39 protein-coding genes are annotated in these 55,348 nt (G+C 64.6%); 11 read left to right on the top strand and 28 right to left on the bottom strand.

All coding sequences use genetic code 11. The features are described 5' to 3' along the window. From IG178_RS22740 to IG178_RS22715, 6 genes are all read right to left on the bottom strand, one after another. Positions 1 to 1,527, bottom strand: a 1,527-nt coding sequence (locus tag IG178_RS22740) for an Rne/Rng family ribonuclease (protein WP_193214889.1), incomplete at its 3' end; no start/stop codon positions are given. A gap of 32 nt (positions 1,528 to 1,559) precedes the next feature. Then, positions 1,560 to 3,734 carry a peptidoglycan D,D-transpeptidase FtsI family protein gene (locus IG178_RS22735; RefSeq protein ID WP_193214888.1) on the bottom strand — a complete coding sequence of 725 codons (2,175 nt, stop codon included), beginning with the start codon at positions 3,732 to 3,734 and terminating at the stop codon, positions 1,560 to 1,562. 5 nt (positions 3,735 to 3,739) lie between these two features. After that, positions 3,740 to 4,333, bottom strand: coding sequence for a hypothetical protein (locus tag IG178_RS22730; RefSeq protein WP_193214887.1), 594 nt, complete (start codon positions 4,331 to 4,333; stop codon positions 3,740 to 3,742). After that, the gene (gene mreC, locus IG178_RS22725; protein WP_193214886.1) at positions 4,330 to 5,142 is read right to left on the bottom strand and encodes a rod shape-determining protein MreC; all 813 of its coding nucleotides are present in this window, start codon (positions 5,140 to 5,142) and stop codon (positions 4,330 to 4,332) included. Before mreC ends, IG178_RS22730 begins: the two co-directional genes overlap by 4 nt. 25 nt (positions 5,143 to 5,167) lie before the next feature. After that, positions 5,168 to 6,202, bottom strand: coding sequence for a rod shape-determining protein (locus IG178_RS22720; RefSeq protein ID WP_193214885.1), 1,035 nt, complete (start codon positions 6,200 to 6,202; stop codon positions 5,168 to 5,170). 206 nt (positions 6,203 to 6,408) lie between these two features. Next, entirely contained in the window at positions 6,409 to 7,203 is a 795-nt protein-coding gene (locus IG178_RS22715) for a ParA family protein (RefSeq protein WP_193214884.1), read from the bottom strand. Positions 7,204 to 7,351: 148 nt separating this feature from the next. Here IG178_RS22715 and IG178_RS22710 point away from each other — a divergent pair, with 148 nt between their 5' ends. Beyond that, on the top strand, positions 7,352 to 9,100 hold the full coding sequence (locus tag IG178_RS22710; protein WP_193214883.1) for an endo-1,4-beta-xylanase: 1,749 nt from the start codon (positions 7,352 to 7,354) through the stop codon (positions 9,098 to 9,100). A 2-nt stretch (positions 9,101 to 9,102) separates the two neighbouring features. Here IG178_RS22710 and IG178_RS22705 read toward each other — a convergent pair whose 3' ends face one another. The 10 genes from IG178_RS22705 to IG178_RS22660 form a co-directional block, all read right to left on the bottom strand. Further along, positions 9,103 to 9,582: a hypothetical protein gene (locus tag IG178_RS22705; protein WP_226895696.1), complete on the bottom strand. Its 480-nt coding sequence runs from the start codon at positions 9,580 to 9,582 to the stop codon at positions 9,103 to 9,105. Positions 9,583 to 9,661: 79 nt separating this feature from the next. After that, positions 9,662 to 11,140: an NADH-quinone oxidoreductase subunit N gene (locus IG178_RS22700; protein WP_193214881.1), complete on the bottom strand. Its 1,479-nt coding sequence runs from the start codon at positions 11,138 to 11,140 to the stop codon at positions 9,662 to 9,664. Positions 11,141 to 11,183: 43 nt separating this feature from the next. Further along, on the bottom strand, positions 11,184 to 12,698 hold the full coding sequence (locus IG178_RS22695; protein ID WP_193214880.1) for a complex I subunit 4 family protein: 1,515 nt from the start codon (positions 12,696 to 12,698) through the stop codon (positions 11,184 to 11,186). Between the two features lie 36 nt (positions 12,699 to 12,734). Further along, entirely contained in the window at positions 12,735 to 14,531 is a 1,797-nt protein-coding gene (gene nuoL, locus IG178_RS22690; protein WP_193214879.1) for an NADH-quinone oxidoreductase subunit L, read from the bottom strand. 42 nt (positions 14,532 to 14,573) lie between these two features. Then, complete coding sequence (gene nuoK, locus IG178_RS22685) at positions 14,574 to 14,891, bottom strand: NADH-quinone oxidoreductase subunit NuoK (RefSeq protein ID WP_193214878.1); 318 nt, start codon at positions 14,889 to 14,891, stop codon at positions 14,574 to 14,576. Positions 14,892 to 14,895: 4 nt separating this feature from the next. After that, positions 14,896 to 15,453, bottom strand: coding sequence for an NADH-quinone oxidoreductase subunit J family protein (locus tag IG178_RS22680; protein ID WP_193214877.1), 558 nt, complete (start codon positions 15,451 to 15,453; stop codon positions 14,896 to 14,898). Between the two features lie 31 nt (positions 15,454 to 15,484). Then, positions 15,485 to 15,658 carry a hypothetical protein gene (locus IG178_RS22675; protein WP_193214876.1) on the bottom strand — a complete coding sequence of 58 codons (174 nt, stop codon included), beginning with the start codon at positions 15,656 to 15,658 and terminating at the stop codon, positions 15,485 to 15,487. A gap of 7 nt (positions 15,659 to 15,665) precedes the next feature. Further along, on the bottom strand, positions 15,666 to 16,232 hold the full coding sequence (locus tag IG178_RS22670) for a 4Fe-4S binding protein (RefSeq protein ID WP_193214875.1): 567 nt from the start codon (positions 16,230 to 16,232) through the stop codon (positions 15,666 to 15,668). Positions 16,233 to 16,251: 19 nt separating this feature from the next. After that, positions 16,252 to 17,511, bottom strand: coding sequence for a complex I subunit 1/NuoH family protein (locus IG178_RS22665; RefSeq protein WP_193214874.1), 1,260 nt, complete (start codon positions 17,509 to 17,511; stop codon positions 16,252 to 16,254). A 19-nt stretch (positions 17,512 to 17,530) separates the two neighbouring features. Next, the gene (locus IG178_RS22660; RefSeq protein ID WP_193214873.1) at positions 17,531 to 19,288 is read right to left on the bottom strand and encodes an NADH-quinone oxidoreductase subunit G; all 1,758 of its coding nucleotides are present in this window, start codon (positions 19,286 to 19,288) and stop codon (positions 17,531 to 17,533) included. A gap of 223 nt (positions 19,289 to 19,511) precedes the next feature. On the opposite strand from IG178_RS22660, the gene IG178_RS22655 reads away from it, so the two are divergent. Genes IG178_RS22655 through IG178_RS22635 form a run of 5 tightly spaced genes read left to right on the top strand, consistent with a single transcriptional unit; the run spans position 19,512 to position 30,352 of the window. Beyond that, complete coding sequence (locus IG178_RS22655; protein ID WP_193214872.1) at positions 19,512 to 20,603, top strand: glycosyltransferase family 2 protein; 1,092 nt, start codon at positions 19,512 to 19,514, stop codon at positions 20,601 to 20,603. Between the two features lie 24 nt (positions 20,604 to 20,627). After that, positions 20,628 to 23,207, top strand: coding sequence for a glycosyltransferase (locus IG178_RS22650; RefSeq protein ID WP_193214871.1), 2,580 nt, complete (start codon positions 20,628 to 20,630; stop codon positions 23,205 to 23,207). Next, positions 23,204 to 24,013 (top strand): ABC transporter permease, encoded by an 810-nt coding sequence (locus tag IG178_RS22645; RefSeq protein WP_193214870.1) that lies wholly within the window; start codon positions 23,204 to 23,206, stop codon positions 24,011 to 24,013. Before IG178_RS22650 ends, IG178_RS22645 begins: the two co-directional genes overlap by 4 nt. Next, complete coding sequence (locus tag IG178_RS22640) at positions 24,010 to 25,215, top strand: ATP-binding cassette domain-containing protein (RefSeq protein ID WP_193214869.1); 1,206 nt, start codon at positions 24,010 to 24,012, stop codon at positions 25,213 to 25,215. Before IG178_RS22645 ends, IG178_RS22640 begins: the two co-directional genes overlap by 4 nt. Before the next feature lie 58 nt (positions 25,216 to 25,273). Then, positions 25,274 to 30,352 carry a PVC-type heme-binding CxxCH protein gene (locus tag IG178_RS22635; protein WP_193214868.1) on the top strand — a complete coding sequence of 1,693 codons (5,079 nt, stop codon included), beginning with the start codon at positions 25,274 to 25,276 and terminating at the stop codon, positions 30,350 to 30,352. A 3-nt stretch (positions 30,353 to 30,355) separates the two neighbouring features. Here IG178_RS22635 and IG178_RS22630 read toward each other — a convergent pair whose 3' ends face one another. Together IG178_RS22630 and IG178_RS22625 are read right to left on the bottom strand one after the other, a co-directional pair. Beyond that, positions 30,356 to 31,015, bottom strand: coding sequence for a LuxR C-terminal-related transcriptional regulator (locus tag IG178_RS22630; protein WP_193214867.1), 660 nt, complete (start codon positions 31,013 to 31,015; stop codon positions 30,356 to 30,358). Beyond that, a complete protein-coding gene (locus tag IG178_RS22625; protein WP_193214866.1) occupies positions 31,008 to 33,038 on the bottom strand; it encodes an ATP-binding protein in 2,031 nt (676 codons plus the stop codon). The genes IG178_RS22630 and IG178_RS22625 overlap by 8 nt, the downstream gene beginning before the upstream one ends. 143 nt (positions 33,039 to 33,181) lie before the next feature. On the opposite strand from IG178_RS22625, the gene IG178_RS22620 reads away from it, so the two are divergent. Further along, a complete protein-coding gene (locus tag IG178_RS22620) occupies positions 33,182 to 34,195 on the top strand; it encodes a DNA polymerase III delta subunit-related protein (RefSeq protein ID WP_193214865.1) in 1,014 nt (337 codons plus the stop codon). Between the two features lie 5 nt (positions 34,196 to 34,200). On the opposite strand, the gene IG178_RS22615 is transcribed toward IG178_RS22620, so the two are convergent. The 3 genes from IG178_RS22615 to mfd all read right to left on the bottom strand — a co-directional run bounded on the left by IG178_RS22615 (position 34,201) and on the right by mfd (position 42,291). Continuing rightward, positions 34,201 to 36,267 carry a DUF5722 domain-containing protein gene (locus IG178_RS22615; RefSeq protein WP_193214864.1) on the bottom strand — a complete coding sequence of 689 codons (2,067 nt, stop codon included), beginning with the start codon at positions 36,265 to 36,267 and terminating at the stop codon, positions 34,201 to 34,203. A 6-nt stretch (positions 36,268 to 36,273) separates the two neighbouring features. Further along, positions 36,274 to 39,030 carry an alpha-L-rhamnosidase gene (locus IG178_RS22610; protein WP_193214863.1) on the bottom strand — a complete coding sequence of 919 codons (2,757 nt, stop codon included), beginning with the start codon at positions 39,028 to 39,030 and terminating at the stop codon, positions 36,274 to 36,276. 87 nt (positions 39,031 to 39,117) lie between these two features. Next, a complete protein-coding gene (gene mfd, locus IG178_RS22605; protein WP_343226033.1) occupies positions 39,118 to 42,291 on the bottom strand; it encodes a transcription-repair coupling factor in 3,174 nt (1,057 codons plus the stop codon). Between the two features lie 80 nt (positions 42,292 to 42,371). Here mfd and IG178_RS22600 point away from each other — a divergent pair, with 80 nt between their 5' ends. Then, positions 42,372 to 42,752 (top strand): hypothetical protein, encoded by a 381-nt coding sequence (locus IG178_RS22600; RefSeq protein ID WP_193214862.1) that lies wholly within the window; start codon positions 42,372 to 42,374, stop codon positions 42,750 to 42,752. A gap of 19 nt (positions 42,753 to 42,771) precedes the next feature. Here the strand turns inward: IG178_RS22600 and IG178_RS22595 are convergent, their stop codons facing one another. The 3 genes from IG178_RS22595 to rpsP form a co-directional block, all read right to left on the bottom strand. Beyond that, positions 42,772 to 44,913 carry an AMP-binding protein gene (locus IG178_RS22595; RefSeq protein ID WP_193214861.1) on the bottom strand — a complete coding sequence of 714 codons (2,142 nt, stop codon included), beginning with the start codon at positions 44,911 to 44,913 and terminating at the stop codon, positions 42,772 to 42,774. 100 nt (positions 44,914 to 45,013) lie between these two features. Then, positions 45,014 to 46,087: a peptide chain release factor 1 gene (prfA, locus tag IG178_RS22590; protein WP_193214860.1), complete on the bottom strand. Its 1,074-nt coding sequence runs from the start codon at positions 46,085 to 46,087 to the stop codon at positions 45,014 to 45,016. 77 nt (positions 46,088 to 46,164) lie between these two features. After that, the gene (rpsP, locus tag IG178_RS22585) at positions 46,165 to 46,422 is read right to left on the bottom strand and encodes a 30S ribosomal protein S16 (RefSeq protein WP_193214859.1); all 258 of its coding nucleotides are present in this window, start codon (positions 46,420 to 46,422) and stop codon (positions 46,165 to 46,167) included. 209 nt (positions 46,423 to 46,631) lie between these two features. Between rpsP and IG178_RS22580 the strand changes: the two genes are divergently transcribed. Continuing rightward, positions 46,632 to 46,841: a dodecin gene (locus IG178_RS22580; protein ID WP_193214858.1), complete on the top strand. Its 210-nt coding sequence runs from the start codon at positions 46,632 to 46,634 to the stop codon at positions 46,839 to 46,841. Here the strand turns inward: IG178_RS22580 and IG178_RS22575 are convergent. The 3 genes from IG178_RS22575 to IG178_RS22565 all read right to left on the bottom strand — a co-directional run bounded on the left by IG178_RS22575 (position 46,825) and on the right by IG178_RS22565 (position 51,555). Beyond that, entirely contained in the window at positions 46,825 to 48,027 is a 1,203-nt protein-coding gene (locus IG178_RS22575; protein WP_193214857.1) for a sialidase family protein, read from the bottom strand. The genes IG178_RS22580 and IG178_RS22575 overlap by 17 nt on opposite strands. A 106-nt stretch (positions 48,028 to 48,133) precedes the next feature. After that, on the bottom strand, positions 48,134 to 50,434 hold the full coding sequence (locus tag IG178_RS22570; protein ID WP_226895695.1) for a glycoside hydrolase family 2 protein: 2,301 nt from the start codon (positions 50,432 to 50,434) through the stop codon (positions 48,134 to 48,136). A 14-nt stretch (positions 50,435 to 50,448) separates the two neighbouring features. Further along, positions 50,449 to 51,555, bottom strand: coding sequence for a cellulase family glycosylhydrolase (locus IG178_RS22565; RefSeq protein WP_193214855.1), 1,107 nt, complete (start codon positions 51,553 to 51,555; stop codon positions 50,449 to 50,451). A gap of 572 nt (positions 51,556 to 52,127) precedes the next feature. Here IG178_RS22565 and IG178_RS22560 point away from each other — a divergent pair. After that, positions 52,128 to 52,757: an RNA polymerase sigma factor gene (locus IG178_RS22560; protein WP_193214854.1), complete on the top strand. Its 630-nt coding sequence runs from the start codon at positions 52,128 to 52,130 to the stop codon at positions 52,755 to 52,757. After that, entirely contained in the window at positions 52,744 to 54,048 is a 1,305-nt protein-coding gene (locus IG178_RS22555; RefSeq protein ID WP_193214853.1) for a hypothetical protein, read from the top strand. Before IG178_RS22560 ends, IG178_RS22555 begins: the two co-directional genes overlap by 14 nt. Before the next feature lie 12 nt (positions 54,049 to 54,060). Here IG178_RS22555 and IG178_RS22550 read toward each other — a convergent pair whose 3' ends face one another. Then, positions 54,061 to 55,212, bottom strand: coding sequence for a class I SAM-dependent methyltransferase (locus IG178_RS22550; protein ID WP_193214852.1), 1,152 nt, complete (start codon positions 55,210 to 55,212; stop codon positions 54,061 to 54,063). Positions 55,213 to 55,348 lie beyond the last annotated feature (136 nt).

Raw genomic sequence — 55,348 nt, 5'->3', positions numbered from 1 at the left:
CAGCGACGGGTCGGAGCGGAAGATCAGGCGGCCGGAGTGCTGGCGCTCGAGCTCGACAAGGTGCTTGCCATCCTCGGTCTTGAAGCGGTTGAGGACATCCGGGTTGACCACGATGATGAGATCCCCGGCTTGGTCGCGGACTTTGTTGATCACGGTGACGATGTGGCGCTGGATCTCGACGCTCATGGTCATGGGGGTCTTCACCCGCGCGCGGCCCTGGCAGTAGGGGCAGGGTTCGAACATCGTGTCGCGCAGCGATTCATTGAGCCGCTGGCGGGTCATCTCCATCAGTCCGATCGATGAGATCTGCAGCACCTGGGTCTTGGCCTTGTCCTTCTTGAGGCGCTCTTTCATCGCCTTGTAAACCGCCTGCTGGTCCTTGCGGTGGCGCATGTCGATGAAGTCGACCACCACCAGGCCGCCGATGTTGCGCAGCCGGAGCTGGCGGGCAACCTCCTGGGCGGCTTCGACGTTGGTTTCGAAGATCATCTTGTCGACGTCCTTGGAACCGCGGTTGCGGCCGGTGTTGACGTCGATGGCGATGAGCGCCTCGGTCTCGTCGATGACGATGTAGCCGCCGCAGGGGAGCCAGACCTGGCGCGAGAAGGCCTCGTCGATCTGCTTCTGGATGTTGATGGCCTCGAAGATCGGCTGGGTGGTCGGCAGGTGATGGATTCGGCGCTTGGCGCGGCGGGAAATCTTGCCGGCGATCTCGCGGATGAACTCGGTGGTCTCGGCGTCGTCGCAGAGCACCTGGTCGACTTCATCGGTGAGGAAGTCGCGGGCGGTGCGCTCGATCAATCCCGGCTCCTGGAACACGCACAGCGGGGCGGGGCGCGAGTCGCGCTTTTCCTCCACGGAGTTCCACTGCTCCAGCAGCATCGCGAGGTCGCGGACGAAGTGGCGGGCGCGGGTGCCGATGGCGACGGTGCGCATGATGATGCCCATTCCTTCGGGCACGCTGAGCCGCTGCATGATCTTGCGCAGGCGCTGGCGTTCCTTGGGGTCCTCGATCTTGCGGGAGATGCCGAACTGTTCGGTGAAGGGCATCAGCACGAGATAGCGGCCGGCCAACGAGATGTTGGTGGTGACCCGCGGGCCCTTGGTGCCGATCGGTCCCTTCGAGACCTGGATCATGATCTCGGAGCCGACCGGATAGATGCTCGGGATGTCCTTCGAGGTGATCTTCTTCTGCTGCTTCTTCTTGCCCTTGCCGCGGTCGATTTCCTCGAGCCCGCCGTCGAGCGCAGCCGGGATGGCGTCCCAGAAGTGGAGGAAGGCGTTTTTGTCGAGGCCGATGTCGACGAACATGGCCTTGAGGCCCGGCTCGATGTTCTTCACGCGGCCCTTGAAGATGCCGCCGACGATGTTCTGCTCGCCCTCGCGTTCGACGGTGTATTCTTCGAGGACCCCGTTTTCGAGGAGGGCGACGCGGCGTTCGAGTCGCTCGACGTTAACGATGACAGTATTGCCTTCCTTGGCGTTGGGCTTGCCGATGCCGAGGAATCTCTTGAGTTTCTGAATCATGGATTGAATAGGAGGAGGTAAATTCGAAGGGGTCAGCGGTCGCGGGAGCGGTTGTTCCGTGGTGTCACGGTGCCTTCCGCGTCCGCTTCCGGTTTGATGGTGGGTTGGGGTAAGACGGGTGGTTCGGAGAGTTTCGGGTTGGGATTCACGATGCCCGCGGCGGTGGCGGCTTCAGCGGCTTCGTCGCCGGTTTCGCCATCGGCTTCCGTGGCATCGATGGCGGCCAGCACGTCTTCGGGCAGGGGGATCTCTTCGATCGCTTCCAGCGCGCCGGGCACGGGGTCGAGCGGATGCAGGGGCAGCTTCATGCCTTCGTCGCGCGACAGCAGTCCCCGCAGGATCAGATGGACCAGCGGCCCGGCAACTGCACCGCCGGACTTGCCTTCGCGGACCATGACGACCACGGCGTAGCGCGGTTCATCGTAGGGGGCGAAGGCCATGGTCCAGGCATTGTGGCGCTGGTAGCTACCGGCCTGTTCCGCCTGGGCAGTACCGGTCTTGGCGGCCACCACGTAACCAGGGACCTTGACCCGGCTTGCGGTGCCGCCAGGGACGTTGACGGCCATCCGCATGCCCTCGCGGATCAATTCGAGGTCGGCGGGCTTGAGGCCTTCCTTGAGAAGATCGACCTTGAGGCTCGGCGTGTCCTCGATGAGCGGGGTTCCGTTGCGATCGACCGCGCGCTTCACCAGCCGGGGCCGGTAATAGCGGCCGCCGTTGGCGACGCAGGAGACCATCGCGCAAAGCTGAAGCGGGGATGCCAGCGAGTTTCCCTGGCCGATGGCGGCGAAGGCCATGTTGACCGGCGTGGGGCGTTCGTTCGGATTCTTGCGCTGCCACTCGCGGCTGCCGATCACGGTGCCGCCATCTTCACCGGGGACGGGGATTCCGGTCTTTTCCCCGAATCCCAGCATCCGGAAGCCGTCCGCCATGTCCTTGGGGCCGATGGCGTTGGCCAGTTGCATGAAATAGGGGTTGCAGGAGACTTGGATTGCCTTGGGGAGCGGCAGTCCGCCGTGGGCACCGCCCTTCTTGGCGATCCAGCAGCGGACCTTGGTGTTGCCGTAGGGCACGTAGCCATTGCAGTTGTAGCTGCGGTGGGCGAAGCCGCGGATCGCGCCGACGATTGCCGTTGGTACCTTGAAGGTGGAACCGGGAGAAAAAGTGCTGATGGATCGGTCGATCAGCGGGTGATGGGGGTTGTGATCGTACTCATCCTTCTTCGCCTGGGTGATGCTGGGGATGAAGTCATTCGGATCGTAGTCCGGGACCGAGGCCATGGCGAGGATCTCGCCGGTGCGCACGTCCATCACCACCCCGGCCGCCGTGCCGGCGCGACGCAGTGCATTGGAAACCAGATACTGGATTTCGGCGTCGATGGTCAGCGTGACCTCGGCGCCAACCCCGGGATCGACGGCATCGACGAGCACTTCGCCGAGGATTTTGCCCTTCTCGCTCTTGACGATCTGCTTCCAGCCTTCGGGGCCGCGCAGCATGTCGTCGAGGGTGGCCTCGACGCCGGCAACGCCACGGTCGTCGCCGACATACTGGTATCCGTATTTGCGGGCGGCGTCTTCCGGGATATCGCCCTTCGACCACTGGCGGAGGAATCCAAGGGTGTGGCAGGACAGAGCCTTGTAAGGATACTCGCGCTGCGGGCGGACGTTCAGGTAGACGCCGGGAATTTCAAGAGAGTGCTCGGCGAACTTGGCGAACTGGTCGTAGTCGAGGTCCGTGGTGTAGGTGAAGGGGACGAGGCCGCCGTGGGTCTTGTAGTGGACCCGCATCGCCTCGGCGTTGAAATCTCGGAGCAAGCCGAGCTTGCCGAGGGGACTGATCACCCGCTCCTTGACGATGGCGACGATGTCCGTCTCCGTACCCACCCGCGGCATGCCCTTGTCGCTGGTCTCGACGTCGACGGTCGGGTCCTGGTCGCGCTGGAGGCGGTAGGCGCTGTGGATTTCCTCGAGATTGAAGGAAACCTCGTAGTTCCGGCGGTTGCGCGCCAGCTCGATGCCGTTGCGGTCCTTGATGGTGCCGCGGATTCCGGGTTCGCGCACGGTGATCTGGCGGTTGCCAGGAACCTGTCCCTTGTAGAACTCGCGCTTGTTGATCTGGAAATCGTAGAGCCGGGTCAACAGCGCTCCGAAGCCAAACAGCACGAGGGCGGTCAGCAAATAGACTCTGAGGCGGTAGCGGGGTTCCATGACAATCAAGCGATGGCGCGGCGGCGGCGTTTCTTTTTCAATCCCTCGAAGCGGATCTCATGGCCGAACCTCCCGGCGATGGTGAAAAGGATCCAGAAAACCAGCGGTGAAAACAGCATCGTCAAGGTCGAGGTGAAAATGATCTGGTAAAGGGTGGCCCGGGGGAAAATGAAGCCGCCGCGGACGAAGTTGATCATCAGGTACTCGGCGATCAGGTAGACGAAGATCGAGATCCCGGTGAGGATGGTGGAAAACTGCCATTTCCCTTCGCGGAACAGCGGCTGGATGCCTTGCATCAGGAAGCCGATGACGCCGTAGAGGATGATCGAGTAGCCGAAGCGCAGGGATTCCGCCGGATACTTGTAGACCTCCGGGTCGCCGCCGGGCGGGCCGAGGGTGGTCTGGGCGTCCCAGAGGAAACCGCAGATGAAGGCGAGCACCAGCATGACCGGGGTGCGCACGGTGACCGACGCGCACAAGAACACCAGGGTCACCAGCAGGAGCCGTGAGTTGAACAGTCCGGTCAGCGCGGGAATGAACTGCTGCGCCACCAGGGCGAACAGGACAAGGATGAGCAGGCTGAAGGTGTAGCGGATCACTGAGTCTGCTGCAGCGGTAGAAGGAAAACCGTGCTCAGATCCGTGAAGTCAACGGAGGGTCGGACCAAAGCTTCGGAGTCGAGCGGACCGGGAACGACCGCTTCAACCGTTCCCACCAGGAGGTTCGCGGGGAAAAGTCCCCCGCGCCCGGTGGTGAATACCCGCGAGCCCGGGCTGAGCCGGGCTTTCGGGGAAAGGAACCTGAGGCGCAGCTTGGGCTCGCCTTCATACTGGCCGCGCTGGCCGCTGAGGATGCCCACCTCGGGCGTCCCCTCGACCTGCACGGAAACCTGGCAGGCTTCGTCGGTCAGCAGGATGACCGAGGAGAAGCCGGTCTTGCCAACGCGATCCACCTTGCCGACAAGCCCGCCGTCGGCCACCACCGGTTGGTGGAGCACGACGCCGCTGTCCTCGCCGCGGTCGATCTCGACGGTCTGCCACCAGGTGGTTGGCTGGCGGCGGATCACCCGCGCCGCGGTGGCGGCGAATTCGGTGCGCTGCTGGAAGTCCATGGCCCGGCGCAGGCGGGCGTTTTCCGCCTCCAGTTCCCGGGCATGGGATTCCACTTGGCGCAACCGGTCATACTCCTGGCGGATCTCGTCGAGTTCCGCCTCCAGCTCCTTCGAGTGGCGCACCTCGTCGCGGAAAGCGCGGGCCTTCACCTCGAGCTTTGAACCGGCCGTGAGAAACGGTGTCAGGCAGGAGTAGTAGGTGTTCTGGATCTCGCGGACCGTACGTTCGCTGCGGGTCAGCGCCCAGACGGCGCCGGCCAGAAAAAGCAGGGATGCGAGGAGATTGAGCGGCCTCATGGCGAGGAGCGCCCGGCCATGCCGGTCAGTAGTGCGAAGAAGTGGTGACCCGCTTCAATACCTCGATCTCCTGGAGCATCTTGCCCGTGCCTTCCGCCACGGCGCTGAGGGGATCCTCGGCGACATGGACCGGCAGGCCCGTTTCCTCCCGGAGAAGTCGGTCCAACCCGCGCAACAGCGCGCCGCCACCGGCGAGCACGATCCCGCGGTCCACCAGGTCGGCGGCCAGTTCGGGAGGGCAACGCTCCAGCGTGGTGCGCACCGCGTCGACGATCGTCGTCAGCGGGTCGGCCATGGCCTCGCGGATCTCCTGCGAGGTGATGGTGATGGTTTTCGGCAGGCCGGCGACGAGGTCGCGGCCCTTGACGTCCATGGTGATCTCCTTGGCCAGCGGGGCCGCGGATCCAAGGCGGATCTTGATGTCTTCCGCGGTGCGTTCGCCGATCATCAGGTTGTAGGCCCGTTTCATGTAGGAAACGATGGCCTCGTCGAGTTCGTCGCCGGCGGTGCGGACGGAGCGGGCGAAAACGATGCCGCCCAGGGAAATGAGTGCCACTTCGGTGGTGCCGCCACCGATGTCGACGATCATGTTGCCGGAGGCGTCCATGACCGGCAGGCCCACGCCGATCGCGGCGGCCATCGGCTCCTCGACGATGTGGACCTCGCGGGCCCCGGCCTGTTCGGCGGACTCGCTGACCGCACGGCGCTCGACCTCGGTGATCCCCGAGGGGACGGCGATGACGACCCGCGGGTTGTTGCGGCGGCGGTTGTTGTTGGCCTTGCGGATGAAGTGCCGGAGCATTGCTTCCGTCACCTCGAAATCGGCGATCACGCCGTCCTTCAGCGGGCGGATGGCGACGATGTTGCCCGGCGTGCGCCCGAGCATGCGCTTGGCGTCGTCGCCGACGGCCAGGACCTCGTTGGTGCCGGCCTTGACCGCGACCACCGAGGGTTCGCGCAGGACGATGCCCTGATCCTTGACGTTGACGAGGGTGTTGGCGGTGCCGAGGTCGATGCCGATATCATTGGAAAACCAGCTTCCGAAGAATCGAGAGAACATTCTGGTGGTGAGAAATTGGGAAAAGGAATGGCGACGGTCGTCAAAAACCCCGGCGTGGCACCGTCAGCCGTGAACCGGGGGACAAAAAATCAAGGAATCCGAGCAATTTCGGAAGCCGGCGGACTATGGCGACCACGGCCCCGTGGGGTCAAGACGATATCCCTTGTTCTACGAAGAGAATGAAGGAGTTCCACGGCTCTTCCCGGTCAGCCGGTGGCGAGTGCCGGGCCGACCGCGGCGTGGCGCGTCAGGAACTCGTCGGCGAGCGCAAAGTAGGAGTCCGCACCGAGTCCGGCCGGGTCGTGCTCGAAGATTGTCTTGGCGTGGCTCGGCGCCTCGCCGAGGCGGATGGTGCGCGGGATCACCGTGCGGTAGAGTTGCTCCGGGAAGTAGTTGCCGACCTCGTCGACGACCTGCTTGGCGAGGTTGGTGCGGCCGTCGAACATGGTCATCACGATGCCCTCCAGCGTCAGGTCGGGGTTCGCCCCGGAGTCGCGGATCTGGTCGATGACGTGGACGATTTTCGCCAGTCCCTCCAGACCGAACCATTCGCACTGGAGCGGGATCAGGATCTCGTCGGCGGCGGCCAGGGCGGAGGTCATCAGGACGCCGAGCGACGGCGGCGTGTCGAGCAGGCAGTAATCGAACAAGTCGTTGGGCTTCAGCCCCTGGAGGTGGGTTCTCAAGCGCACCAGGTGGTCGTCGCCACGGGCCAGCTCGATCTCCACGCCGGCAAGGTCCATGTGGGAAGGAATGACCGAGAGATTGTCCCGGCCGGACGAAATGATCTTGTCGCGGACGTTCGCCTCGCCGAGCAGGGCGGGGTAGACGGTGCCGTCGCCTTCGGTGTCGATGCCGAGTCCGCTGGTGGTGTTCGCCTGGGGGTCGAGGTCGATCAGCAGCACCCGCTGCCCGCGCAGGGCGAGGGCGGCGGAAAGATTCAGCGCGGTGGTGGTTTTCCCCACGCCGCCTTTTTGATTGGCAACAGCGACAACTTTCATCAGGCGAGCGGATGGCAGCGGGGGGGAGTCTTCCGCCCTCGCGGCGGGCTGGCAAACAAAACCGCGACCGGTGACCGAAATGGGCGCCGAAAGCGCCTTTGGGCGTGCCCCTGCAAGCCGGTTTGGCATAGTGTGGAGACGATCCATGATGAGAATCCTCCCGCTCCTCTGTTTCATCGGCTTGGTGGCACGTGTGGCCGCGGAGTTGAGCCCTCCCGACGGCGGCGAAGACCTCCTCGACCGCGGACTGCTCAAGGTCCAAGCAGATCCGGCCCATGCGACGGCGAGAGAGATCGAGGGCGGCGGTTGGCAGCTCAACATCAATCGGCCAGACGAGGAGCGGCCACACTTGGCGCAGATCTCCACCGGCATCGACCTGAATGCGCTGGCGGAGGGAGAGGTTGTCCTGGCAATCATCCGGGCCCGGTCCGCGGCCGGGGATGCGGCGGTGATCGAGGCCAAACTCCAGCGCTCGGATCCTCCCTACGATGTCCTGGCGCCACCGGTGCCGCTGGAGCTCAGCGGCGACTGGCAGGAACTGCCGGTGGTGTACCGGGTGACGGCAGCGGCGGAGAAGCACCGGGCGACGCTGACCTTGCTCTGCGCCCGCCAACTGCAGACCGTCGAGGTTTCGTCGATCCGGGCGCTGAAATATCCGGCCGGAACCGATACCTCTGCTTTTCCACGAATCCGCCGCACCTATGAGGGACGGGAGCCGGGGGCCGCTTGGCGGGAAGCGGCATTGTTGCGGATCGAACAGCTCCGGAAATCCGATTTTTCGGTGCGGGTGCATGATGCGGACGGCCAGGCGCTGGTCGGCAAGGAGGTGGTTCTGACCCTGCGCCGCCATGAGTTCGGCTTCGGTTCAGCGGTCACCGCCGAGCTCCTCACCGAGGAAAGCGAAGATGGCCGACGCTACCGTGCGATCGTCGACCGCCTGTTCAGCCGGGTGGTTTTCGAGAACGATTTGAAGGACTTCGGCTGGGAGGAGGGCGCGGAAGGTCGCGATGAACGGTTGGCGCGGCTCGATCACGCCTTCGCCTGGTTGGGAGAGCGGCACATCGCGGTTCGAGGTCATTACCTGATGCAGAACGCCGTGCCTCCGAATCTGGACGACCTCACCGATCCGGAGGCGATTCGCCGGCACTTCCTGGAAACGGCGAAGGCGCGGCTCGATTTCGCGAAGGACCGGGTCTGCGAATGGGATGTCGTGAATCATCCGGTGGGCTGGAACGGAGCCAAGCTCTTCACGGCACGACCCGGTCTGGCGGAACTCGATCGGGAAGTCTACGGGCTGGCCCAGCGGGCCACGGCGCTGCCGTTTTTCGTCAATGAGGACCAGCTTTTCCGGCCGGGCAGGCAGTCGGATGAGACTTTCACCTACCTCGAGAAGCTGAAGCAGGCAGGGTTCCGCGTCGACGGTCTTGGCAACCAGGCCCATATTGACGACAGCTACCTGCCGAGCCCCATGCAGGTCCTCGAGGTCACCGACCGTTTCGGGGCATTGGCGCCACGCCAAGCCATCACGGAGTTCGACATCGTCACCGCGGATGATGAGGAGTTGGCCGCCGACTACACGCGCGACCTGATGATCGCGGCATTCAGTCACCCGGCCTACACCAGCTTCATCCTGTGGGGGTTCTGGGAGGGCAGGCACTGGAAGCCGGACGCAGCCTCCTGGACCCGGGATTGGACCGCCCGGGCGCGAGCGGAGGTTCTCGAGGAATGGCTCGGCCGGCGCTGGACCACCAGTGTGACCCTGACCACCGGCAAGGGCGGGATCGTCCAATGGCGCGGCTTCCCCGGCTGGTATGAAGTGCGGGTTCCGGGCGATGGAAAGACGGGAGTTTTCCAAGTCACCAAGGCGGTGCCGAGCGGCACGGTCGAGGTGCCCTGATCTCAATGACTCTCCGGCGACGGAAAGGCATGGGGCTCAGGCGCTTCGCGGCGGACGAAGAGGAGGGAGATGAAATTGAGAACCGGGGCTGCGACCAGGCAGTAGACGGCAGGTCCGGCCTCGGCCCGGGTGTAAGGATCCAACAAAATGAAGTAGAGGATGATGCCGGCCAACGCGCAGGTCGCGATTCCCGACACCAGGGTCACGGTCCACCACAGCAAACGCGAGCTCCACGTCATCCGGAGAAGGAAGGGAAGCAGGACGATCAGCAATGATTCCGTGAGTAGGCTGGCGGCCGCGAGGACCAACGGCGGTTCCTCGAGACCTCCATCGGCCAGATCGCCGAAGATGTCTTCCCAAACAACCCAGCCTTTCCAAAGCGGAGACCAAGGCAGGAAATGAAAGGCCACGAAGACGACCAGCGCGGTGACCGCGAAGGCCAGCGCAATCAAGTTCATCCGGCGGGCTTGGGACATCGGCATGCCGCCAAGCTGTGCCTCCACGAACCCGGGCGGGCAAGTCCGGATCCTCGTTGCCGTCCGGAGGGTAGGTGTTCGGAACTCAGCCCAGCAGCCAGAGGATCGGCTGCGGCCAGATGCCCAGCACCAGCACCGCGATGGTCAGGGCAACCACACAGGTGCGGGTGATCTGGGGCAGGACCAGCGGCTTGGCGTTGTCGGCGGGGGATTCCCACCACATCGCGCGGATGATCTTGAAGTAGTAGTAGAAGCCGGCTGCGGCCCCGATGAAGGCGAAAGTCACGCCCCACCACAGGCCCGCCTCGACGGCGAGGGAGAAAACGAAGAACTTGCCGATGAATCCCGCGGTCAGCGGCACGCCGGCGAGGGCGGCCATGACGACGGTCAGGCCAATCGCCAGCACCGGGTTGCGCTTGCCGAGACCGTTGAAGGCATCGATCTGCTCGGAGCCGTCCTGGATGCGGACCTGGGCCAGCACAAAGAAGCTGGCCAGGGTCATCAGGAGGTAGGTGGCGAGGTAGAAGGAGACAGCACCGACCGAGCCGATGGCGGAATCGCTTTCCTGCTTCCACGAAGCGAGCGCGAGGACCAGGAAGCCGGCGTGGGCGATCGAGGAATAGGCGAGCAGGCGCTTGAAGTTGCTCTGGCTGATCGCGGCGAGGTTGCCGAAGATCAGGGTGGCACCGGCCATGATGGCGAGCATCAGCAGCACCTGCGGGGCGACCGGGGAACCGGGCTGGAGGAGCGGGTCGAGGAAGCGAATCAGCAGGATGAAACCGGCGGCTTTCGAGCCGACCGAAAGGAAGGCGGTGGTCGGGGTCGGCGCGCCTTGGTAGACGTCCGGGATCCAGACTTGCATCGGAACGGCTCCGACCTTGAAGCCAAGAGCGATCAGGATGAGAGCGATGCCGAACAGCAGCGGAGTGGTGGAGGGAAGGTTCGAAATCGCGCCTTCAAGTCCTACGAGGCTCATTGTGCCGGTCGTGCCGTAGATCCAGGCGATGCCGTAGACCAGGAAACCGGTGCTGAGCGCGCCGAGGATCAGGTATTTCACCCCGGCCTCAAGCGAGCCGACATTGCGGCGCAGGAAGGCGACCAGAATGTAGAAGGTGATGGTGACCAGTTCGAGGGCAACGAAGGCGCCGGCGAGGTCCTTGGCGGAGGCCATCCACATCATGCCGGCGCAGGCGAAGACCGGCAGGCAGTAGTATTCCCCGGTGCCCGACTCGCTTTCCGGATGATCGGTGAAGCGCGAGAGGACCGAGCGGAAATCGATCGACATCAACAGCACCAGGATGGTGCAGACGAGGGCGAAGCCCTTGTAGAAACGGGCCAGCGGGTCGAAGGAGTAGAACTTCGAGAGTTCCCAAGTTTCCCAAGTGCTGCCTTCCTTGGCCTGGTCCGGACCGATCGCGAAGAACGAGAGGATCAGGATGAAGGTCAAGCCGGCCGCGGCGGAGAAGCCGACGAGCTTCTTCGAGTGGCTGGGACCGAACGCTTCGACCATCAGCAGGAGCAGGCCGAGGGCGACGGTCAGGGCTTCGAGATAGTAGGCGGGCATGGGAAGAAGTGGAAAGTGATCAGTGATCTGTGATCAGCGGGAGTCACTTAAAGAGGCTGAGGAGGAGATTCGGGAACAAGCCGACGGCGAGCAGGGTGACCGCCAGTAGCAGGGCCGGGATGCGGTCGGCGGGGGTGAGGTCGAGCGACGATTCGGTGGCGCGGACGCTCTCGCCCTGGAAGATCCGGCGGTAGGCACGGAGCATGTAGATGGCGCTGATGACGACGCCCCAGATGGCGCAGATGCAGGCGATCTGGACCGGGCCGAGGCCGGCGGCGGGATCGTAGTTCTTGAACGCGGAGAGGAAGACCATCACCTCGCCGGCGAAATTGGCGAGACCGGGCAGGCCGATCGAGGCGAAGCCGACAAGTCCGAAAAGGAAGGCGAGGCTTGGTGCCGCCTTGGCAAGGCCGCCGAGGTCGGTGAGTTCCAGGGTGCCGGTGCTGCGCTCGATCTTGTCGGCGAGACCGAACAGCATGGCGATCGAGATGCCGTGGGCGAACATCAGAAGCACCGCGGCGGGACCGGCGATGTCGTTGGTGAAACGCCCGACCGAGCTCAATGTCACCGCTTGGCCATCGACAAGGGCTCCCGCAAGTGCCGGACCTTGGTAGCTCGCGGCAAGCGCGGCGATGGCGAGGAAGATGTAGCCCATGTGCATGACCGACGAGTTGCCGAGCATGAGGTCGAGGCGCTTCTGGCTGACAGTGACGAGGCCGACCCAGAGGATGTTACCGACCAACAGGACCAGCAACGGGGTCAGCCAGTCGTTCATGCCGCCCGGGACCATGGGGATGGCGATGCGGAGCAGACCGTAGAGGCCGAATTTCTTCAGCACGCCGGCGTGGAGCATCGACGTCGGGGCGGGAGCGCTGGCGTAGGCGGGGGCGGCCCAGGAATGGAAGGGGAAGAGCGAGACGAGGACGCCGAAGCCGACGATTAGCAGGGCGGCGATGCCCTTCTGGGCGGCCGGATCAATGACCAGCGAGCCATTCTTCACCGCGGCGACCATGGTCGGGATGTCGAAGGTGCCGGCGAGATTGGCGAGCCAGACGAGCCCGGCGAGCAGCACCACCGAGCCGAAGCCGAGGTAGATGGTGATTTTCCAAGCCACCTCGCGGCGGTCGCCGCGGCCGAGGATGCCGATCATCAGGAAGGTCGGGATCAGCGCGAGTTCGTGGAAGGCGTAGAAGAAGAACAGGTCGGTGGCGGCAAAGGCACCGATGGCTCCCGCGGAGATCAGCAGGGAGGAACCGTAGTAGAGGATCTCGCGGCCGGCGGGAGCCCGACCGGAGAGCAGGGCGGCGACGGTGACGATGACCGAAAGCAGCACCATGATCACGCTCATGCCATCGCTGAAGCCGAAGGCGAGATGAAGCGAGGGCTTGGCGAGGACTTCAACCGAGCTTGCCCACATTTCTGCCTCCCAGGTGAAAGCCGCCCACAGGCCGAGGGCGAGGTTGGCGAGGCCGGCACCGAGCGCGGCCTGGCGGGCGGGGGCGCCGGCGAGGATCGCGATGAAGGCGATGATCGGAAGGGCAACGAGGAGAGCGAGCATGATGGAAAGTGATGGGATGTTAGACGCGGGTCACTTTCAGAAGACCGTGAGGTAGATGACGAGGATGACGCCGATGCCGAAGGCGAAGGCGTAGCCTTGCAGGTTGCCGGACTGGACGCGCCGGAACAGCCCTCCGAAGCCCTCGGCGATGCGGCCGGCGCCGCCGACGACGAGGCCGTTGATCAGGAACTCGTCGAAGAAGTGGACGATGGCGGCGAAGGCGTCCTGGAAGTACTTCACGACGATGTTGTCGTAGATCCAGTCGATCTTGAAGCGGTCGCGGAACAGCGGGATCGAGACGGGATCCTTGTCCTTGCCATTGTAAAGGGCGAAGCCGGCGAAAAGGCCGAGGAGCAGCGAGGCGATGGATGCGCCGAGAATGAGGCCGTGGCCTTCGGCGTGACCATGTTCGTGTTCCGGCACGTAGGCGTTGAGCGGCCCGGTGAGCCAGGCCGATCCAATGGCCATGCCGGCAAGCAGCACCAGTGGCACGAACATCATGGGGCCGACCTCGTGGGCGTGGCTGGCATTGTCCGAGCGGGTCTTGCCGAGGAAGGTGACCACGAAGGCGCGGGTCATGTAGAAGGTGGTGAGGAAGGCGACGGAGACGGCGATGCCGAACAGCACCTTGTTGCCGGTGAAGGCGGCGGCGAGGATTTCTTCCTTCGAATAGAAGCCCGAAGTGACGAAGGGCACGGCGATGAGCGCGGCGGTGCCGATGGCGAAGGTCAGGCCGGTGATCGGCATCTTCTTGAGCAGGCCGCCCATCTTCCAGATGTCCTGTTCGTGGTGGCAGGCGTAGATGATCGCGCCGGAACCGAGGAAGAGGAGGGCCTTGAACCAGGCGTGGGTGAAGAGGTGGAACATGCCCGCCTCGCCGGAAAGGAGGCCAACGGCCATCACCATGTAGCCGAGCTGGGAGAGGGTGGAGTAGGCGAGGATGCGCTTGATGTCGTTCTGCTGGGTGGCCATCAGCGCGGCGCAGAGCGAGGTGATGCCGCCGATCCAGGCGATGGTGTCGCCGGCGAAATTGTCGAAGGCAGCGGTGCCGATCGAGAGCTGGACGCGGAACAGCATGTAGACGCCGGCGGCGACCATGGTGGCGGCGTGGATCAGGGCGGAGACGGGGGTCGGGCCTTCCATGGCGTCGGGCAGCCAGACGTGGAGCGGCATCTGCGCGGACTTGCCGACTGCACCGCAGAAAACACAGAGAAGGCAGGCTCCGAGGACGCCGGTGGAGACCGTGGCGGGCACCGCCATTTCGGAGAAGGTCAGGGTGCCGGTGATGCCCCAAAGCATCAGGATGCCGATCATGAAACCGAAGTCGCCGATGCGGTTGGTGATGAAGGCTTTCTTGGCGGCGTCGGCGGCGCTGTCTTTCTGATACCAGTGACCGATCAGCAGGTAGGAGCTGAGACCGACCAGCTCCCAGAACATGAAGGTCATGATGAAATTCGATGCCAGCACGATGCCGGTCATCGAGAACATGAAGAGCGACAGGCAGGTGAAGTAGCGGGCCTTGGCGCTGTCGTCGGCCATGTAGGCGAGCGAGAAGACGTGGACCAGCAGACCGATGCCGGTGACGACGACCATCATACCCGTCGAAAGCTGATCGAGGGTGATGCCGATCTCGATCGAGAAGTCGCCGACGGTCGCCCAGCGGAGGGGTTCGGGGGATTTGTCCGCACCGAGCAGCATCAACGAGATGCCGAAGGTCGCCGCGACCGAGCCGACCGAGATGACCGACGCGATGAAGGCGATGCGCTTGAAGTAGAGTTGGTTCGCCGCGGCGGCGATCAACGGCAGGAACAGGAGGACCCAGGCGAGATTCATGGATGCTGGCAGGAAAGATGGGGCGGGAGGAAGCCTCGGCGACTATCCGCGCATGCTCGTCAGATCCTCGGTATTGATGGTCTGGCGGGCGCGGTAGAGGGCGACGATGATGGCGAGGCCGACGGCCACTTCGGCCGCGGCGACGGTGATCACGAAGAAGACCAGCATCTGGCCGTTGTAGTCGGGCAGGCCGTCCTTGCCGTTGAACCGGGAGAAGGCGACCAGGGTCAGGTTCGCCGCGCTGAGCATCAGCTCGAGGCACATGAAGATCACGATGATGTTGCGCCGCAGCACCACCCCGGCGAGGCCGATGGCGAAGAGGAGTCCCGAGACCAGGAGGTAGGAGTGGAGGCTTGCCATGGGATCAGGTGGTCTGGCGCTTGGAGAGGACGACGACGCCGACGGTCGAGACGAGCAGGAGCACGCCGACGATCTGCAGCGGCAGGTTGTAGCCCTTGAACAGCACGTCGCCGATCAGGTTCACGTCGGGCAGGTGGCCGGCCGCGAGCTTGGACGAGATCCCGGGGCTCTTGTCCGCGTACGAGGCGGACGCGGCGGCGAGGTCGAGCGGCTCGGACTTGATGTTAGGAGTCTTGGAAAGGATGCCGATGAGCTGGATGGAGAAGGCCAGCACGATACCGAGTCCGCCGAGGACCGGGGCGAGTTTCGGGGCCCGCTTTTCCTCGGTCTGCAGGTCGAGGAGCATGATGATGAAGATGAACAGCACCATGATCGCCCCGGCGTAGACGAGGATCTGGATGATCCCGACGAAGAAGGCGTTGAGTCCGATGAAGAGTCCGGCAAGCCCGACAAAGGAGGCGACCATCGACAGCGCGGATGCGACCGGGTTCCGCAAGGAAACCACGGCAAGGCCGCCGACGAGCATGACGATGGCGAAAAACCAGAATAGGGCGAGTGGCATCGGGAGAGGCGGGTATGGGAAAGTGGGTGGATCAGTCGTCGCTCTTCAGGCTGTAGATCCAGCCGCCCACGCCGAAGACGAGGACGGAGGCGCAGATCACGTAGGCAATTCCTCCCAGCGGGTCCGGTCCGGCCACCAGCCGGTGGGCATTGATCATGCCGAAAATGCCGGAGGTCACGACGATCGCGGAGGAGAGGGCTTTCATGGCCGGTTTACTTCAACTCATTCCATTTGTTGACGAGGCCGACGCGCTTGCCGCCGATTTCGTAGAGCTTCTTCTTGTCGTGAACCATGTCGGCGCGAGACAGACCGGTGATGGCGTAGTCCTTGCGCAGGTAGATCGCCTGCTCCGGGCAGACTTCCTCGCACATGCCGCAGTAGATGCAGCGGATCATGTCGATTTCGAATTCCTTCGGACGCTTCTCGACCTTGGCCCAAGGATCATCTGAAGGGATCTCGCCGGGAGTGATCTTGATGGCCTTGGGCGGGCAGATGAATTCGCAAAGCTGGCAGGAGACGCAGCGCTCGCGGTCCTGCTCGTCGGTCACGAGGGCAGGGGCGCCGCGGTAGTATTCCGGGAGATGCTCGTCCCACTTCTGCTCGGGATATTGCATGGTGGCTCCCAGGCCGGAGGAGGCGAGATCGCTGGCACCCCGGGTTTTGCCGCGGAGGGAAGCGATCGCGTGCTTCATCGTGATGACGAAGCCCTTCATGATCGCTCCGAGGTACATTTTCTCCCCGGAATTCAGCTTGGGGCGGGTGACTTTGACGACAGCCATGTTGAGGAAATGGTGGGGGCTAGGCGGCGGCGGGCAGCGCCTTGCGTTCTGAAACCTTGAGCACCCAGACCAAGGCGCCGGTGACGATGGCGAGCACGATCAAGCCGCCGACGGTGATGGCTGGACCGTATTGCGGCGCGGCGACGACCAGCGCGGCGAGGAAGACGTTGATCAATGCCGCTTCGAAGAAGATCACCCAGCCGAGGCGCATGAGCTGGTCGTAGCGGAAACGGGGAACCGTCCAGCGGACCAGGATGAAGAACAGGATGAAGGCGACCACCTTGGCCATGAAGATCGCCATGTGGATCAGGCCGCCGATGCCGACCCCGAAGACGGTCACGTCGCTGATCGCGGCATCAATTCCGAAGCCGAGGGACCAGCCGCCGAGGAAGAGGGTGACGACCAGCGCCGAGCCGATGACCATGGCCGCGTATTCGCCCATGAAGAACATCGCGAACTTCATCGACGAGTACTCCGTGTGGTAGCCGCCAACGAGTTCGGTTTCGCACTCCGGCAGGTCGAAGGGCATGCGGTTGGTCTCCGCGAAGACCGAGGTGGTGAAGATCACGAAGGCGATCATCGCCGGGATCCAGAACAACCAGGCGGTGTAGTCGCCGCCGTTGTTCCAAGGTGCCGACGCTCCCCATAGCGGCAGCAGGAGCCAGCCGTTGTCGGCCTGCTTCTGGACGATGTTGGAGAGGTTGAGATCCCCGTAGTAGAGCAGGACCGGGACGATCGAGAGGCCAAGGGCGATCTCGTAGGAGATCATCTGGGCGGTCGAGCGGACGCCGCCGATGAAGGGAAACTTCGAGTTCGAGGACCACCCGGCGAGGGTGATGCCGTAAACGGTCAGCGACGAGATCGCGAAGATGAAGAGCGGGCCGACGTCGAGGTCGGCGATGACCAGCTTGTGATGCTCGCCGTTGACGACGAGGTCGGAGCCGAAGGGAACCACGCAGACCGTCACCAGCGATGGGACGACAGTTAGGGCAGGGGCCAGCCAGTAGAACGCCTTGCGGACGTGGGAAGGGGTAAAGTCCTCCTTGAGGAAGAGCTTCAGGCCGTCGGCCATGGGCTGGATCAGCCCGAAGAACGAGAAGTCCTTCTTTGCCCCGAGCAGCGTCAGTGGCACACCGACGCGGTTGGGACCGACGCGGTCCTGGATGATCGCGGAGAATCGCCGCTCGAAGTAGACCGAGATCGGCACCAGCGGCAGCACGACCATGAAGGTCAGGCCGATGACTTTCGCGAGGATGATGAGGAGTGTGGCGAGGTCCATGAAAGGCGGGAGCCGGGGATTATCCGTTGATCAGGCCGGCGGCCTTGCGGGCACGCTCGTTTTCGAGCAGGGGGATCTTGATGCCGGTTTCGGTGACCGGCTGGCCGAGATCGCCGATCTTCGAAAGGGAAAGCCCGGCGAATTCGGCCGTGCCTTCCGCCATCGACTTGAAGACATCCTCGATGGTGGCGGGTCCGTCACCGGGCTGTCCGCCTTGGATGGCAAGGACGAGGTCGCGGAGGATTTCCCAGTCGTCGCGCGCGTCGCCGAGGGGCTCGAGGGCGCGGTTGAGGCGCTGGAGCCGGCCGGTGACGTTGACCATCGAGCCACGCTTCTCGACAAATGCCGCGCCGGGCAGCACGACATCGCTCGCTTCGGCGGTGGGGCCGGCGAGCAGCTGGATGGAGGCGATGAATTCCGGCTTGGCGATCTCTTCGGCGGTGAATCCCGCGTCGGTGAGGTCTTCGCCGAGGACCAGCAGGGCCTTGATGGCACCTGACCGGACCCCTTCGCGGATCCCGAACATGGCGCCCGCCGTGTCGGAGGTCTGCCAGACCAGCTGGGCGCCGGTGGTGTTGGGATTGCGGTCGGCGGAAACCAGGAGTTCGTCGGCTTCGCCCGTCCGCGGGACGGTGGTGAACTGGCCGGTGCCGAGGGCGTCGGCCAGGGCGCGGGTGAGGAAGAGTTCCTCGTTGGTCATCCGCGCGGAGGCGATGATGGCGATCTCGGAGGGCTGGAAGGTTTTCAGTGCGGTGACGGTCGCGGTGATCGCCTCGTTCCAGTGCGCGGCGGCATGGGTGCCGGCGATTTTGACAAGCGGTGCGGACAGGCGGGCTTCGCTGTCGATATAGTGGAAGTTCAGGCGGTGCGAGTCCGGCATCCAGGTCGAGTTCACATCGTCGTTCTGGCGCGGCGTGATGCGGTGGACCTTGTTTCCGCGGGTCCAGATCGTGATGTTCGAGCCGGTGCCGCAGTTGACGTCGATGCTCTTGGTTTCCTTGAGGAACCAGACCCGCATCTGGAAGCGGAAATCGTTGGAGGTCAGCGCGCCGACCGGGCAGATGTCGACGGTGTTCAGCGAGTAGTTCGAGTCGAGCTTGCGGCCCGGATGGACGGTGAGCGTGGTATGGGTGCCGCGCTGGGTGAAGCCGAGCACCGGATCGCCGGCGACCTCGTCCATGAAGCGGATGCAGCGGCTGCACATGATGCAGCGCTCGTCGTCGAGCCGGATCCGCGGGCCGATGTCCACGTTTTTCGGCTTCTTCACCTTCATGTCGACGAAGCGGGAGGCGCCCTTGCCGTGTTGGACCGAGAATTCCTGCAAGCGGCACTCGCCGGCCTGGTCACAAATCGGGCAATCGAGCGGGTGGTTGATCAGGAGGAACTCCATCACGCCCTCGCGGCACTTTTCGACCAGTTCGCCGGTGGTCCGGATCCCCATGTTTTCCGTCACCGTGTTCGCGCAGGCGATAACCGGGCGGGGCATCCAACCGATCGGCTGGTAGCCGTCGGCGTCGAAAGTCGGTTCCTGTCCCGGTGCCGGCCGGGGCGGCATGCCCATCTGGACCAGGCACATCCGGCAATTCCCCGGCGCGGTCAACTTCGGGTGATAGCAGTAGTGGGGGACTTCCTTCTGCGCGATCTTGCAAGCCTCGATCATGCGCATCCCGCGGGGCAACTGGTGCCAAACCCCGTCAATCTGCACGTTGACCAAGCCCTTCTCGGCAGCGAGATCCTTGGGAAGCTTGGCTTCGACGGTGGCGGCGTTGTCGCTCATGGGGCAAGGAGGACCGTCGGGGTGTCCCCGCGGCCCGCGGACTATGAAAAACCGCTTCCAACCCCGCAAGCGCACTTTGTGAAAAGTTTCACAAAGTCGGGAGAGCAGGGCAATCGGCGGAACGGGAATGGTTGCTGTTCGTCCGTATCGGCTGATATTCAGGGATTGAAATCCCGGGAACTTTTGTTAGGACTCAGGACGCTTACCCCCCTCCCAACCCAACTTGAAAACCCAACCCACCGTTTCGGTGGTGATTCCGGCCTACAATGCTGAATTGTGGTTGCCGTTCACCCTGCAGGCCGCGTGCAACCAGACGCTGCGCGACATCGAGATCCTGGTGGTGGACGATGGTTCCCGGGACGGGACCGCGGCGGTGGCACTTGATCATGCTGCCCGCGACGCGCGGATACGTCTGATCCAGACAACCAACGGCGGGGTGGGAGCCGCGCGGAACTCCGGCATCCGTGAAGCCCGCGGCCGGTTCATCGCCCCGCTCGATGCCGACGATCTCTGGCATCCTGACAAGCTGGAAGAGCAGGTCGCCTGCATGGAAGCGGGTGGCGAGGAGATGGGCCTGGTCTATTGCTGGCTGGAGAAGATCGATGCGACGGGAGGCGTGATCACGGCATCTTTTCCATGGGAGATCGAGGGCCGCGTCCTGCGGCCGCTGATTCTCAGGAACTTTCTGGGCAATGCGAGTGTCCCGCTGTTCCGGCGCAGTGCGCTCGATGAGGTGGGGCTCTACTTGGAAGCCGGCGAGCAGGGTGGCTCCCAAGGATGTGAGGACTGGGATCTGGCGATCCGCCTGGCGGAGAAGTTCACCTTCGGTTTGGTACGGCGATCCCTGGTGGGATACCGGCAGCTGGAGGATTGCATGAGCCTGCAAACCGATTGGATGGGGCAGACCTATGAGATCACGATGGACCGGGCCAAGGCGCGGAATCCCGGGCTCGATCCCGAGGTGTTCCGCTGGTCGGCCGGCAACTTTTACAGCTACCTGGTTTCCAAATGCTACGTCTGGGGAAACTACCGCGGTTGCCTCGATTCGATTTTCCGCGCGGTGAGTGCCGATCCCATGCTTGTGATCAACCGCAAGTTCCACGCGATGGGGCTGAAAAGCGTGATCCGCCTGATGAGCGGAACCCGCGGCAACATCCCGTCGTCCGGCAATGGATCCGACGCCGCCCTCGCCTTCCTGCCGCCCGGGAAATCGGCTGCCAGCTGGTCCGAACGGGTCCAGGCGAAGCGCTGGGCGGCGGCCCAGTCGCCGGACGAGAAGCCCGACGCCCGCAAGCGCCCGATGATCCGCTCGTAGCAGAGCCCCTCGAGATTTCCCCCCATGTTGCTGCCGATTCTCCCGCTCGACTACGATCTTGCTGCACCCGCTGATATTCCCGCCGGCGACGGTCACCGCGCGGCGAGGGTGCTGGTGCGTTGGCATGGTGTCCCGCTGGTCGTGATCCAGGTTCCGGTGGTCGGCGGGATGGTCCTTTCGCGCGAAGTCGGGCTGCGGGTCATGGCCCGGCACCAGCCGCGCTTGGGCCGGGAATTGGCTCGGCATGCCTTGATGGGGAATGGGATTTCCCGCCCGTTGCGGGTCGGGGCGCATGGCCCCGACCCCGTGGTCAAGGGGCATCCGACCATCTCGGTTGCCGTGTGCACCCGCGACCGTCCCGAAGACATGGCCAAGTGCCTGGCGGCGATCGCCGCGCTGAGGGTGGCGCCGATGGAGGTGATCGTGGTGGACAACGCACCCGCCACCGAAGCGACGGCGGAACTGGTCCGGAACCGTTTCCCCCAGTTCCGCTACATCCGGGAGGAAACACCCGGGCTCGACCACGCTCGGAACCGGGCGATCGCCGAGGCCAGCGGTGAAATCATCGCCTACACCGACGACGACGTGATGGTCGATCCCGGCTGGGTGGAGGCCTTGGGCCGCGTCTTTGCCGAGGATCCGGCGGTGGGTTTGGTGGCGGGCTTGATCGAGCCGGCGGAGCTGGAAACCGATGCGCAGGCGCTCTTCGAACGATACGGCGGCTTCGGGCGGGGCTGTGTCCGCAGTTATCTGCAGTCGAAACCGGGGATCCCGATGACCTGGGACCTGGTGGGCGCGGGTCAGCTCGGGGCCGGTGCCAACATGGCGATCCGCCGCTCGTTGTTCGAGAAGATCGGGCAGTTCGATCCGGCGCTCGACGTGGGCACCCCGACCCTGGGGGGAGGAGATCACGAGATCTTTTTCCGCTGCATCCGGTCGGGGGTGATTTGCCTCTACGAGCCCACCGCGGTGGTGCGGCACCGCCATCGCCGGACCCGTGAGGAGCTATCGAAGCTCCTCTACAGCTATGGCTACGCGACCCGTTGTTTCTTCGAACGGGAGGCGGCCGAATTTCCCGCGGACCGTCCGGCGATCCGCAAGCTCGCCCGGTGGTGGTGGCGCCATTGGGCCTGGGACCGCTGGCGCCGCTCGATGTGGGCCCCGACCTGGTTTCCCCGCGAAATGGTGAACCGCGAGATCCGCGGCTATCGCGACGGCAAGAGCGGCTACCGCAAGGCGCGCAGCAAGATCGTGCCCGATGAATCCCGGCGTCCGGATGCCTTCCAGATTGCTCCGTCGAACGATGGCTCGGGCCTTGCGAAAACCGGGCTCGTCGTGGTCGACATCGACAAGCCGCTCCGGCCGCTGACCGAGGGGCTCGACCGGGATTCGCTGGAAGTCCTGGTCCGTTGGCAAGGCAAGCCCCTCGGGCGCCTTCATCTCCCGTGCAAGCGCACGACGATCGTGCCCTCGAGGCTGGCCGATGAAATCTCCCGCGTTTTCTGGTGGGAAGTGCTGACCTTGGGGGACGAGGATCCGTCGATTTCCTGGTCGCGCCACGTCGCCGATCTCCAGGACCGCTTGAACCCGCATCGCAATGATGCCCTCGAGTTACCCGACTCGGTCGGAGTGAGTCTTATCATCGCGACTTGCGACCGGCCCGCCGACCTGCGGCGTTGTTTGGAATCCATCTTCGCCTTGGAGACCAAGCGGCGTCTCCAGGTCATCGTCGTGGACAACCGGCCCGGCTTGGCGGGGATCCGGGAGGTTCTGGGTGATTTCCCCTCCGTGGAGCTGGTCGAGGAGCCGAAGCCCGGCTCGTCCTATGCCCGCAACGCCGGATGGGCGGCGGCCCGCGAGGAGATCGTGGCCATGACCGACGACGACATGGTGGTGTCGCCGGACTGGCTGGAGCGCTTGCTTGCGCCCTTCGTCCGCGCGGACGTGGCGGCGGTCACCGGCCACACGCTGCCCGCCAGCCTGGAGAACGAGGCTGAGCTGAGATTCGAGGCCTACGGTGGCTTCGGCCGGGGCTACCACGCCCGCGAGTTCGACGAGTACTGGTTCCACCAATGGAAGCGCCGCGCCGTGCCGACCTGGCAATTGGGAGGAACCGGCAACATGGCGTTCCGCCGGGCCCTCTTCGATGATCCGCAGGTGGGGCCCTTCGAGGAATGCCTCGGTTCCGGGGTGCCGGCGGGCGTGGGCGAGGACACGCTGTGGTTCTATCAGGTGCTGCGGGCCGGTCATGTGGTCCTCTACGAGCCGGCGGCGGTGGCGTGGCATCATCACCGGGTCTCGATGGACGGACTTAAACGCCAGCTGGCGGCTTATTCCAGGGGGCATGTGGCGTATCATCTGGTGACCCTGTTGAAATTCCGCGACAAGCGGGCAGTGGTCCGTCTGGCTTATGAGCTTCCGCGCTCGATGATGACGCGGGTTTGGAGCAAGCTGCGGGGTCACTACGACTACCCTTGGAAGCTCCTCGCGATCGAAGGCTGCGGCATGCTGCTGGGGCCGTGGGCGCTGTGGAGGAGCAAACGCCATGTGCGCCGGCACGGTCCCGGCGCGCGACCGGGCATGGATGCAGGAATCTCCCGATGAACGCGCAACCGACCAGCACCGGGCTTCCCGACGCGACCTCAGGCCGTCGCTGGCGGCATGCCTTGGATGTCCTCGCGGTGCTGACGAGCCGGGACCTCAAGGCGCAGTACAAGCGCTCGTTCTTCGGGTTCGGCTGGGCACTTGGTGGACCCCTGCTACAGGTGATCATTTTCTCCACGATCTTCCAGAATGTGCTTGGGTCGCGGACGGAGAACTACGCCTGCTTCGTGTTCATCGGGGTCTTGGTCTGGGGCTGGTTCCAGGGAGCACTCGGCCAAAGCGTGGGACTGATCACCAACAACGCGGCGCTCGCCCGCCAACCGGGATTTCCACTGTCACTGCTGCCCCACGTCACGGTGAGTGTCCGTTTCCTGCACTTCCTGATCGCGGTGCCGCTGTTGTTCGGCTTGTTGTGGTGGAACGGGATCCGGCCGGGCATCGAGTGGGCGGCCTTGCCGTTGCTGATCCTGATTCAGTACCTGCTGACCGTCGGTATCGCCTATCCGCTGGCGTCGCTCAACGTGCTCCATCGCGACACCCAGCACATCGTCGCGGTGCTGTTGCAGCTGCTGATGTTCCTGACGCCGGTATTCTACAACATCCACGTGATTCCGGAGCACCTCCGGCGCTGGTACTACATCAATCCGATGGTCAGCCTCGTGGAGTCGTGGCGACAGGTGCTGCTGGAGGGCCGCTGGCCGGACTTCGGGACCCTGGCGATCCTGACCGCGGTCGGGGGATTGCTGATCGTCGCCGGCCGCCGGCTCTTCATCGCCCAGAGTCATCGCTTCGTGGAGGAAATGTGAACGACTTCCGGATCATCGCCGAAGCTGTCAGCAAGCGGTACTGCCACCGCCCGGCGGGACTTGTGTCGCGATTCGGGAAGCGTTCCCGTCAAGAGGCGCCGTGGGCGCTGCATGAGGTTTCGTTTTCCGTCGGGCCGGGTGACATGCTCGGGGTGGTGGGTGCCAACGGGGCGGGGAAATCCACGTTGTTGCGCTTGCTCGGCGGGGTCGGGCGACCGACTTCGGGACAGATCCGGACCCAGGGCCGGATCGGTGCCTTGCTCGATCTGGGCGGCGGCTTTCTCGGCGACCTGACCGGCCGGGAGAACGCGATGCTTGCCGGCGTCGTTGCCGGCTTGCTGAGGAGCGAGATGAAGGCGCGCATGGACGAGATCGTGGCATTCGCCGAGCTCGAGGACTTCATCGACGAGCCGGTCCGCACTTTCAGCACCGGGATGAGGATGAGGCTGGCGTTTTCCGTCGCCGTTCACACCGCTCCCGAAATCCTGCTGGTCGATGAATACCTGTCGGTCGGCGATCTTGCGTTCCAAGCGAAGTGCAGCCGCCGAATTGCCGAACTTCGCGGCGAAGGCTGTGCCATCGTGATGGTGTCCCACGGCATGGACCAGGTGCGGAAGCTCTGCGACCGCGCCCTGTGGCTGAAGCACGGGGAGGTGGCGGCCTTCGGGGCCGCCGACGCCGTGGCCGGCTTGTTCGAAACCGAAATGAAAGCCGAGACGCTGCGCCGCACGCCCGATGTCGCGCGCCGGCGGATCGGCGATGGGCCCGAGCTGGTGGCGCGGGTGAACCGCTTCGGGACCTTCGAGATCGAGATCGACACGGTGGAACTGCAACCGGGCGGGGGCATCCGTTCGGGTGGTCCGCTGGCGGTGACGCTCGGATACCATTCGTCCACCCCCGTCGCGGGCGCGGTCTTCGTGGTGTCGATCACCCGTGAAGACGGGACGGTTTGCGTCGACACCAACACCCAGCTCGCCCGGGTCGAGGTCCCGGAGATCGACGGGAAGGGCAGCATCCGCTTCACCCTCGACCGCCTGGATCTCGGGGCCGGGGCGTATTTCCTGGATGTCGGGGTGTTCGAGTCCACCTGGAAGCACGCCTACGACTATCACTGGCACGCCCATCCGTTCACAGTCGACGGAGGGGCCGGCCACAAGGGCCTGCTGGCGCCTCCGGGGGAGTGGCGGATCGGTCCGGGATGAAAGCCGTCGCAAGGTCGAGCCGGGAGCCGACGTTGAATGGGATTCAAACCCAACGACCATGCGCCTCCTTCACGATCTTCTCCTGGCCGCAGCTTTCCTCGGGTCACTGGCCGCAGCGGAACCCAAGCGGATCCTCTTCCTGGCGGGCAGCAACAGCCATGCCTGGGGCCAGCACAAGCACATCGCGGGCTCGCAGTTGCTCTGCGATGCCTTGAACGAGGGCTCACTGGCCACCGCCGAAGTGACCACCGGCTGGCCGGATGCTGCCACGCTCGGGAAGGTGGATGCGCTGGTAATCTATGCCGACGGCTGGCACGCCCATCCGGCGAACGACAAGCTCGGGGAGCTGGAAGCATTCATGAACGCAGGCAAGGGACTGGTAGCCTTGCATTGGGCGACCGGGATCCAGGCGGCCGATCCGGAAAGCAAGGAGCAAGGTGAGGATCCCCGGCGCGCGAAGTGGCGGGCCCTGATGGGGGCGGATTTCGAGGCCTACCATTCGATCAGCAATTTCTGGAAGGCCGGCTTCGACGGGAAGTCCGGCCATCCGGTGATGCGCGGGGTGAAGCCGTTTTCGCTCTACGACGAGTGCTACTTCCACCTGCGGGAATGTGATCACGGGGCGGTGAATCCCTTGTGGCGGACCCTGCCACCGGTGGAGACCATCGAAGGCGGGCTGTCCCCGTATCGTGGCAACGACAAGGCACGGGCGTCGTTGGCCGAACGCAAGGAGACCCAGTATGTCGCCTGGACCTATCCGCGCAAAGAAGGTGGACGGGCGTTTGGGTTCACCGGCGGTCACTTCCATTGGAGCTGGGCCCAGGACGAGGTCCGCAAGATGGTGCTCAACGGGATCCTCTGGAGCGCCGGTGGCGAGGTCCCGGCGGTAGGGGTCGGTTCCAAGACCCCGGATGCCGCGAGGATGCTGGCGGGCTTGCCGGACAAGAACCCGGGGTGGTCCGAAGCGGCTTTGCAGGCCGCCCTCGACAAGGCGGCTGGCGGCGAGGTGGTGCCGTGGCTGGAGTTCACCGACACGCCATTGCCGGCGCCGCCGGTTTCGCTGTTCGACGGCAAGTCGCTCGACGGCTGGCAGGTGCTTCCGGGCGACGAGAAGTGGTGGCGGGTGGAGGATGGCACGATCACCGGTGGCTCGCTTGAGACCGAGGTGCCCCACAACACCTTCCTCGCGACGGCCAAACGCTACGCGAACTTCGAGCTGCAGCTGAAGGTCCGTCTGGTGAATGGCAGCGGATTCGTCAATTCGGGCATCCAGATCCGCAGCATCCGGGTGCCGGACAGCGCGGAGATGAGCGGCTACCAGGTGGACGCCGGCCCCGGGTGGTGGGGGAAGTTGTACGATGAGTCACGTAGAAACAAGGTGGTCGGGGAACCCGTCGACGCGGCGGCGATCAGGGCGGAGGATTTCGGATGGAACGATTACCGGATCTTGTGCGAGGGGCGGCGGATCCGGACCTGGATCAATGGTGTCGCGGCGCTGGATTACACCGAAGCCAACACGTCGATCCCGCAGGACGGCTTGATCGGACTGCAAGCCCACTCGGGGGGCAAAATGCTGGCCCGTTTCAAGGACATCCAGATCAGGGAGCTGCCGGCCACGGAGGGGATTCCCCTCTGGGAAGATGCCTCCGCACGTTCGCCGGAGAGGGAAATGGCGGCTTTCCAGGTGCCGGACGGGTTCGAGGTGGAGCTGGTCGCCTCGGAAAAGGAAGGGGTCGGCAAGCCGGTGACCATGGCTTGGGATCACGCGGGCCGGATGTGGACGATGACCGCCTTGGAATATCCGGTGGACGCAAACGAGAACCAAGCGCAGGCGGAAGCCTTGTATGCGCGGGGTGGGAAGGACCGGGTGCTGGTGTTCGATGAACCCTGGAAACCCGGCCCGCAGGTGCCCCGGGTCTTCGCGGAGGGTTTGGCGATCCCCCTCGGGATGATGCCGTGGAAGGGCGGGGCGCTGGTTCAGCACGGCCACGAAATCCGTTACTACGAAGACCTCGACAAGGACGGTGCCGCGGACCGCCATCGCCTCGTGCTCGAAGGCTTCGGGATCCAGGATTCCCATCTGTTTCCACACCAGTTCGAGCGTTCGCCGGGGGGCTGGTTCTACCTCGCGCAAGGGCTTTTCAACCACTCGAAGGTCGTGCGGCCGGATGGCAGGCCGTTTTCAAGCGGCGCGGCGGCGGTGGACTTCAACCAGTGCAAGCTCGCCCGCGCGAAGCTGGACGGATCGGACTTCGAACTCCTCACCGCGGGCCCTAACAATATCTGGGGACTGGCGGTGGCAAGGGATGGCCGCGAGTTCCTGCAGGAGGCCAACGACCTCGGCCATCCCGTTTCGGAGTTTGTTGCCGGCACCCACTATCCGACCGGCTCGAGCGAGAAGCTTCGTTCCTACGCACCGCAGTTGCCGGCGTCGACTCCCGGCCAGCCGATGGGCGGCACGGGGTTGAGCGGTCTGGCGCTGGCGGATGAAGGTGCCTTCTCCGCAGCTTGGCCGGACCGCAAGGTGTTCTACGTCGCCAACCCCATCACCAACCGCATCCAGATTGTGACGCTGGAGAACGGCGACTATCAGAAGCAAGCCGACTTCCTGGTTTCGGGGGACGACTGGTTCCGGCCGGTCGCCATCCACTTCGGACCGGACGGCTGCCTCTACATCGCGGATTGGTACAACAAGGTCATTTCCCACAACGAGGTGCCGCGGAACCATCCCGATCGCGACAAGACCCGCGGCCGGATCTGGCGGATCAAGCCGAAGGGCTGGCAAGCGGTGGCGACGGTTGATCTCACGACGCTGGAGCCGGCCGACTTGCTCGGGCGCCTCGGCGACCAGAACGCGCGTGTCGGGAGGATGGCGTGGCAGGAGATCGCGGACCGCGGCGACAAGTCGATGGTGCCGGCGCTTCGCGAGATCGCGGTGACCGCAACGGAACCGTCGCCGCGACGGCTCGGCGCGCTCTGGGCGTTGCGGGAAATGGGAGAAGTCCCCGCGGATTGGGTGCTTCGGCTTGCCTCGGACCGGAACGCGGACATCCGGCGGGAAGCGGTCGAGTGTTGGGGCGACATTGCCGTGATGGAAGCGGACTTTGTCGCGGTGGCCGGGGAACTCGGGGATGAACCGGATTTCCAGGTGTGTTGCGAACTCGCGAATGCGCTTCGGCGGCAAAAGGTCGCCACGGCGGCGATGACAGCAGCGCTGGTCCGCTTCACTCCGCCGCCATCCGCGGACAAGGACCGGGGCGGCTACGAAGCGTCCTTTCTGCGCTACTTGATCCGCTGGGCCCTGGAGGTTCATCCGCAGGCCACGCGCGGGATGATGGCCGGATCGCTGGAGGAACGCCTGTTGGCATGCCTTGCGTTGCCTCCGGAAGAAGGAGCCCGTGGATTGCTGGAAGCGTTGCCGGGCTTGGCGCGGCCGCTGACCGCCGAGGAAGTTGCCTTGCTGGGAGGCCAGCTGGCACAGCCCGCGGTGGCGGCGGTCTTCGGCGACTTGCTGGACGACGCTGCCACCCGCGAGCAGGTGCTGAAGGCGCTGCTTCAGCTCGACCCCGGTTCGGCGAACAATCCCGTGCTGCGCGCGGCGGTTGCCCGGGCAACGGCTTCCCTGCTGGCCGATCCGGAAGCGTTGAGTTTGGTGACGGATCTTGCCCGCCGGTTCCGGCTCGGGGAGATCGCACCGCAGTTGATAGAGAAGGCGAGGTCGACAGGCGATCCGGCGATTCTTGCCGGTCTGCTTCGGACCTTGAATGAAGTCCAGGCTGCCGACCCCAAGCTGGCGTCTGCCCATCTCGACAGTCCCGACGAAAGGGTCGCGAGGGAGGCGATCATCGGATACGCCTCGGCGGGTGGGATGGATGCGGCGGGCGACTTGGCACGGCGCTGGCCGGAATTGCCGGGTGCGATGCGCCAGTTCGTGATCGGCGGGATGCTGGCAAACCCGGAGTCCGCGGCGGAGTTCGCGCGGCGGATTTCCGAGGGCGAGTTCGCCGGGATCGACCCGTCGGCTCTCGAAAAGCTGGCGGTGGTGCTGGGGACGGATCATCCGGCATTCCGGGATATCCTTTCCCGGGTGGATGGACTGCTGGCGCCGGTGATCCGATTCACCGAGTCAAACGGCGGAGGGATTCCGGTCGACCTGACCCTGGATGGCCCTTTCACCATCGAGACCTGGATCAAACTCGACGCGGGCATCGACAATCGGGACGGCCTGCTGTTTAGCGGGGGCAACGGCGCGGACATCAATTTTTACGATCGCCGTCTCCGGCTCTACGATGGCGCCCGCGATGTCGTGATCGCCGACCGTCCCGTAGAGTCCGACCGCTGGGTCCATTGTGCGGTGACGCGTGATCCCGCGGGGAAGGTTGCCCTGTTCCTCGACGGGGAGGCGGTGGGTGAGTCGTCGGTGGCCTTCATGGCTCCGCTCGGTCCCTTGGTGTTGGGCCGGGCAAACCGGGATGGGGGAACCTCCGGTCGCGTTCTCGGATTCCGGATCTGGAACGAGGCGCGTGGAGCGGAGCAGGTTCGCGATTCGTATCGGACGCGATTCCCGTCGGCCGAAGGGGTGCCCGGACTCAGCTGGCTACTCGCCGATGTGCCCGCGGATAAAGGGATGGTGATCGAGTGGACCGCCGATTTCCCCGAACTGTTGACGCCCGGCGAGGCGCAGGCGGAAGCGGCGAAGTTCGATCGGTTCCGTGCAATGGCGGTGAAGCCGGGAGATCCGGCGGCGGGTGCGGCCTTGTTCCAGGCGACCTGCATGATTTGCCACCCCGTCCGGGGGGAGGGCGTGATGATCGGGCCGGAACTTGGCGGGGCCGGGGCGATGGGGGTGGAGAGCCTGCTGCGGAACATCCTGACGCCGAACGCCAAGCTCGAGAGCGGCTACTATCGCCATGACGTCGCGTTGCGGGACGGCGGTTTTGTCAGCGGCTTTCTTGCCGCCGAAAGTGCATCGACACTGGTTCTCAGGCCGTTGGGCTCGGACGAGCGCTCCATCCCGAAGGCTGAGGTGAAGTCCCACGTCGTGTCGAAGCGATCGTTGATGCCCGAGGGCTTGCTCGAAGGATTCAGGGAACAGCAGGTGGCGGATCTGTTCTCCTACCTGATGACGCTGAAGTAGTGGTCAGACCAATCCCTTGCGGAGGGCTTTCGACACGGCTTCGGTCTGGGAGCGGACGTGCAGCTTGCGGTAGACGGCGCGCAGGTGCATGTCGACCGTGTGCTGGGAGATGTCGAGCTGGTCGGCGATCTCCTTCTTGGTGAAGCCCTTGACCAAAGCGAGAAGCACTTCTTCTTCGCGGGAGGTGAGCGGCTCCGTTTCCTCAACCGGACCGTGCTTGGCGAAGCCTTCCAGGATCATGCTGGCGATCGGGCTGCTGAGAGCGGCGGTTCCCTTCATGACGTCGCGGATGCCGGAGAGGATGTCGTCGGGGTCGGCGGTCTTCAGCAGGTACCCGGAAGCCCCGTTGCAGATGGCGCGGTAAACCCGTTCGCGGTCGTCGAAGGAGGTGAGGATGACGATCCGCTGGTCCGGCACCTTGGCCTTCACCTCGCGCAGGACCTGGAGGCCGTCCTTACCGGGTAGTCCGAGGTCGAGCATCAGCAGGTCAGGCGGGGAGGCGCAGTAGTTCAGCTCGGCGAACAGGTCGTCCGGGTGGTTGAAGGCTTTCTCGCAAGCGAGATCGTCCTCACCGGCGATGAGCCGGCTGATTTGTTTGGCGAAGTTGGCGTGGTCTTCGCAGATCCAGATGCGGATCGGGGCGGTGTTTTTGGAGTCACTCATGGGATGCTTTCTTGTTGGCCATCAGGCTGGCGCGTTTCACGGAGAGGCGCAGGGTGGTTCCTTCGCCGGGAGAGGATTCGACATGGAGGGTACCATCGAGCACCCGGGCGCGGTCGCTGAGTTTCTTCACGGCGGCGAGCTGGTCGCCGTCGACCTTGGGGAGGCCGACCCCGTTGTCCGCCACTTCCATGACCAGCCGATCACGGGCGTCATAGAAGCGGATGGTGACGGTGGTTGCCTGGGAATGCTTGACGATGTTGTGAAGCGCTTCCTTGTAGAACAGGAAAAGGTGGCGCTTGGAGTCGAGCGTGAGCTTGGCGGTGGTCTTCGACGAGCGGCAGACGAGCGAGTAGTCGATTTCCCGCAGCAGGCGCCCTGCACTGTCCCGCATCCGCTGGACGAGATCGCCGATGGTGTCCTGCCGGCGTTCGAGCAGCCAGACGATGTCGCGCATGGCCAGCGAGCTTTCCCGGGCGATCAGCTCCATTTCGCCGAGGTCGGTGGCGATTTCATCCGGCCCCTTGAGGCGTTCGAGGTCGCGTTTAGCGGAGCGGGCGATGAGAGAAATGCTGCCGAGGTTGCTGCCGATGTCATCGTGCAGGTCGGAGGCGATGCGCTTGCGGAGCTTGTCGAGCTGGGTACGGGAAATGAGGCGTCGCCTTTCGACAATGGCCACCGGGATGAGGAAGGTCAGGCCCAGGGCAATGGCCGCACCCCAAGCCGTATTGAGCTCGCTTTCGGCGGCCATCTTGGAGCCGACATCCTTGAGCCGGTCCATCTCCACCTGTACCTGGCTGCGCTCGACCAGCTGGGTGACCCAGGAGTGGATGGGAATGATCTGCTTGCTGCCGCCGAAGCCATCGGTGAGCTCCTGAATCGGGTGGTCCAGTTCGCCATTGCGAACGGTCACGGGGATACCGGCGGCGAGGTTCACGTTGTTTGACCAGATCTCGATCTCACCAAGCGCTTGCAAGTGGCGCGTGCCGAGTTGCCAGGCCTTTTCGGAGAGAATCCGGAGGTAGCGGCCGTTTCCCGGGTGGCTGATCGGGAAGACCACGGGAGTCGTCAGGTCGACGGGCAGCTCCTTAGCCCCTTGCGTGGCGATGCAGGTGGCATTGCTGAAATCCGGACAATCCGACAACTCGATCTTCAGCCTCGGTGGCACCACACCGGGACCGGAGAGTTCCGGCAATGCGTAGGGGAACAGGATGACGCGATCGATCGAACTTTCCTTCTGCAGGTCGATTTGCCATTCAACCTGCTGGTTGACCTCCGGCACTTCCAGGCAGTCGCCACGGGAAAGGGTCCAGATCCCGCCCTCCCAGAGACCGAGCGGAGTACGGCCATCAACGAGGTACCTGGGTTCCCACATTCCGGGGATGTCCACCGAGTCGCCGGCGGTCACCATGGCACCCAGCGAGACCGGTTGGCGTTCGGAGAATACGAAGATCTCTGCAAGCGCGCTGACTTCCTTCATTCCCCGATGATGGCCGTCGTCGATGGTGAGGCGGACATGGCGGGCACCGAAACCATCGCCGTTGATACGGATCGGATAACCGTCCGGTGATGGCTGGGAACGGCTGCCACTGGTGTAGATGAGGCGGCTATCCGAGAAGTCCGCGCAACAGGCAGCCTCGACCGTGAAACGGCGTGGAAAGAGATCGGAGGAATCGCCGGCCTGACGCTGGGCCGGGATAAGGAAGATCTCGCTCAACGGAACCTCAGTGCCGAGATCGAGGGAAACCCATGGCGCGGGTCCGCTTTCGTCAAGTTTGCCGCAGCGCCATCCGACTTGCTCCTTGAGCGGCTTCACATCGAAGGCCGCGAGATAGTCCAAGCGGTTTTGCAGCCAGAGGATGCGATCCTCGACGACAACCAGCTTGCGATTGAATAACCTTGCGACACGACCGATCGGATTCGCTGACCTCGCGGCGGGTGCGGCAGTGAGGACATCGGGGAAGAGGAGCGAAAGGAGGGTCAGTGCAACGCAGAGGCCGGGAAGCCTCATGTGTTGGGATTTCATGATTTAAGGGCGACAGCGGGGAAGTCCTTAATAAATTTTAAATATTAGGGCAAACTTTTAATATTCCGTCAAAATCGGTCACGGAAGGTTTCGGAATTTTGAATTTGGTGTCCGTCCCCGGCTGCGGCCAGCATGTGGCCACGATGGCATTTGCGCCCGACCAAGCATTCGAACTGGTGAAGTCCGCCCACGAGCGTGGTCGGTTGGCCCATGCGTTTTTGATCAGCGGTCCCCGGGGCTGCGGGAAGGAGCGGCTGGCGGCACGGATCGTGAAGCTTCTCGAATCCGGGCCCGGTGAGGGAGGAGGCTTCGATTTGTTCGGTGAGCCGGTGGTCGAAGAAGTGCCACCTCTGGATGAGATGGCCGGCGAGTGGGTGAAAGTGGTCCGGCCCCAGTCGAAGTCGCGGCGGATCGTGGTCGATGCCATCCGCGAACTGGAGAAGGGGCTATATATTTCGTCAGGACCGAGGACTTGGAAGATCGGGGTGATCTGCGACGCCGACCGGATGGCTGCCGCTGCGGAGAACGCCTTTCTAAAGACGCTCGAGGAACCGCCGCCGAGGACCTTGCTGGTGCTGTTGACGGCGAACCCGGGCGGGCTTTTGCCGACGGTGTTGTCGCGCTGCGTAAGGCTGCCGCTGCTGGGAAAACCGGATCTCACGGAGGGCGGCGGCGGCGAGTTGCTCGCCGCCCTGGATCAGGCGGCGCGGGCGGGATTCGGCTCGGCGAGCGTCGCCTTGACCTTGAAATCGGTCTTCGCGTCGATCCTCGAGAACCGCAAGGCCGAGGCGGTCGAGGCATCGAATGCCTTGTTGAAAGAGGAGGAGAAGGCCCTCAACAAGGGGTTCGAGGGGGACTGGCTGAAGCGCCGGGAAGATGAACTCAAGGCGACCGCGGAGTCGGAATACATCGAGGGCCGGGCTCGCTTGTTCGATGTCCTGCAGGAGTGGATGGCCGATGTGTTGCGCTGCAAGACGGGGGCCGGCGGGCTGGAGTTCCCGGACTCGAGCGAGGGGATCAAGGCCTTGGCCGACAAGGAGGACCTGTCGCGTTTGATCCGCCGGATGGACGCGATCGGAGAACTCCGCTCGAACCTCGATACCAACGCCCAGGAGCAGCTCGCGTTGGAGGTTGGATTCCTGGATGCCTTCGCCTGAAGCTGTCAGCGGATCGGGTCGCGGTGGATGACCTCATCCCATGACGAGATCCCGATGACCGGCAGGTAGGGCGCGCAGGCCTCGTCCTCGCGGGGAGTCGCCAGGTCACGATAAAGGAACCAGATCGGTTTCTTGCCGAGAGGATCCCCCGGCTCGTCGGGAAATTTCCGCAGACCGATCCTGAGTCCGCCTTCGCCGCGGTTATCGATCCAGTTGTGGTATTGCCACGATTCGACCGACGACAGTGCTTCGATCTTCTTCCAGGCGAGGGCCATCCCGGCGGCCTGGTCGGCAAGTTCCTTCTCCGAATAGTCCTCCGAGTTGAAGCCATTTTCCGAAAGGTGCACCGGCCGGACCTGGCCCTTGTAACGCAGGGCCGGTTGTTTCATGTAAGCATCAAGGACCTCAAGGTTCTTCGGGGTGACCTTGTGGCTGTCCAGACTGTAGGTGGCCTGGTCGTCTTCCCAAGCCCGCGGATTGAAAAGATTCTGCGGGTAAGGGTGGTAGGCGAGGGCCCACGCGAAGTCGCCTTCGGCGCGGGTATACTCCTGCAGCATCGAGAGCATCCGCCGCGACCCATACCAGTGCTCCGCCCCGTGATGACCCCAATGGTGCGTGAGGCTGATGAACGGCCGGCTGTTCGGATCATACTGGCGGGCGATGAGGTCCATCAGCCGCATCGAGCGCTGATAGAGATCCATGTAGACGATCCCTGGTTTGTCGCCCGCGTTGGTCCATACCCAGCCGGCATCAACCTCGTTGTGCATGATCCAATGATGGACGCGGCCATACTTGCCGTCGGGACGCGACCAGCGTTCCGCCATCAGGTTGAGGATGGCTCCGTAGAGGTCGATCCCCTCGGGCGAGGTCACGTTGGGCATGGCGAAGATGCCGTCGGGAGTGGCGTCGGGGTTACCCAGGAGTTTGACCAGGGGACTGCCGTCCTTGGCAGGATTCGCGACGAGAAGGATGGCTGAAACCATGACGCCGTGTTTCTGCGCCTCGCGGAAGGTGGCATCGAAACCGGCGAGGGCATCTTTTCTCGCGTGGTAGGTGCGGCCTTGCCATTCAAATGGTTCGGTGTCCGGTCCGGGCGTGAGCGAGACCAAGCTGTGGATCATCACGTTCACCGTGACCGCGGTGATTCCAAGTTCGTCGAGTTCGTCCGGAAGCAGGCCGAGATGCCAGCCGCCGAGCCCTTTCTTGTTCTTCGGCCGGGCCGGCGCGAGATCCGGCGCCCGGCACTCGACGGCATCCGCGTAGCGAGCGTGGGAGAGCGCTTCGTGCCGCCCTCCGTTCAACCGGATCAACTGCCAGCGCGAAGTGAGGCGGTCATACTGCCTTCCGTCGCGCTGGCGGTGGCGCGGGACTTCGAGATGGAACGGCCCGCCGGACCCAACGGGAACGAGCGACTCCCAGCTCCGGGGATCGTCGAGCAACAGATCCATCGGAATGTCCGCGAGGAAGAGGTCGCCGGATTCGCCGGGGGTATCGCCTTCAATGCGAACCTTGTCTTTCCCCACCGACACCGAGGTGATCGCGGCGGGGAAGTTGCGGCCGAGGTAGGTGTCCAGCGCATCCTTGTCCGCGGAAGCGCCCGGCTTTGCGGCGATCGGATCGAACTCGCCGGGTCGTTCTGCCCGTAGTCGGGCATTGCGGATTTGCAGGACGCCTCCTTCGGGAAGCGGAAAGTCGAGGCGCAGTCTGCTCCAGCCGTCCGGCAGTGGATCGCCAGGCGGGGCGATGCGGGCGGCGTAGCCACTCCAGGTTTCGCTGTGACCGAGTGCCGAAAGATGGCGTGCGGTCTTGGCTTCGAAGGGTGGTCCCGGCAGTGCGGCATAGGACGGGACGCCGCCGGCGCAGAAATACTCGAAGTCGAGGACGAGATCGGCGGCTTCCGGTTTGGCGACGGGTGTCGCGAGGACAGGGCCGGCGCCGCGAATCTCCACCGTGCCCGGCGAGGTTTCCTGGAACAGGGGGGATGGCCCGTTGAAGCGTTCGAGTTTCAGGGGCACTTCGGCCCAGACCGCTGCCACCAGACATGGGAGCAGGAAAAGGAAGATGCGGGACATGGCTGACTAGAGGGAAGCGCTGAAGGAATAGGAACCGGAGCCGGCGGAAAGGCGGCTGCCTTGGGCGGAGTGAATGCCGGGACGTCCGGCGACGGCTTGGCCACCCTCGAGAACCGGTCCGGTGACGGGCAAGATGATCTCGGCGGTCGTGTTCGGCGGGACGACGACGTCGGCGGAGAAGATGCCATCCTCGATCTTCCACGAGCAGGACAGCTGTCCGTGGCGGGTTTCGGTGGCTGCGGAAGCGCGGGTGATCGTTCCGGTCGGACGGGGTGCAATCCTCACCCGGTCGAAACCGGGAGCGGCGCGATGGATGCCGCCCAGCTCTCCCATCATCCATTCGCAGACGGCTCCGAAGGCATAGTGCGAAAAAGAGTTCATGCTCGGTTCGTGGACGCCCTCGTCCTTGATGTAGGAGTCCCAGCGTTCCCAGATGGTGGTGGCGCCATTGTCCACCTCGTAGCCCCAGCTCGGGTAATCATGTTGTTGCATGAGGATGCCGGCCAGGTCGTGGTGGCCACTGGCGGACAGGGCCGGCAGCAAGGGCCGCGTGCCGAGGAATCCGGTGGACATCTTGTTACCGTTGTCGCGGACCAGTGCGGCCAGGTGCCCGGCGGACGACTGGGGGATGAGATCGAAGAAGAGCGCGATCGCGTAGGCGGACTGGTTGTGCACGCCGAGCTTGCCGTCGGGCAGGAGGTAGTTGCGGCGGAAGGCATCTTTGACCTTCTCCGCGTGGGCCGTGAATTTCGCGGCAGCCGCCGGATCGCCGATGGCGGCGGCCATCTCCGCCATCAGGCGGGCATCGTAGGCGTGATAGGCAAGGTCGATGAACGGGATCGGGGTCTTCACCGCGCCGAGTGAGAGCCAGTCGCCGAAGCCGCAGTCATCGTCGGCCCCATTGAGCTCCGGATCGCGGGCAATGCGCCAGTCCATGAAATCGTTCATCTTCCGCCAGTGCTCGGTGATCACCCGGGTGTCGCCGTAGACCTGCCAGATGGTCCACGGGCAGATCACCCCGGCGTCCATCCAGCCCGCGGCATGGTGTTCGTTCGGCCGGGCGAGGGGCCGCGGCGCATAGGCGGGATAAGCGCCGTAGTCCCATTGGTCGTCGTTGAGGTCGCGCAGCCACTTGGTGTAGAAGGCGGCGATGTCCGCGTTGAAGGTCGCGGCGTGGACGTAGATCTGGGCGTCGCCGGTCCAGCCCATCCGCTCGTCGCGCTGCGGACAGTCGGTGGGCATCTCGAAGAAATTCGCCCGCTGGGTCCACACCATGTTCCGGTAAAGCCGGTTGAGCATCGGGTCGGAGCATTCGAACGCACCGTGGAGCGGCGTGTCGGAGTGAAGCACGATGCCGGTGACCGCGTCCTTGCCGGGCGTGCCGGGGAAGCCGGTCAGCTCGACGAACTGGAAGCCGTGGTAGGTGAACTGTGGCGTCCAGGTTTCACCGTCGGGATCGCCTTTGAGCGTATAGGTGTCGGTGGCGCGGGCGCAGCGCAGGTTCTCCGTGCTGAGACGGCCGTCCTTGTGGAGCATCTCGGCGTAGCGAATCTTGATGATGTCTCCCTCGTTGCCCTTCACCTTCAGCCGGATGACGCCGGAGATGTTCTGGCCGAGGTCGAAGATGTGAACGCCGGGCTCCGCCTCCCGGACCGAGATCGCGGCAATCTCCTCGATCGGACGCACCGGATTGCCGGGATGTGGGTCGACCTTCGCGTCGGTCCCAGTCTTGCAAACGGCGGCCTGCCAGCCGTGTTCATCGAAGCCCGGGCTGGACCAGCCGGGCATCTCCTTGCGGGCGTCGTATGACTCGCCCATCAGGATGTCGGACTCGGTGATGGGGCCGAGCGATGACTTCCAGCCCTTGTCGGTCATGATGGTTTGGCGCGTGCCGTCGCTCAATTCGAGTTCGAGTTGGAGCCGGACGGCCGGAGAGATCCCGTAGTAATAGCGGCCGTTGATGCCGGGAACGAGTCCTTCCTGGCCGGTGAGCAGGCCGTAGGCGACGTAGCCGGAATACCAGCCGTCGGCGAGCGTCGCGCCGATCGCGTTCGCTCCTTCCTGCAGGAGAGCGGTGACGTCGTAGGCTTGGGAATGAACCCGCCTCTGATAGGCGGACCAACCGGGAGCGAGGCATTCGTCGCTTACCCGCGTGCCGTTGATCTCGACGCTGTAGACCCCGAGTGCCGTGGCGTGGAGGACGGCGCGCCTGATGGCGGGAGCATCGAACTCCTTGCGGAAGTATTTCGGCGGTGCGAGGCGCAGCTTCCCACGGGCCGGGTCGTTGACAAAATTCTGGATGTTCTCGGTGGTGTCGTAGGCACCGTCGTCCTTGGCGCTGATCCAGAGGGCGGACCAATCCGCCTGATCCAGTAGGCCGATGCCGAAGCTTGCCGGTTCGCTCCATGCAGAGGCGCGGTCGCCGCCGTCCCAGACCCTGACCCGCCAGAAAACTTGGTCGCGGGCGGCAAGCGGGCTTCCCGCCCAGGCAATCTGGTCCGTTGCATTCGAGCGGATCTTGCCGCTGCTCCAGAGAGGCGCGCCGTCCAGTGCGCCGGGGCTGTGCGCTGCCTGGATTTCGTAAGCACTCTGGACCAGATCCCGGGCCGCCGGATCGGTGGACTTGAGTTTCCAGGAAATTCGCGGTGTCGCGGTGCCGACTGCCACCGGATTCTCGTGGTATTCGCAGCGCAGATGAACGGGAGCCAGATCCTGGGCATGGAGGGAGGGAAGAAGGGCGAAGAGGAGCAGGGCGTGCTTCATGGTCTGGGGTGGCGATTACGGAGAGGCGAAATGAAAGGTTGCAGCAAGAAACCATTCTTTCTCTGCTTGCGGCGGGAACCTGGGCCATCAAAGCAGGCGCAGCATCTCCAGCGCCTCGAGCAGCTTTTCCGCCGGCTCCACCGACACCAGGCGGGGAAAGCGCCGGCCTTCGAGCATGATGTAGTCGCCGCCGCGCTGCAGCATGAGCCGCTGGCCCTTGATCTCGACGCTTGAGACTCCCTTGCCGGCGGCCGACAGGCGCAGGCGGCCGACCGTGACGAGGTTGGCGGCTGGACCGGGCAGGCGACCGAAGCGATCCCGCCAGCGCGACTCCATGGCGGTGATTTCCTTTTCCGTCATGCACTCGGCCAGCTCGCGGTAGGCGCTGACGCGGAGCTGGGTCTCGCCGAGCCAGTCGCTCGGCAGATAGGCGGGAAGCAGCGGTCCGTCACCGGAGCCGCGGGCGGACTCGGTTTCGGAGAAGGCGATGAAGTCGCTGCGGAAGCTGGCTTCGACGCGGGCCTTCGGGGTCTTTCCCTGCAGCCGGTCAACCGACTGGCGCAGCAACTGGCAGTAGAGGTCGAACCCGACCGCCGCGATGTGACCGCTTTGCTTGGTGCCTAACAGGTTCCCCGCACCACGGATCTCGAGGTCGCGCATGGCGATCTTGAAGCCGGAGCCGAGCGCGGTGTATTGCTTGATCGCGTGGATGCGCTTGCGCGCGTCGCCGGCGGTCACGAAGTCGCGCGGCAGCAGCAGGATGGCGTAGGCCTTGTCGCCGGCGCGGCCGACGCGGCCGCGGAGCTGATAGAGATCGGCCAGCCCGAAGCGGTCGGCGCGGTCGATCAGGATCGTGTTGGCATTCGGGATGTCGATGCCGGTCTCGATGATCGTGGTGGCGAGCAGGATGTCGGCCTCGCCGTGGACGAACTTCCGCATCACCACCTCGAGCTCGTCCTTGTCCATCTGCCCGTGCCCGACGAGGATCCGCGCGTCGGGCACCAGCTCCTGGATCTTCTTGCGCATCATCTCGATGCTCTTGACCCGGTTGTGGAGGAAGAAGACCTGCCCGCCGCGCTTCATTTCACGCAGGATCGCGTCGCGGATCACCCGCTCGTCGTAGGGGCAGACGCTGGTGTGCACCGGCACGCGGTTGGGCGGCGGGGTGTCGATGGTCGACATGTCGCGGGCACCCATCAGCGCCATGTAGAGGGTGCGCGGGATGGGGGTCGCGGAGAGGGTCATCACGTCGATGCTGCGGAACAGCTCCTTGAACTTCTCCTTGTGCTTCACCCCGAAGCGCTGCTCTTCGTCGATTACCGCGAGGCCGAGGTTCTTGAAGTGAACGTCGCCGGAGATCAGCCGGTGGGTGCCGATGACGATGTCGACCGAGCCGTCGGCGAGGCCACGGATCGTCGAGCGGATTTCAGCCGGGGTGCGGAAGCGGTTGAGCAGGTCGATGCGGATCGGGTAGTCGCTCATCCGCTCTCGGAAGGTCCGCCAGTGCTGCTCGGCGAGCACGGTGGTGGGTACCAGGATGGCCACCTGCATGCCCCCGGTGGCCGCCTTGAAGGCGGCGCGGATCGCGACCTCGGTCTTGCCGAAGCCGACGTCGCCGCAGATCAGGCGGTCCATCGGCCGGACGCCTTCCATGTCGCGTTTCGACTGCTCGATCGCCCGCCGCTGGTCGGGGGTTTCGGTGAAGTGGAAGGAGTTCTCGAATTCCCACATCCAGCGCGAATCGGGCGGGTGGGGGATGCCGGGTTCGGCCTGGCGCTCGGCCTGGACGCGCAGCAGCTGGGCGGCGTAGTCGAGGATCGACTTCTCGGCGGACTTGCGGAGGTTCTTCCAGGCGCTGCCGCCGAGTTTGTTGAGTTCGGGCGTCTTGCCGCCGATCCCGACGTACTTCGCCACCAGGTGGGCCTGGTCGATCGGCACGGAAAGCAGGCCGCCATCCTTGTATTCGATGGTGATTTCCTCGAAGAGCTCGCCCGATGAAATCCCGCGGAAGCGGCCGATGCCATACTCGTGGTGAACGACGAGGTCGCCTTCCGCGATGTCGTCGAGGGAGGCCCGGGCGGTCAGTGCCTGGTGGCCGTCGTGACGCGACCGCTTGTGGGTGCCGGGCGTGCGGTAGCGGCCGAACAGCTCGCTGGAGGAAAGCACCGCCATGCGCAGGGCGGGGACGGTGAAGCCCTGCACCAGGTCGCCGCGCAGGCGGACGAGGTCGCTGACGGACTCTTGGCCGGCGAGCTCGATGAAGCGGTCTTCCTCGCCCTTGTTCGAGAACACCATGCCGATCCTCCAGGCGTCGGCACGCCATTCGTCGAGCTGGTCGAAGAAGCGCTGGCGACGGGATTGCTCGAGGACGAAGTCGCCGGCCTCGAAGGTCCCGATGGGACTGTCGAAGCAAGCGGTGGCAAAATCTTCTTCACCGTCGCCCCCGGCGGCACCGGCGAGGATATGGAGGTCCGCGGCAAGGTCAGGGCACTCGAATGCAATCCGGACGTCGCTCTCCTTCAGGTAGTCGCCGACGGTGGCGCCGAGTTCCGGCTCGGCGAGCAGCAGTTCCGCGCGGTCGAGCTTGGCGATCGAGGACTGGGAATCGACATCGAACTCGCGCAGCGAGTCGACCTCGGTGTCGAAGAACTCGATGCGCAGCGGGCGGCCGCCTTGCCAGGGGAAAACATCGAGGATGCCTCCGCGGACCGCGAACTGGCCGCGTCCCTGGACGGTCGTCACGCGGTCGTAGCCGTGGCTGGACAGGCTGGAGGTGAGGTCGACGGGGTCGATCTCATTGCCTTGGCAAAGGATGATGCGGCTGCCCGCCAGTTCCTCGGGCGACGGGGCGGGGTGGGCGAAGGCATCGGGATCGCACAGGACGACCATGGATTTCGCCCGGGCCGCGGTGGCCAGCACCTCGAGCCGGGTGGCCGCGGCCTCGGGGTCGGAAATTTGGCCACCGTCGAGTTCGGCCGGCATTTCGGGCAGGTCCGCGGCATCGATGCCCCACAGTTCCATTTCACTGGCAAGGCGCTCGCGCTGGCGGGGGCCGGCGCACAACAGCCAGATCCGGCGTCGTCCAGCGCCGGCGAGATGATGGCAGACGACCGCGGCGAGCCAGGCGTGGGCGGCCTCGGCGACGTGATCGAACACGACGCTCCCCGCACCCGAGGCCGCGAGGGCCAGGCGCTGTGCGAAATCCGGCTGCCCGGTGGCCCGCTGCAGCCAGTCATCCTGGACGTCCGCGGTGCGGGGCACGGCATCTCCCTATCGTGCTTTTTGCGGCATCCAAGGAGATTTGGATGAATACTTTTCCGGAGCTCCGGGTTTCACTTCCGATGAACTCACTTCATTCGCTCATCGGGGCCGCTGTTCTGGCGGCCGGGGTTTGCTGGGCCGGGGAACCGACGCACGATCTGAACAAGGAATCGGCGGTCAAGCTGATCAACCTGCTGATCGACGACTACCAGGAGCGGATCGAAATCGTGCTGATCAGCGAGGGCTCCAAGGTGATCAACGGGCTCGAGGAAAAGAACGTCCGTCGGGTGATGGCGATCCATCCGGTGCCGGAGAAAGGCAAGCGGGTCCGCCGGGTCCAGTGCTACGATTTCCAGTGGAACGACGAGTTCGGCTGGTACTGCCTGGAGACCCGTGAGGAACGCGGGGTGGACGTCGTCTACATCTTCAGCGAACTCAAGGGCGAGGTCGTCGTGAAATGACCTGCCCCTGAGGCGGGGATCAGCCCTTGGCCAGCTCCTCGCAACCCTTGAGGTCCAGCTTGCCGGATGCGAGCACCGGGATCTCGGGCACCGGCATGATCAGCTTCGGACACCACAGCGACGGGAAGCCCGCGTCCATGAGCTTGTAGCGGAGATCGATGCACTCCTGTTCCAAGGCCGGTCCGGAGATGGTCGAGAGGAGGATGATGGCCTCGCCCTTTTGCGCGTCGGGAATCCCGACGATGGCGATCTTGCGCTCGGCTTCCGCGTCGAGGCCGAGTGCCTTGTTGACGGCTGCCTCGACGGTTTCGTGCGGCACCATCTCGCCGGCGATCTTCGAGAAGCGGGAAATGCGACCTTCGATGTAAAGGAAGCCGTCGTCGTCGATCCGGCCGACGTCACCGGTGCGGAACCAGCCGTCCTTGGTGAGAACTTCCTCGGTCTTCTTCGGGTTGTTGAGGTAGCCCGGGAAAACGTTCGATCCCTTGAACCAGATCACCCCTTGTTTGTCGGCGACCAGCGGCTTCTCCGTCGCGGGGTCGGTGAGGCGGATGGCGATGCCGGGGAGCATCTGGCCGACGGAGCCCTGGCGGTTCGACGGCAGGGTGATCGCGTCGCCGCGCGGATCGGGGTCGGGCAGGTTGACGTTGGTGGCGGGCGAGGTCTCGGTGAGCCCGTAACCTTCCTGGGGCTCGATGCCGAAGCGGTCCTTGAAGGAGTCCGCGAGGTTGTTGGGAAGCTTCTCCGCACCGGTGACCACGAGTTTCAGCGAGCGCAGCTGCTCCGGCTCCACGCGTTTCATGTAGCCGCGGAGGAAGGTGGGCGTCGCGAGCAGCACGTTGACCCCGTGTTGGGCGATGAGCTCGGCGAGGCGCTTGGTTTCGAGGGGGTTGGGGTAGGTGACCAGGTCGATGCCTTCGATCACGGGATACCACAGCGTGACCGTGGCGCCGAAGGAGTGGAACAGTGGCAGGCAGCCCAGGATGGCCGAGCCGTCGTTGAGGTCGAGCCGGGTGCCGAACTGGCAGACGTTGGCCAGCATGTTGCGGTGGCTGAGCGGCACGCCCTTCGGCTCACCGGAGGAGCCGGAGGTGAACAGGAGCATCGCCTCGTCGCCGTCGCGCTTCTTGCCGACGCGGAACAGGGTGCCGATGACCGAGGCGGGAAGCAGCTTGCCCAGGATCGTCCAGGTGATGACCTTCTTCTTCAGCGATGGCAGGACGCGCTCGATGAAGATCAGGTCGCGGTTGGGTGGCCAGGGGAACGACGCCAGCTTGCGCACGAAGGGATCGGCGGTGATGTAGCGGTCGATGCCCGACTGACGCATCGCCGAGCGGACGGCCTCGTGTCCGGCGGTGAAGTTGAAGTTGACCGGAGTCTTGCCGGCGAACACCGCGGCGAGGTTGGCGATCAGACCGGCCTTGCCCGGTGGCAGGATGATGCCGATCCGCTGGTTGTCGGTGGATTCGCGGATGAACTTCGAGAAAACCAGGGCCGCGCCGAGGATGCGGTCGAAGCCGATCGACGAGTCGTCGGAACCGTCGTGGACCTTGTTGCGGCTGTGTTTTTTGAGGCCCTGGAGCAGGGCGGTGCCGAGGGAGCCCTTGAGCAGCGGGCGCCGGGAGAACGATGCCTCCGCCAGCTCGAGGATCCGCTCGAAGTAGAGCGCGGGGCACATGTCCGCGGCAGGGATTTCCTTGCCGATGCTGATCGCCACCTGGGGCATTGATCCGGTTTTCTCAATGCTGAGGCTGCCTTCCCGCGGGTGTTCGACGAGCATCGGCAGCACCGGCAAACGGAACGCGGAGAGGGTGCGGAGGGTCTTGCCGGGGATGTGGCAGGGGACGGCATTGCGGGTCACCGCGCGCCCCGGGACGAAGATCATCACGCCGCCATCCGCGAGCATCGGCTTGAGTTGCTCGCCGGCGCCGGCCGGGGAATCGTCGTCGTCGGAGAAGGCCGTGCCCGAGCCGGTTTTCTCAAGGTGGGCCAGGACCGCGGCGTCGAGCTTCGAGGATTCCTCGATCAGCCAGAAGATCCTGCGACCGGAGAAGAGTTTCTCCAAGTGATAGATCTCGTTGAGCGTGAGTTGGCTGGGGATGACGAGGCATCCGGTGGCCGGGATTCGGTCGGTGTGTTGTAGCTGAACGGGGCTGGACATCGTGGCGCGCAGGAAAGTCGTAGCGGAATCAATTCCACCTGCGCGCTATTGAAGCGATTCGGCCGGGGGTGGCACGGCTTTTTTGTGCGGGAGTCCGCGCTTATGCGATGCCTGCCTCGCTCAGGCGTTCCGCCATTTCGGCTTTCTGCAGCTCGGCGGTGAACTCGTTGAGGTCGCCGGCCATCACGCCGGCGAGATTGTGCGAGGTGTAGCCGATGCGGTGGTCGGTGATGCGGCTCTGGGGGAAATTGTAGGTCCGGATCTTCTCCGAGCGGTCACCCGAACCGATCTGGGCCCGGCGGTGGGCGCTGTGCTTCTCCTGTTCTTCGCGGACCTTCATTTCATAGAGCCGGGTGCGCAGGATCTGGAGGGCACGCTCCTTGTTCTGGCCTTGGGAACGGCCGTCCTCGCAGCGGACGTAGAGACCGGTCGGAAGGTGGAAAACCTGGACGGCGGACTCCGTCCGGTTGACGTGCTGGCCGCCGGCACCGCCGGCACGGCAGACCTCGATGCGGAGGTCGTCGGGCTTGAGCTCGACATCGACTTCCTCGGCCTCCGGCATCACCGCGACGGTCACGGTGGAGGTGTGGATGCGGCCCTGGGTCTCGGTGGCGGGCACCCGCTGCACCCGGTGGACGCCGGACTCATACTTGAGCGTGCGGAAGACCTCGTCGCCGGTCACGCGTAGAAAGACCTCCTTGAAGCCACCGACCTCCGAGGGGCTGCTGCTGAGGTGCTCGGTTTTCCAGCCACGGGTGTCGGCGTAGCGCTGGTAGAGGCGCAGCAGCTCCGCGGCGAAGAGCGAGGCTTCGTCGCCACCGGCGCCGGCGCGGATCTCGACGATCGCGTCGCGGTCCTCGTTCGGGTCGGCCGGCAGCAGGGCGTACTGGATCTTTTCGGAAAGTTCCGCGACCTCGGCTTGGAGGGCGGGCACCTCCTCGCGCGCCATTTCGGCGAGCTCATCGTCGCCCTTCGCGAGTTCCTCGTTCTCCGCCAGCTGGCGCCGGGCATCTTCCAGCCGGTCCCAGATCTCCAGCGTGTCTTTCAGCCGGCGGTGTTCGCGCATGATCTCCGAGGCCTTCTTCGGGTCGCCGAAGAAACCGGGGTCGGAGAGCATGTCATCGATCACACCGAGGCGGCGGCGACGTTGTTCGATCAGGCTGGAGTAGTCCATGGGGTGGCGGGACGTGAATACGAAAAGGCCGCAGCTGCGGAGAGCTGCGGCCTCGGAAAATCGCGGTTCGCGGTGAACTAGGCTTCGGCCTTGGCGGCGGTGCGGGCCTTGCGGAGGATGCTGTTGACGGTCTCGGAGACCTTGGCACCCACGCCGACCCACTTGTCGGCCTTCTCGAGGTCGACGGTGTAGTTGACGCCTTCCTTGAGGGGATCATAGGTGCCGACCTGCTCGATGTAACGACCATCGCGGCGCTTGCGGCTATCGACGGCAACGATCTTGTAGTAGGGACGATCCTTGGTTCCCTGGCGGTTGAGGCGGAGAGCGACGGCCATGTGTTTGAATGCGTTAAAAATTGTCCACCGGTTGGCGGGGGCGGGAAGCTGCATGACATCAGGCGGCTTGCCAAGCAGAAACTCGGGAAAATCTCACCTGTCCGGATGATCGGGAAAGCCTTGTCCCGGGCTCGGCCAAATCCGGCTGCCATCGCGAGGATCCCCGGCCGGTTGCGGAACCGTCAAGGACGGTGTTGGTTCGGGATGCCATGAGTGATCATATCTACAAGAAAATCGAACTCGTCGGTTCGTCGGCGGTCGGAGTCGAGGACGCGGTCAACAATGCAGTGACGCGGGCCGGGGAGAGCATCCGGAACATGCGCTGGTTCGAGGTTGTTGATCTTCGCGGTCATCTGGAGAATGGCAAGGTGGCCCATTGGCAGGTCACCGTGAAGATCGGCTTCACTCTCGAGGAGTGATCGAGCTGCCGCCGCCGGGTGGCTTCATGTCGTCGGCGCGGTTCAGGGCGCGGAAGTTCTTCCAGCGGTGGAAGGTGAGGAAATTGGCGTCGTGGGCACGGTGGGCGCCGCCCTCGTCGTCGTCGAAGGCCGTGCGCACCGCGGCGATCAGGTCGTCGCCGTCGAACAGCCAATCCACGTATTGGAAGCCATGATGGCCGGGATCCGGGTGATGGAGGACGATGCAGCGTGTTTCCCAGTGTCGGAGGTCGTCCGAGTGAAGCAGGGCGAGGGTATTGCGGAGGCCGGCGGGCCGCTCGGGTTTCTCGCGGGCCAGATTCGCGGTCCAGGATTCATCTCGGACCAGGTTTGCCAGTGACCAGTAGCCGGGGCCGTCGGGATCCTTGCGGATGGTGAATTTCTTCGCGCCTCCGGGGAAATCGACGAAGTCCTTGGCGGGGTCGAAGGTTGCAGTTCCGCCATCTTCACTGACTCGCACGATGGCGGCGAGCTCCGGCAGGTGGGAAATTTCGACGCGAAGGATATTGGTGATTCCGCCATCCGGGGCCACCACGGCATTGCCCTCGAGCCATGCCCCGAAGTCCCCGTCGAGCCAGCCGGGATCGCGGGCGAGGGCGTTGGAGAAGGTCCAGGCCGCGGGGTCGAGGAGGTCGGCATCCACCGGGATGGAGATTGTCCGGGCGCGGTAGCGTTCGCCCCATTTTTTCGCGGTGTGGGCGTCCTCGACGGCTCGCCAAAGCCGGCCGCGGTGCTCGACGACCGGCATCGGCGCGGTGTGCCACTGGCCGGGGTCGAGCACCGCGGGCCCGGTCCAGGTTTTGCCGTGGTCCTCCGAGCGCCGGATCACCAGCTGGCCGTGGTGTTTGTCGGTGCCGAGGGCATAGGCCTGGTTCCGGTGGACGAAGAGGTTGGTCCAGAAGAATCCGTCGAAGTCGCGCTCGTGCCGCCAGGTTTTGCCCTGGTCTGTGGAGCGGTAGAGCCGGCCGGTGGCGCGGACGTGCTCGTTGCTCGCCGGGCCGAAGTAGTCGTGGGACGCGAGGTAGTCGCCGTTGGGAAGCACGCAGAGCGCCGGCGATCCGATGTAGCGCTTGGACGACGCCGGCGAGTGATGGATGACGGTGCCGGGCGGCAGGGGTGCCGCGCGCAGGGTCAGGGCGAGCAGGAAAAGGATCAAAGAAGTCCGCATTGCCAAGAGAACGGACCGGCCGCGGTGCATGTATCAGTGGCGTGCGGCCACGAAAAAGCCCGCCCCGCGGACGGCGGGACGGGCTGGGGTCGGGAGGTCGTCCCGATCAGGGCTTCGTTGCCTGGACCTCATCCAGCAGGCCGGCGTCGATGTGCTGGCCGCCGCGGGTCTGCTTGACGTGGATGGCGATCACGTTCGTTCCGGACTTGAGCGCGGTTTTCGCGCGTTCGTCGAGGTCGACGATGGTGTAGGTGCCGACGTAGCCGGTGAGCTGCGCGATCTCGGTGCCGTTGAGAAACACCGTGGCGTCCTCGTCGTGGAACATCCGGAGGACGAGGTTGCCCTGGACCGTGCCGTCGAACTCGAAGTCGCGGCGCAACCAGATGTCGGGCGTGGTCCACGGGGTGTTGAATTTCGCGTTCGGCACCCCGCCGCCGCTGAACGGGGCCTTGGCGGTTTTCCACGCATGGTCGTCGAAGTCCGCCTTCTCCCAGCCTTCGCCCGGCGCTTCGGTGGTCATCTTCCAGTCCAGGGCGGTCTCCTCCGAGGTGGCGAGGATCGTGGTGTAGGACGGCGCGTCGGGAGTGGCGAGCAGCTTGTCATGGAGCGGCTTGAGCCAGCTGGCGGGGATCTTCTCGACGCGGTCGTAGGTCAGCAGGCCGTTGACCTCTCCCTCGACATCGGTGGTCTGGGTGTAGACGCCTGCGGAAATGCCCTGGCGCTTGAGGCCGCGCAGGACGTCGATCGATTTGCTGTAGCGCTGCTTCCACTCGTCGAGGGTCTTGGGCAGTCCGCCGTAGCCCCAGTTGCCCTTGGTGGGATCCCACATGTGATCCTTGACCGGCCATCCGTGGCCGCCGAACTCGCCAACGACCTTCACGTAGTCGTCGAAGCGCGGGTCGCCGACCGGAAACGCCGGGTCGGGGTAGGCGTGCTCGTCGGCGATGTCACCGACCGGCCAGAAGTTGCCGCCGGATGCGATGTTGATCGGGCGGGTCTTGTCGTAGTCGACCGCCATCTTGCCGACCTCCAGGGTGCGGTGTTGGCCCCAGGCCTCGTTGAAGGGCGACCAGACGACGATGCAGGGGTAGTCCTTCAGGTGATCGACCATCCGCTTGTACTCGAGCAGATACTGGGCGTGGCCCTCGTCGCTCCAGGTGCCGTCCTTCGGATCCGGCGCGAGTCGGGTCCAGTTCGGATTCGACCCTTTCGGCTCGGACTGGGGGCCGTAGCCTTGGCTGACCTGGTCCTGCCACATCATCATGCCGAGGCGGTCGCAGTGGTAGTAGTAGCGGCGCGGTTCGACCTTGATGTGCTTGCGGATCATGTTGAAGCCGGCGGCCTTCAGATACTCGATGTCCGAAAGCATCGCCTCGTCGGACGGCGGGGTGAGCAGGCCGTCGGGCCACCAGCCCTGGTCAAGCGGACCCCAGTGGAAGATCGGCTCGCCGTTGAGGGTGAAGCGCCAGTTGCCGTTGGCGTCCTTGGCTTTGCCGAGTTCGCGCAGGGCGGTGTAGGATTTCGCGGAGTCGATGACCGCTCCCGCGGCATCGAGCAGCTCGACCGTGACGTCGTAGAGATTCGGCTCGGCGGGCGACCAGAGCTTCGGTTCGGCGAGCCGGATGGTCGCGGATCCCGAACCCTCGGCGCTGCCGGCCGGCTGGCCCTTGATGGAGACCGAAACGCGGAGCTTTTCCCCGTCGACCGCCGGGCCGGAGAGATTGGCCGCCACCGTGATGGTGCCGTTGGCGACGTCGTGAGTGAAGTCGAGGTCGTCGATCGCGCGGGCGTTGACCTCCTCCATCCACACGCTCTGCCAGATGCCGGAAACGCGGGTGTACCAGATGCCTTCGGGCTTGAGATGCTGCTTGCCGACGAGCTGGTAGCCGCTGGTCGCGTCATGGACGCGGACCACCAGTTCGTTCTCCCCGTCTTTCAACGCGGCGGTGATGTCGAATGAGAACGGCGTGTGCGCGCCGGTGTGCTGGCCGATCTCCTGGCCGTTGAGCCAGACGGTGGTGTCGTAGTCGACCGCCTCGAAATGAAGGATCGTCCGTTTGCCCTCCGACTTGCTGGCGGTGATCGTGCGCTGGTACCAGAGCGACTGGTCGGGCTCGAGCAGCTTGCCGACCCCGGACAGAGCGGACTCGGGAGCGAAAGGCACAAGGATCTCGCCGGCCCAATCGGACGGCTTTGCCGCGTCCTTCGGGGTGATGGCGTAGTTCCAGAGGCCGTTGAGGTTGGTCCAGTTGTCGCGCTGGAGCTGCGGGCGGGGATACTCGTCCCAGGCGTTCTGAGGAGTGAGTTCCTTGGCCCACGGGGTCATGATCTTGCCCTCGACGGGCTTCCATTCGGCGTGGGCGGCCTGCAGGGACATCAGCAGGGCGAATAGGGTCTGCGGTTTCATGGTCATGAAAGGGATCAGGGTTGGGAGGTCAGCTGCTTGTAGAGGTCGGTTTCGGCAGGATCGTAGGGCTTGCCGTCCTTGTGGAAGAGCTCGTGGAACCAGACATCGGGTTCCTTCTCGAAATCCCTCTTCCAGCTTTCCCACGGGTATTGGGTCTGGGTTTTTCCAGCGACCAATCCCCACTGGAAGGCACCGACGTGCTTCTCCTTGAAGTAAGGCAGGATCTCCACCAGCAGGCTGCCGGCGGTGCGGGCCATGTACTCCGTGCACATCACCGGCCGGCCGTAGGCGAAAAGCGGCTCGGTCATTTCCCGGGTGCGCTTGAGGTCCGCGTAGGCGTGGAACGTGATGATATCCGAGTGGTCGAGCTGGTAAGCGTTCAGGGCATCGCGCTTGTCCTTGGTGCTCCAGTCGTTGGTCCAGACGCCAATGGTGAGCGGTTGCGACGGGCGCACCTCCCAGGCCCACTCGAAGCACTTCTTGACGAGGTCGAGCGAATGCTCGGGCTTGTCGGCGAGTTCGACCGGCCCGTAAGCGCTTTTGTTGGGGTTGCCCGGTTCATTGTAGAGGTCCCAGACGATGACCCGCTTGTCGTCCTTGAAGCGCTTGAGCACGCCCTTGACGTAGGGTTCGAGGTCGGCGCGCTTGGCCGGGTCGCCGAGCACTTCCTTGCCGGGGCTCTGGACCCAGCCGGAATTGTGGACGTGGGGTTTCGGAGCGCGTTGTTTGCCAAGCTTGGGGCTGGGATCCCAGACGTCGTCGAAGAGCACGAACATGATGCCGATCTTGTGTTTGTCGGCCACGGCGAGGAACCGGTCCATGCGCTCGAGCAAGCCCTTGGAGTCCTGTTCCCAGAGGAGGTTGTGGAGGAAGACGCGGGCGGCATTCATCCCGCAGCCGGCCGCGTAGCCGAGTTCACGGTCGATGGCTTCAAGGTCGAAGGTGTCCGCCTGCCACATCTCGAGCTGATTGATGGCGTAGCTGGGCGCGAAATTCGATCCGGCCCGCCACGGCTGCGTTTCCGCCCATTGGTTTGCCTGTTCGGCGGTCCACTGCTGGGCGTGGAGCGTCGGGGCCAGGAGCAGGAAGGGAAGAAGGACGGCTCGGAGTTCGGGTTTCATAATTCAAACGAGGTTGGAGTGGGTGACCCTATGCGTCGGTCTTGATCCCCGTCAAACTTTGCTCCGGCCCGCTGACACAGGCGGCGCGCCGGTCAGACAGGGGATTCCCAAAGAAAATCAAGAAATCGTGTAACCGAGCGGCGATGGCCTGCGGATCACTTTCCGACGACCATGGTTGTTGTGTTGCTATCGGAATTGAAAGGCAGGGGACGATGGGTGAAGCCTAGGCTCCCCCGCCTTTCGATTCTCGGGACCGGACGGTTTTATTGGGTGTCGTCCGCCTCCGATCGCAGCGCGCCCGCGCGGGCGACACCAAGATGCTCCGATGATCCGGAGGACGGTTTGGCGACCTTGCGACGAGTCGGGGAGGGCTCGATCGCGACCGGGGGAAACCCCGCGCCGGCTTCCGGACCCGCGAGCCTTGGGATCGATTCCCGGCTAGCGCAACCGGGTCGTCAGGAAGAGACAGGGGTGGCCGCCGAGAATCCGGGGGGAGTCGTCGGCGGCCGCCCCACCTCCGACAAGGGCAAGGCGGCGAACCGGAACTCGCGCCTTCCAGGGAACGGCAAGGCATGAAAGGATCCAACGGAGTGAGGGGCGACAAGGTGCAGCGGTTCGATCCGGACGGCCAGAAGGACGTCTGGGACGGCACCTGGCTGCTGGGCAGGGTCGCCCGCCGGGACACCGAGGCATTGGCCCAGCTCTACCGGATGTGGGGCGACCGGCTCTACAGCATGGCGCTGCACTGGATCAGCGACGAGGGCGCCGCCAAGGAGGTCCTGCAAGATTGTTTCCTGAAGATCTGGCGCAAGGCGTCGGAATTCAAACCGGCGAAGAGCCAGGCTTTCACGTGGTGTGTGATGATCCTGCGGGGACTGTGCCTCGATGTGCTTCGCCGGCGACGCCGCCGGTCGGCGGTGTGGGAGGATTCGGAGAAAATGCCGGCGATGGAAGTGCCGGACCGGAACGGGGTCGAGGACTTGTTTTTCCGCGAGACGGTCGCCCGGGTCAGGAAGGCGCTGGACGATCTCGAGCCACGGGATGCGGAAGTCATCCGGGTGGCGCTATTTGATCCCGGGACGCTGGAAGACCATGCCGAGCGCTGGCAGGTTCCGGTCGGGACGGCAAAGGTCCGGGTCCACCGGGCGATGGTGAAGTTGCGCGAACTCTTGAAGAAGGGAGGCAAACATGGCCAGGACTGAACTCGACGATGCGACGGCCCGGGCCCTCGACATCCTGCCCACCGGGGACGACGCCCACGGCGACCCGCGGTTGCTGCGGGACGAGCGGATGGCGAAGGTCGCCCGCGATGTCGGCGAATGCGCCGCCGAAGTCTGGCTGGCCACTTCCCCGGTCCGGGCGGCTCCGGCGGATGTTCTTGCTTCGGTGATGAAGAAGGTCGAAGCGGAGGCACCCTTGGCTCAGAAGAACGTGCGCTTTTTCCCCTGGCTCGCCGCGAGCGGGTGGGTTGCCGCAGCCATCGCGGTGGCGCTCTGGCCGCGGGAATCCGCGTCGCTTGTTGCCCCCGAAGTCACGGTCCCTGTTGCAGGGGATCGTCCGACCAAGGCGTTCCCGCGCGAGCCGGTGGAACTCGACCAGCCCCGCGTCGGCGGGCAGGGACCCCGTCGCCGGCGGGAAGAACTGCAGCGCATGCAGTCGCGGTTGGCGGCGATGGACGACCAGGCGCTTTCGGTCGGCCCCAGGGTGCTCGCCCTGGGCGTGCCGGGCCACATCAACCCGACCGTGTCGGCCACCCGCCAGAGGGTGTTGGAAATTCTCAAGTCGGCCCTTCTGTCGACCATGGAGGCGGAAAGCGGTGCTCCGGACGATCCCGCGTGGCTGGTCATCGAGCGCGGCTGGTTGCCGGAGGGACTGGTCATTCCCAGTGACGGCGTGATCCGTCACCGCCACTTCCCGGAATCGCAATGGCGGGAGCTGGCCTTGATGCGTTCGGACGACGGTGCCTACTACGATGCCTCCCGTGAAATGGTCTGGGTCGAGGATCCGGAGGGCCGGGGCTACATCGGACGCAGGGTGGTGGAAGAGGACGATTTGTCGGTCTTCCGCGCTGGCGACGAGGTGGAAGAAGAACTCTTGCCTCCTATGCGCATTGAGCCGGAGGGATACCTGATTGAAAATCCGGGCACCAATCTCGCGGAAGTGGTGATCGACCAGGTCCCGCCGCCGGAACCCGGTTCGGAGCAATTCGTCGTCTGGACCGACGGGTCGGGCGCAGAGAGCATGATGAAAGTCGATCATCCCGCCGTGATCGACGATCAGGAAGACGCCGCCTTTGTCCCCGTCGAGTCGGTGCAGGAACAGGTCATCGAGCACGGCCGGGGCCACGGCCGGGGGCGCGGCAGAGGTCAGGGTGCTGCGACCATGGTGATCAGCATCCCGAACAGCGGCGGCGTCGTCGCCTTCAAGCTGATCGAGCGGCCGGTCCAGGCCAACGGTGGTCCCGACAAGGTGATCGTTGCCGGCGCCCGCTGAGGCTCGACCGGGTCAAAGGACCCGGCACCAGAGCAGTTTCAGGTAGCGGCTCTCCGGATAGTTGGAGAGGGTCGGATGGTCGGGCCCGGCGCCGGTGCGGTCGAAGATCTGCAGCCGCTTGTTCTGCCGGTGGGCCGCAGAGACGACGATCTTCTCGAACTCGTCCGCGGTGAGCATGCCGGAGCAGGAGCAGGTGACAAAGAGCCCGCCGGGCTTGACCAGTTGCAGAGCGAGCTTGTTGAGGTCGTGGTACTTGTTGTGGCCGATCTGGTCTTCCTTGCCGTGGATGAACTTCGGCGGATCGGCGATGACCAGATCCCATTGGCGGCCGTTTTCGATCATGGTCCGCGCCCAAGTGAAGGCGTCGGCGTGGGTGAACTTGATCCGCTGCTGGTTGAGGTTGCCGTTGCGCTTGGCCATCTCGATCGCGTTTTCGTCGAGATCGACGGCGGTCACGTCGGTGGCTCCGGCCAGCGCGGCGCTGACGGAAAAGCCGCCCGTGTAGCAGCACAGGTCGAGCACGCTGCGGCCCGCGGCGAGCCGGGCGAAATCGCGGCGGTTCTCTCGTTGGTCACAGAAGAATCCGGTCTTGTGGCCGCCGGCAGGATCGACCTCGAAGGTCACGCCGTGCTCGCGGATCTTCAGCGGGCGAATCTTTTCGGAAAGCGGGTGGGTGAGCGAGGGGATGCGTTCGATCCGGGCGAGGTCGGGGTCGACGCGGATGTGGACCTGTTCAGTGCCGAAGGCCTCATGGATCGCCGGGATCCAGGTATCGAGGCGGTTGAAGGCGGCGAGGTTGGTGATCTCGACCGACATCACCTTGCCGAATTTGTCGGCGACGAGGCCGGGGAGTTGGTCGGCGTCGGCGTGGATCGCCCGATAGGCGTCGGTGGTCTCGTCAAGCTTCATCAGGTCGCGGCGCAGGGCGGCGGCGCGCTTGATGGCATCGATGAAAAAGCTCTCGTCGAGCACCTCGCCGCCATGATCGAAGACCCGCAGCGGCATGCCGGCGTTCGGGTTCCAGAAGCCGCTGCCGAAGGGCTTGCCTTCCTTGTCGAGCACCTGTACGAGCGAGCCTGGCGTGGCATCGCGGGAGACCTCGCCGATCATGCGGGGCCAGATCGCGGGGTGGTAGCTGAAGTATTTGAGGCGGACGGTCGGCACGCGCGGAGCGTGGGACGGGGAAGGGGAAAGGTGCAAGGACGTAGCGCGACGTTGCACGTTGCGTCGGTGAACGGCGCTACTCGGGTGGCGGGTGGAATTTACGACGGCGTGCCGACCCGCCAACCCACATTGGAAT

Origin of the sequence: Neoluteolibacter marinus, assembly GCF_014904755.1 — a bacterium.
Taxonomy (GTDB): domain Bacteria; phylum Verrucomicrobiota; class Verrucomicrobiia; order Verrucomicrobiales; family Akkermansiaceae; genus Haloferula; species Haloferula marina.
The sequence above is the reverse complement of the archived record's forward strand: the minus strand, read 5'-3'. Positions and strand labels throughout refer to the sequence as shown.

Excerpts from the sequence above, each read along its gene's own strand:
- IG178_RS22735 (WP_193214888.1), bottom strand. The coding sequence starts at position 3,734 with ATGGAACCCCGCTACCGCCTCAGAGTCTATTTGCTGACCGCCCTCGTG.
- mreC (WP_193214886.1), bottom strand. The coding sequence starts at position 5,142 with ATGAGGCCGCTCAATCTCCTCGCATCCCTGCTTTTTCTGGCCGGCGCC.
- IG178_RS22720 (WP_193214885.1), bottom strand. The coding sequence starts at position 6,202 with ATGTTCTCTCGATTCTTCGGAAGCTGGTTTTCCAATGATATCGGCATC.
- IG178_RS22715 (WP_193214884.1), bottom strand. The coding sequence starts at position 7,203 with ATGAAAGTTGTCGCTGTTGCCAATCAAAAAGGCGGCGTGGGGAAAACC.
- IG178_RS22710 (WP_193214883.1), top strand. The coding sequence starts at position 7,352 with ATGAGAATCCTCCCGCTCCTCTGTTTCATCGGCTTGGTGGCACGTGTG.
- IG178_RS22705 (WP_226895696.1), bottom strand. The coding sequence starts at position 9,582 with ATGCCGATGTCCCAAGCCCGCCGGATGAACTTGATTGCGCTGGCCTTC.
- IG178_RS22700 (WP_193214881.1), bottom strand. The coding sequence starts at position 11,140 with ATGCCCGCCTACTATCTCGAAGCCCTGACCGTCGCCCTCGGCCTGCTC.
- IG178_RS22695 (WP_193214880.1), bottom strand. The coding sequence starts at position 12,698 with ATGCTCGCTCTCCTCGTTGCCCTTCCGATCATCGCCTTCATCGCGATC.
- nuoL (WP_193214879.1), bottom strand. The coding sequence starts at position 14,531 with ATGAATCTCGCCTGGGTCCTCCTGTTCCTGCCGTTGATCGCCGCCGCG.
- nuoK (WP_193214878.1), bottom strand. The coding sequence starts at position 14,891 with ATGGCAAGCCTCCACTCCTACCTCCTGGTCTCGGGACTCCTCTTCGCC.
- IG178_RS22680 (WP_193214877.1), bottom strand. The coding sequence starts at position 15,453 with ATGCCACTCGCCCTATTCTGGTTTTTCGCCATCGTCATGCTCGTCGGC.
- IG178_RS22675 (WP_193214876.1), bottom strand. The coding sequence starts at position 15,658 with ATGAAAGCCCTCTCCTCCGCGATCGTCGTGACCTCCGGCATTTTCGGC.
- IG178_RS22670 (WP_193214875.1), bottom strand. The coding sequence starts at position 16,232 with ATGGCTGTCGTCAAAGTCACCCGCCCCAAGCTGAATTCCGGGGAGAAA.
- IG178_RS22665 (WP_193214874.1), bottom strand. The coding sequence starts at position 17,511 with ATGGACCTCGCCACACTCCTCATCATCCTCGCGAAAGTCATCGGCCTG.
- IG178_RS22660 (WP_193214873.1), bottom strand. The coding sequence starts at position 19,288 with ATGAGCGACAACGCCGCCACCGTCGAAGCCAAGCTTCCCAAGGATCTC.
- IG178_RS22650 (WP_193214871.1), top strand. The coding sequence starts at position 20,628 with ATGTTGCTGCCGATTCTCCCGCTCGACTACGATCTTGCTGCACCCGCT.
- IG178_RS22645 (WP_193214870.1), top strand. The coding sequence starts at position 23,204 with ATGAACGCGCAACCGACCAGCACCGGGCTTCCCGACGCGACCTCAGGC.
- IG178_RS22635 (WP_193214868.1), top strand. The coding sequence starts at position 25,274 with ATGCGCCTCCTTCACGATCTTCTCCTGGCCGCAGCTTTCCTCGGGTCA.
- IG178_RS22630 (WP_193214867.1), bottom strand. The coding sequence starts at position 31,015 with ATGAGTGACTCCAAAAACACCGCCCCGATCCGCATCTGGATCTGCGAA.
- IG178_RS22625 (WP_193214866.1), bottom strand. The coding sequence starts at position 33,038 with ATGAAATCCCAACACATGAGGCTTCCCGGCCTCTGCGTTGCACTGACC.
- IG178_RS22620 (WP_193214865.1), top strand. The coding sequence starts at position 33,182 with ATGGCATTTGCGCCCGACCAAGCATTCGAACTGGTGAAGTCCGCCCAC.
- IG178_RS22615 (WP_193214864.1), bottom strand. The coding sequence starts at position 36,267 with ATGTCCCGCATCTTCCTTTTCCTGCTCCCATGTCTGGTGGCAGCGGTC.
- IG178_RS22610 (WP_193214863.1), bottom strand. The coding sequence starts at position 39,030 with ATGAAGCACGCCCTGCTCCTCTTCGCCCTTCTTCCCTCCCTCCATGCC.
- IG178_RS22600 (WP_193214862.1), top strand. The coding sequence starts at position 42,372 with ATGAACTCACTTCATTCGCTCATCGGGGCCGCTGTTCTGGCGGCCGGG.
- IG178_RS22595 (WP_193214861.1), bottom strand. The coding sequence starts at position 44,913 with ATGTCCAGCCCCGTTCAGCTACAACACACCGACCGAATCCCGGCCACC.
- prfA (WP_193214860.1), bottom strand. The coding sequence starts at position 46,087 with ATGGACTACTCCAGCCTGATCGAACAACGTCGCCGCCGCCTCGGTGTG.
- rpsP (WP_193214859.1), bottom strand. The coding sequence starts at position 46,422 with ATGGCCGTCGCTCTCCGCCTCAACCGCCAGGGAACCAAGGATCGTCCC.
- IG178_RS22580 (WP_193214858.1), top strand. The coding sequence starts at position 46,632 with ATGAGTGATCATATCTACAAGAAAATCGAACTCGTCGGTTCGTCGGCG.
- IG178_RS22575 (WP_193214857.1), bottom strand. The coding sequence starts at position 48,027 with ATGCGGACTTCTTTGATCCTTTTCCTGCTCGCCCTGACCCTGCGCGCG.
- IG178_RS22570 (WP_226895695.1), bottom strand. The coding sequence starts at position 50,434 with ATGAAACCGCAGACCCTATTCGCCCTGCTGATGTCCCTGCAGGCCGCC.
- IG178_RS22565 (WP_193214855.1), bottom strand. The coding sequence starts at position 51,555 with ATGAAACCCGAACTCCGAGCCGTCCTTCTTCCCTTCCTGCTCCTGGCC.
- IG178_RS22560 (WP_193214854.1), top strand. The coding sequence starts at position 52,128 with ATGAAAGGATCCAACGGAGTGAGGGGCGACAAGGTGCAGCGGTTCGAT.
- IG178_RS22555 (WP_193214853.1), top strand. The coding sequence starts at position 52,744 with ATGGCCAGGACTGAACTCGACGATGCGACGGCCCGGGCCCTCGACATC.